Here is a 57,671-nt window from a genome sequence, read left to right on the forward strand (position 1 = left end):
GATTACTTGCGGACCACGGTTTCCCAGCCGGTGACGGTCTCGGGCAGGCGGGGGGCCGGGCCGGTGTAGATGGCGGCGGGGCGCACCAGCTTGCCGAGCTTCTTCTGTTCGAGGATGTGCGCGCACCAGCCGGCGGTGCGGCCACAGGTGAACATGGCGGGCATCATATGGGCGGGGACCTCGGCGAAGTCGAGGATCACGGCGGCCCAGAATTCGACGTTGGTCTCGATGGCGCGGTCGGGGCGGCGCTCGCGGAGTTCGGCGAGGGCGGCCTGTTCCAGCGCCGCGGCCACTTCGTAGCGCGGGGCGTCGAGGCGCTTGGCGGTCTCGCGCAGCACCTTGGCGCGCGGATCCTGGGCGCGGTAGACGCGGTGGCCGAAGCCCATCAGCTTCTCTTTGCGGTCCAGGATGCCCTTGACCAGAGCCCGTGCGTCACCGGTCTTTTCGACGGCTTCGATCATCGGGAGCACGCGGGCGGGCGCGCCGCCGTGCAGCGGGCCGGACATGGCGCCGATCGCACCGGAGAGCGAGGCCGCCACATCCGCGCCGGTGGAGGCGATCACACGCGCGGTGAAGGTGGAGGCGTTCATGCCGTGCTCGGCCGCGGACACCCAGTAGGCGTCGATGGCCTCGGTGTGGCGCGGGTCCGGGTCACCCTTCCAGCGGGTCATGAACCGCTCGGTAATGGTGGCCGACTCGTCGATCTTCTGCTGCGGCACGGCCGGCTGGTAGATGCCGCGCGCGGACTGCGCGACATAGGACAGCGCCATCACCGAGGCGCGCGCGAGGTTCTCGCGGGCGGTGTCGTCGTCGATGTCCAGCAGCGGCTGGTAACCCCAGATGGGGGCGAGCATGGCGAGCCCGGCCTGCACGTCGACGCGGACGTCGCCGGTGTGGATGGGCAGCGGGAAGGGTTCGGCGGGCGGCAGGCCGCGACCAAATTCACCGTCCACGAGCAGGGCCCAGACGTCGCCGAAGGTGACGCGGTTGCCGACCAGATCCTCGATGTCGACGCCGCGGTACCGCAGCGCGCCGCCGTCCTTGTCCGGTTCGGCGATATCGGTGGTGAAGGCGACCACGCCTTCGAGACCGCTGACGAAGTCGACTGGGACGACTGAGCTGGGAACCGCAGCGCTGGCAGTCATGTAGTGACTCTCCTTGCAAATCGGGCCGCCCGATCTCTGGGCAGCCTCGCCGATCTCCTAGACCTTAACGCGCGCATTACTGCGGAGTAACGTCTGGTCCATGGTTGACCAGGAGAAATTCGCCACTTCCGAGCTCGATATCGCCGCCATGCGGGTGGAGTACGGGGTGGACCAGGGTGACAATCATCCGGGCCTGGAAACCGACCTTGACGAGAGCTGGCTGGCCGACGGCTGGGAGCCCTTGCTGCGCAATTGGATCGAACACGCCACCAGCGCCGGGGTCACCGATCCGAACGCCATGGTGCTGGCGACGGTGGAGCTCACCGATTCCGGGCCGCGCCCGGCCACCCGCACCGTGCTGTGCAAGGGTCTCTCCCCCGAGGGTGTGACTTTTTACACGAATTACGAATCGTTCAAGGGGCGGGCGCTGACCGAAACCCCGTACGCGTCGGCCACCTTCGTCTGGCCCGCGCTGGGCCGCCAGGTCACCGCGCGCGGTCCGGTGCGGCGGGTCGCGCCCGAGCTCACCGAGGTCTACTGGCGATCGCGGCCGCGCGGTTCGCAATTGGGCGCATGGGCCTCCCGGCAATCCCGGCCGATCGCCTCCCGCGTCCAGCTGGACCAACAATTGACCGAGGTCACCGCGCGTTTCGAAGGTGTGGACGCGATCCCGGTGCCGCCGTTCTGGGGCGGTTTCCTGCTCCAGCCCGAGACCCTCGAGTTCTGGCAGGGCCGCCGCAGCCGCATGCACAACCGCCTGCGCGTCACCTTGGAGGCGGGCGACACCAACGTCAGCGCCATGAAAGTCGAACGCCTGCAACCCTGATCAGGCGTTCCCGCTGCCGGGGTCAGAGGCGAAGCCCCTGAGAGTTGCCTTTCGAGCTTGATCGCAATAGTTCGAGTCGTGGGATGAATCACCGGTAAATGACTGCCGCCAGGCAATTCGTGGCGTTAATCTCACGCCGGTGAAAGTGCTCGCCGATATAACTCCGCTCCGGAACCCCGACTATCGCCGCCTGTGGACCACCGGCGTCGTCACCGTCATCGGAGCGCAGCTGTCGGTCGTAGCCGTGCCCAAGCAGCTGTACGACATCACCCACAGCTCCGGCTATGTCGGCCTCGCCGGACTCTTCGGCCTCATCCCCCTGATCATCTTCGGTCTCTGGGGCGGCGCCCTCGCCGATGTGATGGACCGCCGCAAACTGCTGCTCATCACCAGCGCCGGCACCGGCCTCACCGCCCTGGCCTTCTGGGCCCAGGCCGCCGCGGGCCTGAACAATGTCTGGCTGGTGCTCGGCCTCTTCGCCGTCCAGCAAGCCTGTTTCGCGGTCAACCAGCCCGCCCGCAGCGCGATCTACCCGCGCCTGCTGCCCGAAGACCAACTGCCCGCGGCCAATTCGCTCGCCATGACGGTCATGCAGTTCGGCGCGATCGCGGGCCCCGTGGTGGCGGGCATGCTGATCCCGGTCGCCGGCCTGTCCACCCTCTATCTCCTCGATGCCGTCGCCCTGCTCGCAACCCTGTGGGCCACTTGGAAACTCCCGCCCATCCCGCCCACCGGCACCGCCCGCCGCGCCGGCCTGCGCGAGGTCGCCGACGGCTTCGTCTACCTGGCCACCCAGCGAATCCTGCTGGCCTCCTTCGCCGTAGACGTGGTCGCCATGGTCTTCGGCATGCCCCGCGCCCTGTTCCCCGAGATCGCGCACGACACCTTCCCCGGCGGCAATGACGGCGGCACCGCCCTGGGCCTGCTCTTCGCCGCCATGTCGGTCGGCGCGGTGCTGGGCGGCGTCTTCTCCGGCTGGCTCTCCCGCATTCGCCGCCAGGGCCTGGCCGTGGTGATCCTCATCGTGCTGTGGGGCATCGGCATGATCGGCTTCGGCCTGGCGGTCGGCGCGGCCGGCCACACCCTCAGCACCACCGTCGCCCTCTGGATCGCCTTCTCCTGCCTGGCATTCGGCGGCGCGGTCGACATGTTCTCCGCCGCGCTGCGCACCACCATGCTGCAATCGGTGGCCACCGACGAGATGCGCGGCCGCCTCCAGGGCGTATTCATCGTCGTCGTGGCGGGTGGACCACGCATCGGTGATGTTGCGCACGGTTTCGCGGCGGCGGCGGTGGGTACCGCGGCGGCCGCCGCCGGGGGTGGCGTACTGGTCGTGATCGGCATGGTGATCTCCGCGCTGATCTTCCCCGCCTTCGTGCGCTACCGGGTCGCGCGTGCGCATTCGGTGGTCGCGGCCTGACCCGTCCTACGGGCAGTTCGACATTCACCGAAGGCCGCTCATCCGGGAGCCTGCCGCGTCGATCATTCCGGGGGCGCGGCGCGTTCATGCCGATAGCACATGACCGCACCGCACCTCACCTCGTAACGGGGTGACTGTGAGGTAGTAAAGGGTGACCCTCATTAGTCGGGCGTAACGCCCAGCGGCTAGCGTTGACTCAAGCGCATCGTGCGCCACCGCGTCCGGTGCCTACGGTTTCAAGCCTGAGAGGGATCCTTCCGTGCCCGCTGAGAACATCATCAACGTCGACGACGACGCCAAGCCGGTACTCACCTACCCCGGCGGCGAGTACCCGATGACCGTCGCCAAGGCCGTCGAGGGCAATGACGGAATCGACCTGGGCAAGCTGCTCGCCAGCACCGGGTACGTGACCTACGACCCCGGCTTCATGAACACCGCGTCGACCAAGTCGGCCATCACCTACATCGACGGTGAAGCGGGCATCCTGCGCTACCGCGGTTACCCGATCGAGCAGCTGGCCGGGAAGTCGACCTTCATCGAGGTCTCCTACCTCCTCATCTACGGCGAGCTGCCGACCCAGGCCCAGCTCGACGACTTCACCAACCGGATCCGCCGGCACACCCTGCTGCACGAGGATCTGAAGCGCTTCTTCGACGGCTTCCCGCGCAACGCGCACCCGATGCCGGTGCTGTCGTCCGCGGTGAACGCGCTCTCGGCCTACTACCAGGATTCGCTGGACCCGCGCGATCCCGAGCAGGTCGAGCTCTCCACCATCCGCCTGCTGGCCAAGCTGCCGACCATCGCGGCCTACGCCTACAAGAAGTCGGTCGGTCAGCCGTTCCTCTACCCGGACAACTCGCTGTCGCTGGTGGAGAACTTCCTGCGGATGACCTTCGGCTTCCCGGCCGAGCCGTACGAGGTCGACCCCGAGGTCGCCGCGGCGCTGGACATGCTGCTGATCCTGCACGCCGATCACGAGCAGAACTGCTCCACCTCGACCGTGCGCCTGGTCGGCTCCTCCGACGCCAACCTGTTCACCTCGGTGTCCGGCGGCATCAACGCGCTGTGGGGCCCGCTGCACGGCGGCGCCAACCAGGCCGTGCTGGAGATGCTGGACGAGATCAAGGCCAATGGCGGTGACGTCAAGGAGTTCGTCCGCAAGGTCAAGAACAAGGAAGACGGCGTGAAGCTGATGGGCTTCGGGCACCGCGTCTACCGCAACTACGACCCGCGCGCGACCCTGGTCAAGAAGGTCGCCGACAGCATCCTGGCCAAGATCGGCGGCGACGACCAGCTGCTCGACATCGCCAAGGCGCTGGAAGAGGCCGCGCTCACCGATGACTACTTCATCGAGCGTCGCCTGTACCCGAACGTCGACTTCTACACCGGCGTCATCTACCGCGCGATGGGCTTCCCGACCCGCATGTTCACCGTGCTGTTCGCCATGGGCCGGCTGCCGGGCTGGATCGCGCACTGGCGTGAGATGCACTCCGAGCCGCTGAAGATCGGCCGTCCGCGCCAGATCTACACCGGTTACGGTGAGCGCGACTACCACGACATCAGCGGCCGCTGATGCGCTGACGCGCAATAGTTTTCGGCTCCGCCCGCACCGATTCCGGTGCGGGCGGAGCCATTTCGGCGGGGCTCGGCCCAACCCACCCGTCCACCCCCGCCGCCACATCGTGGCGGCGGGGTTTTTCGTTTACAAGAAAGCTTTAAGCGTCTTGTTGGCCGCGCCCGGCATTGTTCTTCTTGCGAGGCCGACCACCGGCCCCGCAACGGGGGGAAGTTGGGGGGAAGGCCCCGGAGGCACCTGTCACGGCGGGGAGGACAGGTGCCTCCGGGTGTTCTTTTCGATCGGAAATATTCGGATGCGGCGCGATCGCCGACCTGTCATCGTCGGATGATGGCATCCCCGAATGGCGTCACGATCCGTTCGGCCACCGAGGACGACTGGCCGCAGATCAACGAACTTATCGAAACCTGCTTCGGCTTCCGGAACGTTCCCGAAGAGATCCCCATCAAGAAGGAAATCTTCCCGATCGACCGCGCCCTGGTCGCCGTCGACGACGGCCGCATCGTCGGCCACACCGCCGACCGGCACATGACCCTCACCGTTCCCGGCGAGCGCATCGCCGAGGTCTGCGGCGTCTCCGGCGTGGTGGTCGCGCCGACCCATCGGCGCCGCGGCATCCTGCGCTCGCTCTACACCGAGCTGCATCAGCGCGTCGAGGACGAGGGTCTCCCGCTGACCGTCTTCACCGCCAGCGAGGGCACCATCTACGGCCGCTTCGGTTACGGCCCCAGCATGGTGGTGCAGTCCATCACCATCGATCGCACCAAAGCCGTATTCCGCTCCACCACACCGGATCCCGGCGGCGTGCGAATGGAATCCCCGGCGGCGGCCCGCCCGCACGTGGAGGAGATCTACGACCGCTGGCGGCGGCTGATCCCCGGCGCACAGGTCCGGCCGGCGGCCGACTGGAACCTGATGTTCACCGACTCCGAAGCGCATCGGCACGGTGCGACAAGCCTTTTCGCGCTCACCCACCCCGACGGCTATGCGCTCTACCGCCGGGACTGGCGGGAGAACGATCAGGCCGTCGCGATCGTGACGGAGTTCCGCGCCGTCACCCCCGAGGCGCATATCGCGCTGTGGCGGGTGCTGCTGAGCTTGGACCTGGTCGGCAAGGTGGAGGCGGACATCGCCCCGGACGATCCACTCCCCTACCTGCTGACCGACCCGCGACTGGTGAAGCCCGGCAGCCGCTGGGACGGGCTGTGGACCCGGCTGATGGACGTGCCCGCCGCGCTCGGCGCGCGCGACTACGCGACGGACCTGGATCTGGTTGTGGCAGTGGAGGATCCGTTCCGCGATGCGGGCGGCAACTTCGCGCTGCGGGTCCGGGACGGCGTGCCGGAGTGCGAATCGACCACCAGAACACCGGATATCGAGCTCGGAATCGATGTGCTGGGTAGTCTGTACTTCGGTGCGCATCGAGCGCGAGTCTTCGCTGCCGCCAATAGAATCCAAGCCAAGGATCCAGACGTCCTGCGCGCCTTCGACGCCGCGTTCGTTCCCGAACGCGAACCGCAGATCGGCTGGTTCTTCTGAGTTCCCCCTGCAAGGGAAACCAGGGCCGGGCGGTGTCAGCGATGGCGCCGCCCGGCCTTTCCCGCGGCGGCGAATCAGGGTTTTCCCGGTGGTCAGGCAGGCCGGTGCGCTGGCATGCTGGAGCCATGAAACCCATCCAGCTGATTCTGAACGTCCTGTGGTTCGTCCTGGTCGGATTCTGGATGGCGCTGGGCTACGTGGTGGCGGGCCTGATCTGCTGCATCCTGATCATCACGATCCCGTGGGGCATCGCGTCCTTCAGGATCGCCTCGTTCGTGCTGTGGCCGTTCGGACGCGAGGCGGTGGAGAAGCCCGGGGCGGGCGTGCCGTCCATGCTCGGCAATATCGTCTGGATCGTCGTGGCGGGCTGGTGGCTGGCGCTGGGGCATCTGTTCACCAGCATCGCGCTCGCCATCACCATCATCGGAATCCCGTTCGCCTGGGCCAACCTGAAGCTGATCCCGATCTCGCTGTTCCCCCTCGGCCGCGAGATCGTCCCCAGCGACCGGGCTTTCGGGTCCTAGTCCCGCCCATGGGGTTTCAGGGCTTGCCCGAACGGCCCCGGGATCGTGTCCGCGCCCATCCCATGGGTTTCAGGGGCTTGTCCCTGAGGGTCCCGGGAGTGGGATTACTCCGATTCGTCGACGATCTGCTTCATGATGCCCACGGCCTCTTCCAGGACGGCGATCTGCTCGGCGCGCAGGCCCGAGAGCTGATCGGTCATCCAGGCTTCACGCGCCTGGTTCTCGTCGGCGATGAGGGCGCGGCCGGCGTCGGAGAGCGACACGATGATCTGCCGCCCGTCGGTGGGGTGCGGGTTGCGTTCCACCAGGCTCATCTCCGACAGCGAGGCGATGACCCTGGTCATGGAGGGCGGCTGGACGCGCTCCTTGGCGGCGAGCGCGCCCGGCGTCATCGACCCTTCGCGATTGAGCGTCGCGAGCGCCGACAGCTGGGTCAGCGAAATCTGGGCATCGGCGCGCCTACCGCGCAAATGTCGCGTCAAGCGCACCACCGCCAGCGAGAGGTCACCGGCGAGCGCTCGAATATCGGAAGGCGTTGTCACAGAGGCAAACGATACGTGACGCCTCGCGCACGGGTCGGGTGTTCGCGTTGTCCGGCCCGCACGGTCTCCACCTGCGGCGTCCCCCGCGCCACCAGTGCGCGAACCTACCGGTACGCAAGCCGAATGTTCGCGGCGGAACGGGCACCGGGCCGCGCGCCGGGCATGCCCCGCGCCCGCGCTCTAGGCTGGAGCGCGTGACCCAGCCCGTCCCCCAGATCCCGCCGCGCCTTACCGACCCGCGCCCGGTGCTGGCCGTCGGCTCCCTCGCGTTCCTCGTCGCCACCATCGTGGTGTGGCTGAACGACGCCTGGGCCACCGCCCGCCCGATCTGCCTGATGGGCATGGCGGTGGGCCTGCTCGGCTACACCATCTTCGCCATCCAGCGCCGCAGCGCGCGCCGCGGCGACAAGGGCGCGCAGCTCGGCCTGGATTAGCTTCAGAGCACGTCGAACTCGCCGCTGATGCCGGTGAAGGGGATGAGCGCGCCGTCGGCCGTCAGCTGATCGGCGAAGTGCTGGAACCGGTATCGGCCCGGGGCGGCATCGCCGGGAATGTCCCAGGTGAAGCGGGCCACCGAGACATCGGTCCCGCGCTTGCTCCAGAAGAACTTCACATCCCATTCGCCTTCGTTGGCGACGCGCTGCCAGCCGGATCCGTTCCGGCGCTGCACTTCCAGGAAGGTGCCGTTGCGACGGGTGTTGTGTTTCGGGTGGGCCGAGACGAATTCGGCCTGTGCCTGCTCACCGCGCGCGTACGCGGCCGCGGGCTGGGTGAGCACATCACCGAAGGTGGTGCCGGGCAGGGTCGCATCGGGACCGGGCGCGGCGACGAAATTGGGCTGGAGGTTGGAGACGTCACGCGGCGCGGGGCCGCGCGGCACCGTCTGCCGGGCCGCGAAAGCCGTTGCCAGGCGGTTGAACTCCTGCTGATAGGCGGGCAGTGTATAGCGGCCGTAGAGCGTCGACCCGCCCTCGTACTGTTGCGCGTCGTACTCCTCCGGCGTCGCCACGTACTCGTGATAGGCGTTCGCGTACCCCTGCATGAGCACCTGCTCCAGCGGCACGCCCAGCGCGGCCGCCACCACCCGGCGGATGCGCAGCCCCGACACGATGGTGAATTCCGCACCGCCACAGGCCAGATAGAGCTCCCCGATCCGCACCAGCTGGATCGGCACCACGCTCGGCACCCACGGCACCGGCGGCATGATGCCCAGCGGGGCGACGATCGCCTTGGGCGCCTGCGCGTCCGCCAGCCAATCGGGCACCGGCGCGTTCGCCCCGCCGAGCGCGTCCACGAACGGGTTTCGCACGCCCTCCGGAATCGGCACGCCGGGCAGCCCCGGGCCGTCCTCGGTGCTGCCGGCGATGAGCGAGACGCCCGCGCAGGCCGCGGCGGTGTGCCGGTTCTGCCCGCTGGGCGTCCACTTCCCGTCCACCTCGATATCGGCGATGTCGATGTAGCAGAGCAGGCTGTCCACCGGTCCGCTGATGGCGCGCGCGGCGGCCAGTGCGGATTTGCCCGCGCGATATTGCCGTTCGCCGATGATGCGGGTGTTGTCGAACTCGTTCTGCGTCGGTCCGTCGGTCGGGTGAAGGTTCAAGTTCGGTGACATATCACCGGAATTGGTCTGCGGGAACGCGGCAATGAAATCCGCGCCGTCGAGGTATCGCACGCCGTGCTCACCGTGTTCGGCGGCGAACGACGCATAACCCTTGTTGTCGGCGCTGATGAGCCGGTTGCTGTTGCTCATCGAGGTGTTGTGGGTGGCGAACCAGGTGATCCGGCCGACCTCTTTGCCGCCTTTGCGAAGCGACAACACGGTGACCGCCGGATCGATCGCGTCCGGGAAAACCTGTTTGTCGCTATCGGGATTGCGTTCGAAGGCGACCCGGGAGCGATTCACGCTGGCGTCGTGCAATTCCCCGCGCCCGAGTTCCAGGGTGCCGGGCGAGAGATCGGCGTCGGCGGCGGCGATGGCCTCCACGATGCCGTTCACCTCGGCGTCGTAGACCTGCTGCTGGAAGCCGAGAATCGAGAGGTTGTAGGCATAGTCGTGGCTGGAGCCGCCGCAGGTGGCGTGCGAGTGGGTGGAGGTGAGCAGCACGTTCTGCTCGGTGTAGCGGTCGCCGAAACGCCGTGCCAGCTCCTGCATGACGCCGCGGTGCACGGACTGGAAGATCATCCCGTTGTCGGCCACCAGGTAGACGATCCGCCGTTCACCGCTGTCGATGATGTAGGCGCGGGCGCGCGGGCGCAGGTGAATTCCGGCGGTGTCCTGCCCGAATTGCGAGTAGCCCATCATGCCGCATTCGGCTGCGGGGCCGGTGATGTCGGAGATCCCCACCCCGATGCGGTAATCGCCGCCCGCCGCCCGCGCCTCACCTTCGGACATCGTCAGGTGTGCGGAGACGGCGAAGGCGGCCGAGCCCGCCGCCGCGGTGGCCAGCACCGTCCGGCGCGAAACCGTCGTTTTCCCGGTGGTTACGTTGTCCGACATCGCCATTCGAGCCTCTCTACTGTTGATGAGCAGCGAACCACAGAACTGGACGTTCGTCCAGGCCAGACTCGGCAAGCGAACTTTCCGAGCGGGCGAATTGACTGCACGCGCAATGGACGCTTAACTCTGCGGAGTGTCCTCCCGATTGAGCGTCGAAGAACGACGGGCCCACCTTATCGAGGCCGCCATCGGCCTTGCCGAAAAAAAGGGCGTGGCAGGAGTTACCACGCGCGATGTCGCGCAAGCTGCCGGTGTTTCGCTCGGTGTGGTTCATTACTGTTTCGAAAACAAGGACCAACTCATGACAGAGCTGGTCAAGGCCCTCTCGATGGAATTGCGAGATTCCGTCGATGCCAACGAAGCGGTATGGCAAGACGTCGGAACCGGAAAAGAAGCGCTTCAGAAATTGGTGCGCGCTGGACTGGAACTCATGTGGCTCAACATCGAAGCCACTCCCGAACGTCAACTACTCACCTACGAAACAACCACCTACGCACTTCGCGAAGGCGAACAAACTCCGGCAAAACTCGCAATCGCGCGCGAACAGTACAAGTTCAACGACTCCACCGTCGCCGACATCATCGAGCATGCGCGCGAAGCCACCGGCACCCAGTGGAATGTCTCCGTCGCCACGCTGAGCCGGTTCATGCTGGCCGCCATCGACGGGATCGTGCTGCGCTGGCTGGTCGACAACGACAGCGCCGCGGTGCGCGAGCAGCTGGATGTGCTAGCCGGGATGATCGTCTCGCACTCCGCCTGAAACCCTTCCACCCCAATACCATTCGCGCCCGCCGCACAGACCGTGCGGCGGGCGCGGCTCGTTCTGGGCCGATAGGCGCGGGCGCGGCCCGTCCTGGAACCGGAGGCACGGACGCGCGACCGGTTCCCGGAAAGCCCCGGACTAGGGGCGCGGGCCCACCTGGACGTGAGTGGTGTCGCCGTCCTCCCACCAGGTGACCGGCACGGTGGCCTCGTAAGCGCCGGTGAAGCGGACGCGCAGGTCGTCGTGCAGCACCAATTCGCCTGCGGGAGCGGGCAGGTCGAATTGCAGGCGGAGCAGCACGCCCAGCGGGTCCGCGGCCCAGGAGGTGGGGCGGCCGGAGCCGACCACCTCGGCGGTGACCACTTCCGAGGCCAGCGGCAAGCCCAGCAGGTCGGAAAGGGCTGCGGCGGAGGCGATATCGCCGACCACCAGGCGATCGGCGGGCAGCGCGGGACCGTAGGAGGCACGGTCCAGGACCATGGCGTCGGCCGAATCGACGACCGCGCCGGACAGCGCGCGGACATGATCCGGCAGGGACAGGTCCTCCAGATCCAGTCGGCCCGCCTCGAAAGCCTCCGCCAGTAGCTGGTGGGTCTGCGAAATCGCTTCGGGGAGCGGCATTCTCGCCGGGTCGGCGAGCGCGTCCAGCAGCTCCTCCGCGAACGCCGGGGTCATCACCTCGGGGGCGGCCAGCACCCCGCGCAACACGGTGAGGTCGAGCGCCGGGAAGCCCGGGAGCTGCGGCAGCAGGCCCGCGAAGAGCTTGTCGTCCGGATGCCGCATGAGTCCGAGCGGGATGCCGTCGATGCAGGCGTGCTGCCGCAACCACCACGCGGTGTAGCCGTCGCGATCGGCGAGCAGGGCGCGGGTGCTCTGGTCATCGAGCAAGAGCCGCAGGGCTTCCGGCCATTCGGCCTCGTCGACCAGGTCCAGGTCGCGCACGGCGACGAGTTCCCGCGGATCCGCTGCGAGGGTCTCCCACCAGGTCTCCTCGTCGTCGAGGTGATGCTCCGGCCCCGTCGGATCCGATTCGGTGACCAGCGTGAAACCCCAGCCGACACCGATGGCGCGCAAGGCATCCGCGCCGTACCGCTCCACCGTCTCGGGGTCCACCGTGGTGAACGGCGAATCCTCGACCAGCACGCGGGCCAGCGGCGCGTCCGGCAGCAGCAGTTCGTCGGCCGGCGCCGATTCGCCTGTCACATCCGGCAATTCGAGCAGCCCGAGCCAGGTCGGCAGCACCCCCGGGGCGGCATTGGCGTGGCGGGCCAGCCCGAGCACCGCCTCGACGGTATCCGGATCGCTCGGATCATCCTCCAGGATCGCTTGCAGCGCCGGATCACTCAGCAGATCCTCCGGCGTAGCCGTCCGCGCACCCAACCGGCCCAGCAGCTCGTGCGCCGCCTCCGGATGCGCCAGCCGGGCCCAATGCACCGGGATCGCCGTCTCCAGCTGATCATCCAGCACCACGGTGCGCGGCCCGGTCACCACCCGGCCGTCCACCAATGGCACCGAGAGCGCCCCCAGCTCCTCCACCGACAGCGGATCCCCCGCGAACGGATCCAGGGCGTCATAGAGCGAATACCACCACTGCGGTTCACGCTCCAGGCTGCTCGACAGCTCCGCGACCCGCACCAGCCCGACCCGATGCACATCGAGCACCGCCAGCGCGTCCGCGTAGTTCCGTCCGGAGAGCTCCGGAATCACCAGCGGCCCAACCATTTCGGCCAGCAGCGGAGCCAGCTCCGCGGTAACACCGGTAAACACACTCGCCCGCTTCGGCGCGGCCAGCCCCTCGCGCACGACCGATCGCTCGCCGGCCGCACCGAGCGGCACCGCCTTGACCCCCAGCTCATCGAACGGAGGCAACTCGACCCTGCGCTCCGCGCTGTCTGAACCCTGCGCAGCCTGCACATTCGGGCCCGGCGCAGCCTGCGTGTCGTTGTCGTGCGCAGCCCCTGCGGTCGGGCCCGGCGCGGTGCGAGTGTCCGGATCGCGGGTGGTCTGCGCGGCCGCGCTGTGTGCGCCGTCCGGCACCGGGCCGGCTGCGGGGGGCGACGAGAGGTCCAGCTCGTCCTCGAACAACTCGCCCTGCACCGGGAATGCGGGTCGGCCCGCCGGCGACAGCAACTCGAACTGTTCGGGCGCGGTGCGCGCGGATCTTGCAGACGAGGCACGCGACGCTGCGGCGGAGGGATTGCGCGATGCGGCGGAGGCGGCCGAACCCTGGGCAGCGGCGGACGAATCCGCGGCGGAGGCACCGGGCGAAGTCTGGGCAGCCGTGGTGGGTGCAGTCGAATGCGGGGCAGCGTTGTCGGATGGAGCGGGATACTCAGCCGTGGCGGTCGCGAATTCGGTTTCGGCCGAATCGATCTCGGGCAGGACGTCCGGCAGCGCGGATCGCGCGGGCGAGCCCGCGAGTTCGGTGCTGCCGCCGAGCACCGGCAGCCATTCGTGCTCGCGGAGTTCCGCGATCAGGGCTTCGCGGAGCAGGCTGTCGGCTTCGCTGCGGGCGAAGCCGGGCAGCGGGACCAGCACGAGGCGGTCGCGGGGCGGAAGGGCGCGCGCGAAATCGGCGTAACCCGAGGCGAGTGCGGCGATATGCGCTCCGGGCAGCAGGCGGCGGCGATCCGGCTGCATGGCGATATCGGCAATGAGCAGGGCGGGCAGCGAGAGCTCTTCGTCCGACCGGGTCGGTGCGCGCAGCACATCCGGACCGGTGGCGACCGGACGGCCGTCGCGGACCGGCAGCAGCCAACGGGCGCGCGCGGTGTGGTATTGCCACCACACCCGCTCGTCCTCGTCCACGCCGGCGATCCGGATCTGCTGCAATCCGTCCGCGAGATCCTCGGTGGCACAGGAGATCTCGTCGTTCCCGATCCGGATCTCACGCAGGGCGGGCAATTCCAGCAGCAGGTCGACCGCTTCGTCCCGCATCCCCGCGATCAAGGCGTCGGCATCCACGTCCGCACGCAGCCGCAGCACGATCTCACTGTCGAACCCGGCCACCGGTTCCGCCGCGGCCGGCCAGGCCAATCGCAGCGCCGGCGCCAGGAATTCCTCGGGCCCCTCCGGAATCGCGATCCCCTGCGCCGCCAACTCGGCGAGGGTATCGGCCCGCGAGAACCGCACCGACCCACCGCTGGACCGGAACTCCGCCGCATCGGCCACGCTCAGCACGGCGGTGAACCCCACCCCGAACCGTCCCACCGCGGCATCCCCGCCGCTCTTGGCCGAGGCTCGCAACGCGGTCAGCGCGTGCACACCCGAAACATCCAGCGGCACACCGGTATTGGCCACATGCAGCGCTCCGCCGTCGAGCCACACCGCGATCCGCCCCGGCACTCCGGCCTTCGCGGCGGCATCAGCCGCGTTCTGCGCCAGCTCGGTGAGCACCCGATCCCGATACCCGGCCCGCACCAGGTCCGCCTCGGTAGCCGAATCCTCCCGCAACCGCGTCGGCGAATCCCGCCAAGCCGCCAGCACCCCGGCCCGCAACCCCGCCGTCCCGAACGGATCCCCGACCTCGACCGTCACCGGCTCTCACACCCTTCCCGCCGCGCGGCAGCTGCCGCGGCTCCGCCAGAAAACACCTGACCGTACCGGTCTCGATCCACACCCGTGACGCCGCCACAGGCTCCGGCCCCCAGCCTGCTCCGGGACCACGACGAAACCATCCGAGCCACCCCGAACCACCACTCGCGCACTTGCTGCACCGGGAACCACGCGCCCCGGCCCGGGGCCACGAACCCCTACTGCGACGGATTCGGTTGCGCCGCCGCTGAATCGACGAGGGGTGACGCCGGCGGCTTCGACCTGTACCGCGCACGCCGCATTCGTTCGCGCCGGGGCTGAACCTGCGGGCCGGACCCGCTACTGCTCCGAAATGTCGGAATCGCGCTGGGTGAGAGCCGTTTCCGGCTCCACCTTCACGGCGGTGATCGCCCAGGCGTCGTCGTAGCGAGCGTCCGGGTCCGCGGTGTCGAAGAGCGTCACCGCGCCGGTGTCGGTGTCGGCGACCGCCTCGACGACCTCCGCATCGGCAGCGGCGGTCGGCGCGGCGGCGTCGGACGGCGCCGCGGCTTCGACGGAATCCGCCTCTACCACCGCGGTTCCGGTCTCCGGTGCTGCTGCGACCACATCGGCCTGCGCCGCATCCTCGGCGGCCGGTCCGGTCGCGTCGACAGCGGTCAGCACGGTCGACTCGGTGGCGGCGATTTCGGTGACGGCGGCGGCGTAGACCGTCGCGGTTTCGGCGGCGGCCACGGCGGCGGCGAGGGATTCGACGGTGAGGACCGAATCGGCTTCGGGCTCCGCGATATCGGATAGGGGGGCGGGTTCCGGCTTGCGGAGTTCCTCGGCGGGGACGAACTCCACCGCGGCGTCGTCGTACGCCTCGTAGAGGGGGGAACCGCCGCCGGTGGGGATCTCGACATCGGAGTGCGCTCCGCAGCCGTAGTCGACGTGCACCACGTGGCCGTCGGCGCCCATGGCATTGGCGCAGACGCCGAAGGCGGAGCGGAACGAACCCGCCAGCGGGACGAAGAAACCGCAGACGCCGCAGCTGCCGGGGGCCGAGCGGGCCATTTCGGTGTCGGGGCCGTACTCGGAGAACCAGCGGTCGGCGGCTTCCTCGCGGCCCTCGCGGGACAGCACGCGGGGGCGGCCGAGGCCGAGTTCGAGGGCCACCTCGTCGACGACGGGATCGCCGGACAGGACGTAGCCGGGCAGCAGGCGCGGGTCGTCGGCGGGCGTCGCGAGCAGATCGCCGGGCGAGAGGTCGCCGGGGCGGACGCGCTGGTCCCACGGAATGAAGTCGGGGGCGACGAGGGCGTCGGGGCCGGGCAGCAATGCGGACTCGCTGACCGTGGCGTAACCCGCCTCGGGGGGAGCCGCCACCACGACCGCCCACTGCCAGCCGCGATAGCCGGGCAGCGTGGCCTCGAAGTGGTGGGTGGCCGAGGATTCGTCCTCGGCGGTCACGCCCAGATGGGCGCCGACGCCGATGGGCTCCAACTCCATGAGCGCACGGCGAGCCAGGTCGACCGCCTCCGCCAGGATCGGCCGTACAACGGACTCCGAAACTCCAACCGCGCTCACGCCCTACATTTTGCCGTATGGAGCGCAAACGTCGTGCACCGGTAGTCAGCCTCATGATCGTGCTGTCCACAGCTCTGGGGCTGGGCGGGGTGAGTTCGGCCTGTACCCGCGACACGGACGACACGCCCCGCCTGCGTGTCGAGGTGATCGCGACACGCCCGCACGACACCGCGGCTTTCACCGAAGGGCTGGAAATGGACGGCGATGTCCTCTACGAAAGCACCGGGCTGCCCGGGCAGTCGTTCGTCCGCGCGACCGGCCTCAGCGGTGGCGGCGAGCCGGTGCGCGCGGATCTGCCCGCGCCGCTGTTCGGCGAGGGCATCACCCGCGCGGGAAACACGCTCTGGCAGCTCACCTATCGCGAAGGCATCGCCATCGCCCGGGATCCGGTCACCTTGGCCGAGCTGCGCCGCACCACCTACGACGGCGAAGGCTGGGGATTGTGCACACGCGCCGGGCGCGTCGTCATGAGCAACGGCACCGGCACCCTCACCTTTCGCGATCCGGAAACCTTCGCGGTCACCGGCACCGTGACCCTGAACGGCCGTAAGAACTCCAAGCTCAACGAACTCGATTGCGCCCCGGACGGTTCCGTCTACGCCAACGTCTGGCCCTCCGACACCATCCTGCGGATCGATCCGGACAGCGGCGACGTCCGCGCGGTCATCGACGCCTCCGGGCTACTCCCTCGCACCGCCCGCACCCCCGAAACCGATGTGCTGAACGGCATCGCCCACCTGCCCGGTACCGACCGTTTTCTCCTCACCGGCAAGAAATGGCCGACCAGCTACGAGGTCCGCTTCGTAGCGGAGTGAAGGGAAGTTTTCCGGGGGCGAGCACCCCCGGACCCCCGCAAATGGCGCCCCGGCGCGGAATTGTGGCGGTCATAACCAGCCGTCGTGCAGCCGCTGCCGGGCGACACTGCAAGAATTGGGGGCGTGACTGCTCCCCGTGAACCTGGTGCCGATTCCGGTCGGTGGGGCGACGAGGAGTCTCCACTCATCGAACGACACCCCGGTTTCGACCGGTATCCGCCCGCGAATTCCCCAGCGCAGCGACCGGTTCCGCGCCGCCCGGACGAGCCCGAGGTACCGGGTTTCCTGGCGCACCGCACGCCCACGCGCCCGTACGAGAAGCATCCGGAACCGCCGCGCGCACAGGCCCGGCAGCAACCGCCGGGCGAACCGCCGCACGCGCCGGGCCCGGACCCCACCCGCCCGATGGCGCAGGCCCATGATCCCGAGCCGGATCACCCCGACGCGGGATTGCACAAGCCCCCGCGCAAGCTGACCGTGACGCGGGTCGCCGCGCGCCGCAGCATCGAGCTGACCGAACGCGGTTTCGCGACCTTCAAGCGCGCCGCGAAGGCGGACGGCGCGGAGGAATCCGGGCTCACCGCCCTGGTCTACGCCACCATGGCGAACTTCGCCACGGATGCCGCGGTCGCGGTGGCCCTGGCCAACACCCTGTTCTTCGCCAGCGCCACAGCCGAATCCAAGACCAAGGTGGCGCTGTACCTGCTGATCACCATCGCCCCCTTCGCGGTGATCGCACCCTTGATCGGCCCGATGCTGGACCGGCTCCAGCGCGGCCGCCGCATCGCGCTCTCCATCTCGTTCGCGATCCGCGTGTTCGTGGCCCTGATGCTCATCTTCAATATCGACAACTGGGCGCTGTACCCCCTGGCGCTCTGCATGATGATCATGAGCAAGTCGTTCTCGGTGCTCAAGAGCGCCGTCACCCCGAGAGTGCTGCCACCGGGAATCGACCTGGTGCGCACCAACTCCCGGCTCACCGTCTTCGGCCTGGTCGGCGGCACGCTGGGCGCGGGCGGCGTGGCCGGGCTGATCGCCATGGTCATGGGTTCGATGGGCGCGCTGCTCTTCGCCGCCGCCCTGGCCGGCGCGGGCGCCTACCTGAGCTTGCAGATCCCGTCCTGGGTGGAGGTCACCGAGGGCGAGGTCCCGGCCACCATCGGCTATCACGGCTCGGACGCCCGCACCGAACTGCTCGATCCGAACCAGCCCACCCAGGTGCTGCCGAACAAACGCCGCCAGCCGCTGGGCCGTTCGGTGGTGACCGGCCTGTGGGGCAACGGCACGGTCCGTATCCTGACCGGCTTCCTCACCTTCTACGTGGCGTTCGTGGCCAAGGCCACCGAGCATCGCCCGGTGCAGCAGGCCGCCATGCTCGGCGTGGTCGGCGCGGCCGCGGCCATCGGCAACTTCACCGGCAATGCCACCGGCGCGCGCATGAAACTGGGCCGCCCGCAATTGATCGTGCTGCTGTGCACCATCGCCTGCGTGGGCATCGCGGTGGTGGCGGCGTTGCTGGACAACCTGATCGGCGCGGCGGTCGCCACCTTGATCGCGGCGGGTGCGAGCGCGCTGGCCAAGGTGTCGCTGGATGCCTCCATCCAGGACGATCTGCCGCCGGAGTCCATCGCCTCCGGATTCGGCCGCTCCGAGACCGTGCTGCAACTGTCCTGGGTGATCGGCGGCGCGATGGGCGTGCTGCTGCCCACCGACTGGTGGAAGGGCTTCGCGGTCGTCGCCGGAGTGATGGCGCTCGGATTGATCCAGACGGTGGTCAGCTACCGTGGGCATTCGCTGCTGCCCGGTTTGGGCGGTAATCGACCTCAGCACGCGAAGCAGGAAGTCCCCGGCGCACACGGCGCGGGGGAACCGGCCTAGTCAGGGACAAGGAATCAACGGTGAGCCAAGTCAAAGCCCGCACGCTCGTTGCCGCACTAGTGGCGCTGCTCGTGGTGGCGGTGGCGTACTTCGGCGTGATCGCGATGGTCGCCCGCGATGCGGAGCGGCCGGAGCCGGAGATCACCGCGTATTCGCACGGCAAATCGGTGGCAGTGCAGCCGTACCAGTACTGCGATGTGCAGATGCGCGATTGCAAGATCCTGCCCGCCGAGGACATGTCGGGTTTCCCGGTGCCGCTGGAATGCGTCGCGGGACAACCGGATTGCCACACCGGTAAGCCGGTGGATCTGCGCGTGCCGGGCGGCGACCCGTTGCAGTTGTCGCTGCCCAAGGACATCGCGGGCAAGCCGTGGCTGATCACCGCCATCTACCGCACACCCAGTGGCGCGACCGCGCAGAACACGGTCAGTTTCATGGATTACGACAAAGGCACGGTGGCGGTGACGATTCCGTCGCTGAAGGAGCTGAAGCTGGTGGTCGTCGAGGTGCAGCTGCCGATTCTGGTGCGCGACAACACGACCGGCCAAGAGGGCTACCTGCCGCATCAGGCGTGGTCCATCCACACCGAGGTCTAGCCCACACCGAGGTATAGCGACGACGAAACAGGCCCGGAAGCAAGCGCTTCCGGGCCTTTCGCTCGCCGGAACGAAAAGGTCCCGGAAGCCGCTGCCTCCGGGACCTTTTCAGCTTTCAGTGGTCGACCTAGTGGTCGAGCTCCCGCGCCACCCCGCGCACCACTTCGGCGATGCGCTGGGAAGTCTTGCGGTCCGGGTACTTTCCGCGCCGCAGATCCGGCTGCACCTTGGTCTCCAGGATGGTGATCATGTCCTCGATCAACCCGTGCAGTTCGTCGGTGGACTTGCGCACCAGCGGTGCGTCGGAGCTCTTGCCGCGCCGGTCGCCGCCGCGCTCGCGCTCGGTGCGCAGCGACGGCGGGGTCTCCAGCAATTTCAGCGAAAGCGCCTGCGGCCCACGGCGACCCGCGGCCATCCCGAATTCCACCCGCTGCCCGGGCTTGAGTGCCTCTACACCGTCAGGCAACGCCGACGATCGAACGTAGACGTCCTCACCCTCATCCTGGGAAAGGAAGCCGAAGCCCTTTTCGACGTCGTACCACTTCACCTTGCCGGTCGGCACTGCGCTCACCCGTTCGTCATTCGATGCCCGGGAAGTTCCGGGCACAGTCGTGGTCGACGGGCGAGTCACGCCCGCAACCTTTTCGTTTGCGATAAAGAAGCGCGCCCCACACAGCTATGCAGGACGCGATTGTCTTCGAGTCTACCCCGGTGTGAATAGCGCGAGCACATGAGTTTTACGGTCTGAATGTGCCAGATACCTCTTCCGAGCAGTCTCCGCGCAGGTCCGCGAACTGGCTGCTCTATCTCGCTCTCACGCTGCTGTCGGTGGGATTGCTGGCGGTGATCGCCGCCTTCGGCATCGGCCTGCTGACCGATTACGAACCCGGGGTGTGGCTGTATCTCGTCGCCATGGCCGGCACCGCGTCGGGCTTCCTGCTGGCCCTGGTGTTCGCGCTGTGGTCGGGTCGCCGCGCGCGCTGACCGCGTGCGGGCGGGAGCGTGCGCGGGCACTCCGCGACACCCCTGGTTGCCCGGTTCGTTACCCGGCTACACCTGTGATCTTCATCACATAACGGAACGGTCACAGCCGGGTGACAGCCCCCTATCGGCGCGGACACGCCGTGACCACCTGCACAGAAGCCGAACGGAACCGCTTGCCCCGGTTAGCGACCCGCACGGACACGACGGTTACCAAATGGTGATTTTTCCCGGAGTCCGTCGTAATGTCTGTCACCAGCCGGGTCAGCCCGGCGCCACCGGCCCGCCGCACCGAACCTCACCCGCGGGCACGGACCCCAACTGGAACCAGGGTGAGGGCGAGGAACAGCGCGCACCAGCGCGCCGGAGCGGACGACCTCTCAGTTCGCCCCCGGTAGTCGGTCTCGCAGGAGCGTACGAGAGGAAACGACCAGAACATGAGTGGACGCCATCGCAAGCCGAGTAACACCGGCCGTACCGTCGCCAAGGTTGCCCTGACGGGTATCGCCCTGGGCGGGGCCGGAGTCGCACTGGCCGGAAACGCCAGCGCGGCACCCGACTCCGACTGGGATCGCCTCGCTCAGTGCGAAGCCGGCGGCAACTGGGCCATCAACACGGGCAACGGTTTCCAGGGCGGGTTGCAGTTCTCGCCCAGCACCTGGACCGCACACGGCGGCGGCGAGTACGCCGCGACCGCCAACCAAGCCACCCGCGAACAGCAGATCGCGGTCGCCGAGAAGGTGCTCGCCTCGCAGGGCTGGGGCGCCTGGCCCTCCTGCTCCTCGAGCCTCGGCCTCTCCAGCGGCGCCACCCAGCGCTCCGCGCCCTCCGCCGCCGACTCGGCCCCCAAGTGGAACCCGCAGGCCGCGCAGGAACAGGTCGCCGACAGCAGCCAGCAGGTCTTCCAGGCCGTGGACCGCGCCATCGAGGTGGTGCAGCAGCAGGGTGTCAACATCCCGCAGCAGGCCCTCGACTTCCTCAATGCCACCAAGGCCAACAACACCAAGTTGGATCCCTCGGTCGTCAACTTCTTCGAAGCGAACAAGAGCTTCCTCCCCCACTAGGACGCCCGCGTTCGCGCTACGCAAATGCCCCGCATCACTGAAGATGCGGGGCATTTGTGTGTTGCGGGAACGGTTTCGGCCCGATCGTCGTGCGGCGGGCAAACTTCCGGGTGCCGGACAATGCCGTCCGCGGGGGCTCATGCCAGAATGAGCGCGTGGTGAACAAGACGAAGAAACCCTATGTGGACAACGGCTGGCCCGAGACGGCCAACGGCGATCACGCGGTCACCGAGCTCTCCTCGGCCCGTTCCGGCAGCCTCTCGCCCTACGGCGAGGACACCGAGTTCCCGCTCCCGGCCGATCAGCTGCCCTACGTGCACCCGCACACCGTCATCAATCGCTGACGGCCCGTACCGGCACCTGATGCGGTCAACGGCGCGACTCGCTGCGCAGCGGCCGCCGCGCACCCGACAACTGTCGCCCGCGGCGGCCGTTGCACCGCGCCCTGGATTGCCTACGCGCCGTGCCCATGTCACGGCGGGTTGCCGCGCCACCCTCGCGGTCCCGATCGCGGCCGGCCGGTGCCCAACCGCCTTTTCGCCCGTGCGCCGGGCCGAGACCGCTCGCGCGGACCTCGGCCGTCCGAGTCCCGTACCGGCTACCACTACTTCGCGGCCGTCGCGCGGCGGCCGCCCGGATCGGACGCAGTGACCGAGACCGCCACCTCCACCGCCGGATCCGGCGATTCCGCGACCGCCGCGACCCCGGACGGGCCGGTGCTGTCCGAATGGCTGGCCAAGCGCAGTGACGAGGATCTGGTCACGCTGCTGCAATTGCGACCGGATCTGGCCGTCCCGCTGCCCGCTTCGATGGCGGTGCTGGCGGCGCGCACCGAACAGCGGGCCTCGGTGCTGCGGGCCACCGACGAGCTGGACACGCTCGATTTCGCGGTCATCGAAACCCTTGTGGTGGAAGGCGCGGCCGATGGGCGGCGCGGACAGCCGGTGCCGCGCACTCGGCTGCGCAAGCTGCTGGGTGATCGCGTCGCGCCGGCCGCGCTCGGGGCCGCCATCGAGCGATTGCGCAGCCGGGCGTTGATCTGGGGGCCCGACAAGGCATTACGGCTGACGAGCGCGGCGCAGGAGGCGCTGCCGTGGCCGCTGGGCAGCACCACCGAGCTGCCGGACGCGCTCACCGAACCCGAGATCGGCACGGCGCTGGCCGGATTGGCGCCGCCGGAACGCGGTCTGCTGGAGAAGCTGGCCGGGACGGGGCCGCGCGGGCGCACCCGGGATGCCGCGCCGGGCACGCCCGCGGATCGGCCGGTGCAGCGGCTGCTGGCATTGCGGTTGCTCAACTGGATCGACGAGGAGACCGTCGAACTGCCGATCTCGGTCGGTCAGGTGCTGCGCAACGAACCGGTCACCGATCCGCACGCGCTGACGCCGCCGCAGGCCGAGCAGAAGAAGCACGCGCCCGCCGATGTGAACGCGGCGGCCGCCGGAGAGGTCGGCGAACTGCTGCGGCATGCGGGCGATGTGCTGGAGGTGCTGGGGCGTACCCCCGCACCCGTGCTGCGCTCCGGCGGGCTCGGCGTGCGCGAATTGCGCCGCGTCGCAAAGCAAACCGGGATCGACGAGAACCGGATCGGATTGCTCGCCGAGGTGCTCGCGGCGGCCCGGCTGCTGGACAAGGGCACCCCCGAACCCATGCCCGACGGCGACGGCACCGAGGACTATTGGGCCCCTACGACGACCTCCGACGCCTGGTCGGCCGTGGTGCCGCCGCGCCGGTGGGTGGTGCTGGCGCAAGCCTGGCTGGACCTGGACCGCTGCCCGTGGATGATCGGCATGCGCGACGCCAATGACAAACCGCTGGCGGCGCTCTCGGCGGAGCTGCGCAATGTGCACGCCGTGCGCGATCGGCGCGCTATCCTGGGGCTGCTCGCCGAATACCCTTCCGGCACCGAGGTTTCCGCCGCCGACCTGGGCCGGGTGCTGGCCTGGCGGCAACCGCGCTGGCGGCGGCACTACCGCATGGAGGCGGTGACCAACACCCTCGCCGAAGCGCAGACGCTGGGCCTGGTGGCGCGCGGCGCGGTCACCTCCGCCGGCCGGGCGCTGCTGCACGGCAGCCCCGAGGACGCCGAATCGGAGATGGCGGCCGCCCTGCCGGAACCGGTGGATCACGTTCTCGTACAAGCGGATCTGACCGTGATCGCCCCCGGCCCGCTCACCCCCGAACTCCAGGATCGCGTCGCCCTGGTCGCCGATGTCGAATCCGCCGGCGCCGCAACGGTTTACCGGCTCAGCGAGAGTTCGGTCCGGCGCGCGCTGGACGCCGGCGCGACCGCGGCCGAACTGCACAACCTGTTCACCACCCATTCCCGCACCCCGGTCCCGCAATCGCTGACCTACCTGATCGACGATGTGGCCCGCCGCCACGGCCGCCTGCGCGCGGGCATGGCGCAATCGTTCCTGCGCAGCGAGGACCCCACCCTGCTCGCCGAGGTACTGGCCGCCCCCGTGGCAGCCCAGCTGGCCCTGCGCGCCATCGCCCCCACGGTCGCCATCTCCCAGGCCCCGCTCGGCGAACTCCTCGAGCAACTCCGCGCCGCCGGCTTCAGCCCCGCCGGCGAGGACTCCTCCGGCACTGTCGTGGACCTGCGCCCCCGCGGCGCCCGCCTGCCCGGCCGCACCAATCAGCGCCCCGGCTGGCGCCCGAACCCGCCCAGCACCGAACAACTCCAAGCCCTGGTAGCCGAACTCCGCGCCGGCGATCGCGCCGCCACCGCCCGCTCCGGCCAGACCGTCCGCGCCGACGGCTCCCGCACCAGCACCGCCGCCACCCTCAACCTCCTCCAACTGGCCGTCCGCACCCGCCGCCCGGTCCACATCGGCTACGTGGACGCCTCCGGCGTAGCCACCCAGCGCATAGTCGAACCCCTCAAAGTAGGCGGCGGCCAACTGGACGCCCTCGACCCCGTAACCGGCTCCGTCCGCCACTTCACCCTGCACCGCATAGCCTCGGTCGCCCTGGTCGAGTAGACCGCCCGAAAACGAAGCAGCCCCCGAACTCCGACGGGTTCGGGGGCGAGGCTTCGAAATTGGTTTACCCCTTGGGGTTACCCAAGCAGAAGGTCATCTTCGGGTCCGGGACGACGCGGAAGCCGATCGCGCCACCGGCCGAATCGCAGAGGAATTCGTCGGCCTGGCCGTCGATCCGCTTGGTCACCTTGAAGGAGGCTTCCGGGGCGGTGCAGGCGACGAACTTGTACCCGGTGGTGGCGCTCTCGTTGTAGCAGGCGCCTTCCTTGAAGTTGGGCGTCAGGCACAGGAACGCGGTGGTGCCGCCGTTGAGGGTCTCCTCGTAGGAGGTCTGCTCCTCCTTGCAGTCGACCTTCTTGTCGTTGACCTGCGCGACCTGGTAGACCGCCTTCTCCGAGGAGCAGGCGATCGGCTCGGTCTTGGAGTCGACCGCCGAACCCTCGATGACGTTGATGCAGTCGCCGACCTTCGCCTTGGCGGTGTCGGACTTGCTGGCGTCCTTGATCATGGAACACCCGGTCACGGCCAGCGCCGCGACCGCTACCGCCACCAGGGCGAGCACGAGACGCACGACGAGTCTCGTTCCTGCGAACTTCACTAGCGAAAACCTTTCTCACCGAACAGGTTCACGGCTGCCGTGAACGCGGTGAGCGTACCCGTGCGAGACCGGCTACCGCATCAGCATCGTGGGGGTATGTCAGATGGCGGTCATCCGGAGCCCGCCCATGGCCATCATCGAGAGGTTGAGGATGGTGGGCAGCAGGCGGGTGAGCATTTGCACGGCAAGAATGTTGGTCTCCACGAAGTTCCCTCTCAATTTGGGCGCATGTCCAGAAGTGGCGCCGTGCACTCTACCGTCGAGCACACGCGAGTCGTTACACAAGTGCATCAACAGTTTTCGAACCCGGGCGGCTGATCTTCACCGTGACCGGACCCGACCCGGCGGCCGTCACCGTCACCATCCGCGCGCCTGGCGCCGAAGTGACGGTGCCGCCGTCCACCCGGACCAGATAACCAGCCGGATAGTGCAGATCCGAGACATAGATATCGGTGGCACCGGTCCCGGCGGATGGCGTGTACCGATAGCCGAAATCACCATTGGCGGGATCGAAGGCCAGCCGGCCCGGCGTGCCCGCGGTCGCCTGCGGATAGGTCCGCACCAGCTGCCGTCCCAGCTCCCCGGTGAACGGATCCGGCTTCGGACCGCCCGCCCCGAAGCGCGAGGAGTAGTGCCAGTACTGCCACCCGATGAACCGCGCATCGGCCCGGGTCAGGGTATTGCTCACCACCGTGGCGTCGCCGTCGCCGAATTCGGTCACCAGGGTGGGCAGCTGGGTCCGCGCGGTGAAGGCGTCGATATTGCCCCAGGTCTTGTCCTGCTGCGGCGGGCACAGCGCGCGCAGGAACTCGGGCAGGCCCAGGTAGATGGCGAGCTGACTGGGGATGCAGTAGTCGTGCGGCGCGAAGGCGATATTCGGCGCGGTGATCGGCGGATTCTTGCCGAGGTTGGTCGGCATGGTCTCGTTCCAGGTGACGTTCGGTTCCCAGAAGACGTTCACCGCGCTGTCCCCGGCACGCACCGCATCGGTCAATTTCTGCATGGCCGCTTGATATTTCGTATCGAAGCCGGGGCAGCCGTTCGGGAAGCAGGACAGGAAGGCCGACCCGGGCCACGGCTCGTTCATCAGCTCGATCCCCAGCACCCCGGGGTGTCCGCGCAATCGCCCGGAGAGGGCGCCGAGTGCGGCGCCGAGGTAGTCGAGCACGCCGTTGCTGTTGTTCCACACCTCGTCCCAGCCGCGATTCATGCTGGGCATCAGGTAGTACAGCGGGAAGCCGACATTCGGCTCCAGCGCTCCGGGCCGGCTCTGTATCGACCATTCGGGAAAACCGTTGCCGCCCCAGACTTTCGACAGGCCGTCCTGGTGATTGTCGAGCAGCGTGTGGATCCCGTGGGCGGCCAGGGTGTCCACGACGGTGGCGACGCGATCCAGATAGGCGGTGTCCACGATGCCCTTGCCAGGCATCAGACCGTCGAAGGAGACGCCGAGGCGCACGGTGTCGAACCCGTGCCCGGAAAGCAGCGCGGCATCCTCGGCGGTCAGGGTGAAGCCGTCGCCGAGCTCCACGTACGGCGCGTCCTTGTCCACGTTGTTGACGCCGTGCAGCAGCATCACCCGTCCGCTTTCGTCGACGAACCGACCGCCCTCGATGTGTAGCCGCCCGCTCGCCTCGGCCTGCGCCGGTACCGGCCCCATCAGCAGCGCGCCGGCGAGCGCCGTCACTATTCCCACCGTCCATCGCCTGTTTCGTGATGACATGGGCACCCCTGTTCAGTATTAATCAAACGTCCAAATGGACAAGCGTCCAGCTTTGCGGGTGATCGTAGCCACAGAAACTCGGGTCTTGACCACGTTTCGCGAATCTCGATGTTGCACCACAGGCCGGGCTGTCGGTGCCATCGGGAACAATGGACCACGGCCCGTTCGAGGCCGGACTCACCAGGAGGTGCCGTGACCGACGGTCCGCTGATCGTTCAAAGTGACAAGACGCTGCTGCTCGAGGTCGACCACGAGTCGGCCGGCGCCGCGCGTCAAGCCATCGCGCCCTTCGCCGAACTGGAGCGCGCGCCCGAGCATGTGCACACCTATCGCATCACTCCGCTGGCGCTGTGGAACGCGCGCGCCGCGGGCCACGACGCCGAGCAGGTGGTCGATGCGCTGGTGAACTTCAGCCGGTACGCGGTGCCGCAGCCGCTGCTGGTCGACATCGTCGACACCATGGCGCGCTACGGGCGGTTGCAGCTGGTCAAGCATCCGGCACACGGTCTGGTACTGGTCAGCCTGGATCGCGCGGTGCTGGAAGAGATCCTGCGGCACAAGAAGATTCAGCCCATGCTGGGCGCGCGCATCGACGACGACACCGTCATCGTGCACCCCTCGGAGCGCGGGCGGATCAAGCAGATGCTGCTCAAGGTGGGCTGGCCGGCCGAGGACCTCGCGGGCTACGTCGACGGCGAAGCGCATCAGATCGATCTGGACTACGACAGCAGCGACTGGCACCTGCGCGACTATCAGGAACTGGCGGCCGATTCGTTCTGGGCCGGCGGGTCGGGCGTGGTGGTGCTGCCGTGTGGCGCGGGCAAGACCATGGTGGGCGCGGCGGCCATGGCCAAGGCCAAGGCGACCACGCTGATCCTGGTCACGAATACCGTGGCCGGGCGGCAGTGGCGGCGCGAGCTGCTGGCGCGCACCTCGCTGACCGAGGACGAGATCGGCGAGTACTCGGGTGAGCGCAAGGAGATCCGCCCGGTCACCATCGCCACCTATCAGGTGATCACGCGCAAGACCAAGGGCGAGTACCGGCATCTGGAGCTGTTCGACAGCCGCGACTGGGGACTGGTCATCTACGACGAGGTGCACCTGCTGCCCGCGCCGGTCTTCCGGATGACCGCCGATCTGCAATCGCGGCGCCGGCTCGGCCTGACCGCCACGCTGGTGCGTGAGGACGGGCGCGAGGGCGACGTCTTCTCGCTGATCGGCCCCAAGCGCTACGACGCGCCGTGGAAGGACATCGAGGCGCAGGGCTGGATCGCTCCGGCCGACTGTGTCGAGGTGCGGGTGACGCTCACCGATGCCGAGCGCATGGCGTATGCCGTCGCGGAGCCGGAGGAGCGCTACAAGCTCTGTTCGACGGCGCGCACGAAACTGCCGGTGGTGGAGTCGATCCTGGCGCAGCACAAGGGCTCCCCCGCGCTGGTCATCGGCGCGTACCTGGATCAGCTGGACGAGCTGGGCGAGCATCTGAACGCCCCGATCATCCAGGGTTCGACCCGCACCAAGGAGCGCGAGGAGCTCTTCGACGCCTTCCGGCGCGGGGAGATCCCGGTGCTGGTGGTCTCCAAGGTCGCCAACTTCTCCATCGACCTACCGGAAGCCTCTGTGGCCGTCCAGGTTTCGGGCACCTTCGGTTCCCGGCAGGAGGAGGCCCAGCGCCTGGGCCGGCTGCTGCGCCCGAAACACGATGGCGGCCAGGCTCACTTCTATTCGGTGGTGGCACGTGACACGCTGGATGCCGAATACGCCGCGCACCGGCAGCGTTTCCTTGCGGAGCAGGGGTATGCCTATCGCATCACCGATGCGGACGACCTGCTGGGGCCGGCGATAGGATAACTGGAGGATTAGCCTCCGGAAGGCGAGGGGAACGCACGTGCGACGCTTCGAATTCGCGGTTGACCGTGAGCATGCCAGGGCGGTCAACGAAGTAGTCGCCGACCTGCGGCGGCTGCGGGTGCTCGCGATCGGGGTGGCGGTGCTGCTGGGCGTCGGCACGGCGTTCCTGGTCTGGCTGAATCACCCGTGGTCGTATCTGCTGGCGGTGGCCTTCCTGCTGGGTGCGACGACGGCGCTGTTCATCGGCTTGTGGACCCCGTACCGGGGACGGGTGGAAAGGCTGTACGCCTCGGGTGAACTGGTGCCCGCGGTGGTGTCGGAGACCAACGGCAAGGGCGCGACCCTGCTGGCCCTGATCGATGTGGCCAAGCCGAACACCGACGGCCCGCGCTACGCCCTGGTCACCCGGACCGTGCGCTCCCTACCCGGCCACCGCGCCCGCGAAGGGGAACGCGTCCCCGCCGTCACCGTCCGCATCGACCGCGCCCCCGGTTCGGTCGGCGACCTGTGGCAGTCGGTCAGCGCCATGCCGATCGCCTGGGGCACCCGGGACCTCAACATCATCGCCCGCGCCCGCACCGCCATCCGGGAAGTCGAATGGCAGCTGCTGACCGACAATCTGGACCTGGCGGCCAAGGTGCGGCGAGTGGACGCCAAACGCCTGCTCCTGGACCCCCGCCAACTCCCCGAAGAGCTACGCGGATAAGACGCCTTCGCCACGAAGAACCGGCCTTCTCGCGCTCGGCATTTCGACGGAAGTCCGCGAGAACCCGAATCGGGATCGCGGCGGAACCCGCGAATCCCGCGGTTGGGGTTTCAGGGGAACCCCTGAGAGTCCAGAGAGTTTGCAATTCCGGAGAGTTCGTAATCCCAGCGAATTCGCTTGCGCTACTTCGTAGAATGATTCGATGATCCCAGCTTCACACCTGCTGGCGTTCGTCGTCGCAGCAACCGTCATCATCGTGATTCCCGGGCCGGGGGTGCTTTTCGTCATCGGCCGGGCACTGACCGACGGTCGGCGGGCGGCCCTGTTGTCGGTGGCCGGGCATGCGATCGGCGTGCTGGTGGTGTTGTGCCTGGTCGCGGCCGGGCTCGGCACGATCCTGGCGGCCTCGGCCGTCGCGCTCACGGTGGTGAAGCTCGCGGGCGCGCTCTACCTGGTCTACCTGGGTATACAGGCGATTCGCGAGCGCCGCTCGCTGCGCGAGGCACTGATGTCCAAGACCGAGACCCTGCGTGGGCGGCGGCTCTTCCGGCAAGCCATCCTGGTCGGCCTGTCCAACCCGAAGGCCATCATCTTCTTCTCCGCCGTGCTGCCGCAGTTCGTGGATCCCGATTCCGGCCCCATGCCACTGCAATTGCTCATTCTCGGCGTCATCTTCCTGCTGATCGCCATGGTCTCCGACAGCGCCTGGGGCCTGGCCGCCGGCATCGCGCGCGAATGGTTCGCACGCTCGCCCAAGCGCCTGGAGGCGGTCGGCGGCGCGGGCGGCGTCATGATCATCGGGCTGGGCGCCAGCGTGGCCGTGTCAGGTACGAGTAACTGATAAAACCGGCGGCTAGGCTCGCGGGGGCAGCGGATCGCGGGCGAGAAGGGTTGGCCGAGCATATGAGGCACGGGTGGCGGCGGTACACGATGCTGGGCGCCGCGCTGCTGGCGGTGGCGAGTACGGTTCCCGCGCAAGCGGATACGGCCGACCCGTTCACCGGTGCGCCCGGGCTGGACGACCCCTACTACCCGCTCGACGGTAACGGCGGTTACGACGCCAAGCATTACGACGTCACCATCGGCTATGCCCCCGACACCCATGTCCTCACCGGATCGACCCGCGTCGAGGCCACCGCCACCCAGGCCCTGCGCACCCTGAACCTGGATTACAGCGGTCCCGCGGTGTCCAAGGTGTCGGTGAACGATCTCCCCGCCTGGTTCGACCGCACCGGCGAACACGAGCTGGTGATCACCCCGTTGCTGCCGCTGCTGCCCGGCCTGCCCTTCACCGTCCAGGTCGAGTACGCGGGCGAGGTGACCTCCACCGAGGGCGAAGGCTGGGTGCTCTCCCCCAGCGGGAGCGCTTTCGTTGCGGGCGAACCACACTCGGCGACCAGCTGGTACCCGCTCAACGACACCCCCATGGACAAGGCCACTTTCAGCCTGCACGCCACGGTGCCGCAGGAGTGGGAGGTGGTGTCGATCGGGGTCCGCACGGGTGACGCGGTGCGGGGCGGCAGCCGCACGGTGGATTGGGAGATGCGCGCGCCCGTCATCGGGTACCTGACCACCATCGCCATCGACCGGTTCGAATTCCTGGAGCAGCGGGCCGCCGACGGCACCCCGTTGCTCAGCGCTTTCGCCCCCGATGCGATCAAGGCGCGCGAGGTGGAGTCGCGGCTGCCGGAGATCCTGGCTTTCGAGGCCGAGCTGTACGGCCCGTATCCGTTCGAGGCCGGCGGCGGCATCTACGTCGATTCCGACCTGCCGTTCTCGCTGGAAACCCAGTCGCGCCCCATCTACGCGCCGTGGACCGACCTGAACACGGTGGTGCACGAGATCGCCCATCAGTGGTGGGGCGACTCCATGTCCGTGCAGCAGTGGTCCGATATCTGCCTGAACGAATGCTTCGCCAGCTATACCGCCGACTACCTGTGGAAGGAACGCAAGGAGGGCGAGGACGTCGACCAGCAGTACCGCGACACCGTCGCCAAGTACCGCGACGAGCCCAGGTTCTGGCAGTACGCGCTGGCGAATCCCGGTGTGGGCGACGAGTTCACCTCGGTCTACTCGCGCGGCCCGCTGTTCCTGCACGCCCTGCGCCACAGCATCGGTGACGAGGTCTTCTTCCCCGCCGTCCGCGATTTCGTGACCGCGCACAAGTACGGCAACGCGTCCATGCCGGAGTTCCGGAAGTTCCTGCAATCGCGCACCCAGCACGACCTGACCGGTTTCCTGGCCGCCTGGCTGGACCGCACCGAGCCGCCCGCCGACGAATACCTCTACCCCGGCACCCTGCGCCCCTGACCCGCCGGGCGGGCCACGACATTCGCTAGGCGGGCAGCGGCCGCGCCCGATCGCCGGCCACCAGCACCGCCATCGCGCCCAGCACGGTCCCGGTGACGTAGCGCTGCGCCCGCAACCAGAGCGGCCGCCCCGCAAGGAAACTCGCGACCCCGCCCGCCCCGACCACGATCAACGCGTTGACGCCCAGGGCGATGACGATCTGCACCGACCCCAGGCACAGGCTTTGCAACCACACCCGCCCCTGCTCGGGCGCGACGAACTGCGGAATCAACGCCATATACATGATGGCGATCTTCGGATTCAGCAGATTGGTCACCAGCCCCATGGTGAACAACCGCCGCACCGGATCCGCGGGCAGCACATCCGGCGTGAACACCGAAACCCCGCCCGGCCGTACAGCTTTCCAAGCCAGCCAAGCCAGATACCCCGCCCCGGCCAGCTTCAACGCCAGATACAACGCCGGCACCGCCGCGAACACCGCCGTGATCCCCACCGTCGCCGCGGTCAGATAGACCCCGAACCCCACCGCGACCCCCGCCAGCGACACCATCCCGGCCCGCCGCCCCTGCGACACCGTCCGCGACACCAGGTACATCATGTTCGGCCCCGGCGTCAGCACCATCCCCAGCGCCGCCGCCGAAACCCCCAGCACAGCCGTAATCCCGATCACAATCCGCCTCTCCGCGACTTCAGCGGACGGCTGAGAGCCGCCGTCTCGAGCTGTGCACCCGTTCCTGCGGTCGGGCGGATGCCCGAATTCAGGACGTACCCTTCTCGACCGAAATCAGTTGTCGCTGAGGGTGACGAGGGTATCGCCCGTTGATCCTGCCCTGCCCTGCCCGCCCTGTCGCGATCCAGTTCCGCACCACTGGCTCGGTCGACAATGCACCGCTCAGGCCGGGGCGTGGGCGGCTCGCAGGCGGCGGACGCCCTCGGCGAGGGTCTCCTCCTTCTTGCAGAAGGTGAAGCGGATGAGGTGGTTCCAGGACGCCTTGTCGTCGGCGAAGACGCTGACGGGGACGGCTGCGACGCCGAGGCGGGCGGGGAGTTCGCGGCAGAAGGCGTAGGCGTCGGCGGCGCCGAGGGGGGTGATGTCGGCGCAGACGAAATAGGTTCCGTCGCTGCGTTTTACGGCGAAGCCGGCGTCGCGGAGGGCGGCGGAGAGGCGGAGGCGTTTCTCGGAGATGGTGTCGCGGAGAGCGGCCACCCATTGCTGTTCGTTTTGCAGCGCGTGGGCCACGGCCGGCTGGAAGGGGCCGCCGCCTACGAAGGTGAGGAATTGCTTGGCGGTCAGGACGGCGTCGAGCAGCGGGGCGGGGGCGCAGGCCCAGCCGATCTTCCAGCCGGTGACGCTGAAGGTCTTGGCCGCGCTGGAGATGACGACGGTGCGGTCGAACATGCCGGGCAGCGTGGAGATGCTGATGTGCTCGTGACCGTCGAAGTAGAGGTGCTCGTACGCCTCGTCGGACATGACGATCAGATCGTGTTCGATGGCGAGCTGCGCGATGGCGGTCAGGTCGGCGCGGGACAGCACGGCGCCGGTGGGGTTGTGCGGCGTATTCAGCATCAGCAGCCGGGTATTCGGGGTGATGGCGGCGCGCAGGCTGTCCAGGTCGAGCGCGAAACCGTCGCCGTCCGGCACCAGCCGCGCGGTGCGGCGCTGAGCGCCGGCCATGGCGATCGCGGCCGCGTAGGAGTCGTAGTACGGCTCGATCAGCACCACCTCCCGGCCGGGCTCGACCAGACCGAGCACGGTGGCGGCGATGGCCTCGGTGGCGCCGACGGTAACCAGGACTTGGCTGTCCGGGTCGTAGTGGGTGCCGTAGCGCCGCGCCCGATCCGCCGCGACGGCCTGGCGCAGCGCGGGCACGCCCCGCCCGGGCGGGTACTGGTTGAACCCGTCGGCGATGGCCTGCCGAGCCACCTCGAGCATGCCGGCCGGACCGTCCGAGTCCGGGAATCCCTGCCCGAGATTGACCGCGCCGTGCCGGACGGCGAGCTCGGTCATCTCCGCGAAAATGGTGGAGGCGAAGGGGCGCAGGCGGGCGACGGTCGGTATCTGCGGCATGTCCGGAGAATAGTCGACGGATGCCGCCGCCTCCGGCAGCCCGCAGCCGCCACGACACCATAGCGAACGGCTATTTCCACCTTCGCGCCGCGCCGTGCGGAGCACGCCGCACATGATTCGGCGCGGTCGCGAAACTCGCGGCCGCGCCGGTCATTTATCGGATGCCGCCCCCACGCCAGTGGCCACCCCGCCAAGTCAGTGCGGCACCCGAATGCCCTTCAGCTTAGCCGGATTGACCAGATCGTAAGCGCCCCAAATTTTTCCGTCTTTCACCGTGAAACCGAAGACCCGGGTGGGCGTGCCGGTGTACCCGTCGCCGGATGCCCGCTCGTGCACCAGCAGCCCCAATTGCCCGTTCACCAGCACGAATTCGACCGCCGCGGCCAATTGCGCCGGATCGCCGATCCCGTGCAGCCGCTGAATGCCGAGCCACAGCCGGGCCACCTTCTCCGGGCCCGCGACCACATTGATCGCGGTGGAGGTGGTGCCGCCCGCGTCCCCGACGCTGTGCACCTCCGGATGCAGCAGCGCCACAACGGCATCCATATCCGCCCGCTCCAGCGCGCCGAGCAACTGCCGCACCAGCGCTTCGTGCTCCTCGTCGGCGACGGGTTCGGGCGTCCGCGCCGCGGCCTTGCGCGCCCGCACCGCCAGCTGCCGCGCGGCATCGGCCGAAATCCCTAGAATCGCACCGATTTCATCGAACGGCACCGCGAAGCCCTCGTGCAGTACGAAGGCCACCCGCTGCGGCGGCGTCAGCCCGTCCAGCACCACCAGCGCCGCGAATCGGTAGTCCTGTTTCCGTACCAGCGCCGCCAGCGGATCCGGTGAACCGGAGGGTTGCCACGCGGTCACGATCGGCTCCGGGAGCCATTGCCCCACATACTTTTCCCGGCGCGCCGACGCGCTGCGCAACCGGTCCAGGCAGATGCGCGAGACCACCGTGGTCAGCCACGCCCGCAGGTCCTCGATCTCGTGCTGCCGCGCCACCGCGAGCCGTAACCAGCTCTCCTGCACCGCGTCCTCGGCATCGGCGACGCTGCCGGTCAACCGGTAGGCCACCGAGAGCAGATGCGGCCGATTGGTTTCGAACAGATCGGCGAGAAGAGCGGCTACCACCGACCGAATGCTACGGATATGGACGAACACGACCGCCACCGGTCTCGGAAACCCGCTACCCCGGGCCCGATTCCCATGCCAGCATGACTCGATGGACCCGCACGCCCTGACCGACGGAACGGTGTGGCTGTCGCCGCCGACCGTGCTGGATATCGATGCCATCACCGCCTGCTGCCAGGAGCCGTCCATTCCGGAGTGGACGACCATGCCGTCCCCCTACCATCGCGCCGATGCCGAGAAGTTCGTCTACGACTTCGTCCTCTCGGGCTGGGCCGGCGGTTCGCCCACCTGGGCGCTGCGCCGCGGCGAGGCGGAACCGGTGGTCGGCATGATCGGGTTGAGCCATATCGATTCGCGGCGCGAGTCGGGTTCGGCCGAGGTGGGGTACTGGATGTCGGCGGCGGCGCGCGGCTCGGGCCTGATGACGCGCGCGCTGAATCTGGTCTGCGCGGCGGGTTTCGAGCGTTCGTTCCTGGCGCTGGAGCGCATCGAATGGCGCGCCATCGTGGGCAATCACGCCTCCGCGGCGGTGGCGCGCCGGTGCGGTTTCCGCTACGAGGGCCTGCTGCGCGGCGGTTGCGTGCAGCGCGGCGTGCGCCGCGACAGCTGGATCGCCGGTCGTCTGCGCACCGATCCGCCCGGTCCCGCGCCGGACTGGCCGGCGGGAGTGTGAGGGGTGGCCAGGTCATTCCGGGGTGGCCGTTGATACGCGTCCGGCGCACCCCCGCCGGACTGGGGGTGCGCCGGACGACTGGCGCGCGTCGAACCGCTTGCGGGCGAGGGTTTCTCACCCCGCGGACGAGCGCGGGTCTATTTCAGGCGGTCAGCTCGCGGCGCGCGGCCACGGCGTCGGCGAGCCGCTCGAGCTGGGTCGCGGTGACGTCCCAGTCGATGCAGGCATCGGTGATGGACTGCCCGTAGGTCAGCTCCTCCGGGTGGCCCAGGGTCAGGTCCTGGCGGCCCGCGACGAGGAAGCTCTCCATCATCAGGCCGACCACGCTGGTCTCACCGGCCGCGATGCGCTCGGCGATATCGGTGACGACATCGACCTGCTTGTTGTGGTCCTTGTTGGAGTTGCCGTGCGAGGCGTCCACCACGAGACGCTCCGGCAGCGACGACTTCTCCAGGCGCAGCAGCGCTTCCGCGCAGGATTCGGCATCGTAGTTGGTGCCGTTGCTGCCGCCGCGCAGGATGACGTGGCAGTCCGGGTTGCCCGCGGTGCGGATCAGCGCCGAACGCCCGTCCAGGTCGGTGCCCGGGAAGACGTGGCTGGCCGCCGCGGCGCGCACGCCGTCGACCGCGACCTGCACGTCACCGTCGGTGCCGTTCTTGATGCCGACCGGCATGGACAGCGCCGAGGACAGCTGCCGGTGCACCTGGCTGGCGGCGGTCCGCGCGCCGATCGCGCCGTAGGACACCAGGTCCGCGATGTACTGCGGGGTGATCGGGTCCAGGAACTCGCACGCCACCGGCAGCCCGAGCCCGGTGATGTCGACCAGCAGCCGGCGCCCCAGCACCAGACCGGTATTGATGTCGAAGGATCCGTCCAGGTGCGGATCGTTGATCAGGCCCTTCCAGCCCAGCGTGGTGCGCGGCTTCTCGAAGTACACGCGCATCACGATGTGCAGCCGGTCGCCGAGTTCGGCGGCCTTGACCGCGAGGCGGCGGGCGTAGTCGATGGCGGCTTCGGGATCGTGCACCGAACACGGGCCGACGACCACCATCAGGCGGTCGTCGTCGCCGTTGAGTACATCGACGGTGGTCTTACGACCCGCGCGCACGGTATCGGCGAGCACATCGTCGATGGGGTGGGCCGAGCGCACCTCACGCGGCGACAGCAGCGGGCTGACGCTCAGGGTGCGCTGATCGTCGAGATCGGCATGTTTGTCGAGATCGGCGAGAGTCATGATCGTGGGTTCCTGTTCTCAGGCCGGCCCACGGAGATTTCGTGGTGAAAACCCTTGCTGCCGGTCTGTGTTCGTCCGGCTCGGGGTGGAAGAGGTCAGCGCGAGGTCACGCCGCTCGGCCCACCCGGGGCCGGCTGGCTAAACCAGAAATACACGCGCTGCATGGCGGCGACTGTACCAGAGATGACACAGCGTGCGTATGACGTGCGACACCCGGGCGAACAATCACCGGGAAACCCGTCCCATCAGGTGGGATTCAGGAAACGATGTAGTGCAGGATCACGTCGTGTACGTGCCGGGTCTTCTCGTCGCCGCGGAACTGCACCTCGTAGGTGTGATGCCCGGTGCTGATGGCGATCTGCCCCGAGGAGAACCACTGCCCCGCGAACGATTTGTTGGCCACCACGCTGACGCTGCTGATGCGCGAATACGGGATCGAGGTGATGGCCACCTTCTTACCCACGAACGAATTGTCCTGAATGATGACGCGGCGATCGGTCAGCCCGAGGAACCCGGTCCCCACCCCGATCGCGTCGTAGACGGCAATGATCTGTTCCCCCGGCAGCAATCCGTTCTGGATCTTGTCCAGCTGCTCCCGCCGGTCATACGGGATGTTCATGTCCCCCAGCGTATTCCGATCTAGCGGCGGGTGAAGGGGAAGCTGACTTTGGTCAGCTGTTCGGAAAGCTCCCAGAGCCGGCGGGCGGTCACCTCGTCCCGCGCGGCCGCACTGGAGGAGGACCGGCCGGGATGCCCGCGCAGTCCGCGCAGTCCGGTCGGGCCGTAGAACTCGCCGGGCTCCACCTCGGAGGTGGCGGCGAAAAGCGCTGGCAGCGCACCCATTTCGGCGCTCTGCGCGAACAGCCTGTTGCCGATGGACAGGAACACGTCCTGGAAGGATTCGGTGTGCCCCTGGAGATCGGTCGCGGCGTAACCGGGATGCGCGGCCACCGAGAGCTTCGGTGAACCGGCGGCGGTGAGGCGGCGCTGGAGTTCGAAGGTGAACATGAGATTGGCCAGCTTGGACTGCCCGTACGCGGCCCAGCGCTGATAGTTGCGGCGCTCCCAGTTCAGATCCTCGATATCGATGCGGCCGATGGCGTGCATCCCGCTCGACACCGTGACCACGCGTTCGCGGATCTTCTCCAGCAGCAGCCCGGTGAGCGCGAAATGGCCGAGATGGTTTGTGCCGACCTGCATTTCGAAACCGTCGGCGGTGCGCTTGAGCGGTACCGCCATCACCCCGGCATTGTTGATCAGCACATCGGCCGAGTCGATGCCGTCGGCGAATTCGCGCACCGAGGCCAGGTCGGCCAGATCCAGGCGGCGCACCTGCACGCCCGCGCCGATCCGGTCGGCCACGCCGCGCGCCTTCACCTCGTTGCGGCAGGCCATGATCACCTGCGCGCCGGCCCCGGCGAGCGCCCGCGCGGTGGCCGCGCCCAGCCCGCTGTTGGCCCCGGTCACGATGATGGTGCGCCCGGTCTGATCCGGGATGTCGGCGATGTCCCAACCACTCACCCGATCGAGTCTAGGGGTGGGCGGCGCTCACCGCCGGGTCTCCGTTTTCCGGTTTCGATGCCACGAAGTAGCCGAGCGCTTCGCAGGTTTCGCCGCAACGGCGTGTCCACCCTCGGATAAACCATTGCTACCAGCTGAAACAGGTACCGTCCGCGCTATGGACACGCTCATAGTCGCGGGGTTGCTGACCGTGGTCTACCTGATCTGGAATCAGGGATCGCGGCGTTCGATGCTGACCGCCTGGTGGATCGTCGCCCTGGTGACGGGCGCGCTGCTGAAGTACCACATCACCAGCAGCCTCGGATTGGGGCTGACCTGGTGAGCGAGGCCGATATCGAGATCGAGGCCGGCCATGCGCGCGGTGGTGCGCTGGGGCAGTTGCAGTATTGGCTGGCAGTCATTTTCGTGGTCGGCTGGACCGGCGTGGTCTGCGGCGGGCTGGCCGTGCAGTTCGGCAATTGGGAATATCCCTGTCCGCTCTGCATGATTCAGCGCTACTTCATGTTCCTGGCCGCGCTCGGCGGGGCCTACATCGTGCGCAAGGGCATGACCGGGCTGATCGCGCCGCGCGATTACGCGGTCGGCTGGGGCCTGGCCATCGTGGCCTGCTTCGGCGGCGGGTTCACCTCGTGGCGGCAGACCATGCTGCACATCCTCCCCGGCGACCGGGGGTACGGCGGGGCGGTACTGGGGCTGCATCTGTATGTGTGGGCGTGGATCCTCTTCGTCGCGGCGATCACGACAATCGGTGTGGTGCTGTCGTTTTCGTGGTCGACGGCCGGCACGGTGATTCCGGCGTCGCCGCATCGGGTGATCGGGAAGCTCGCTATCGGTTTCTGCGCGTTGATCCTGGTGGTGAATCTGGTGGCGGTACTGCTCCTGGAGGGCTTCCACTGGGTGCTCCCGGACGATCCCGCCTGCTACAAGTTCTTCTACGACCTCCATATCCTGAAAGACGGTTGCGTGCTGCCCGCTGCGGGCTGACGGGTCAGGAGAGCGCGAGCACCTCGTCGTCGGACATGGCGGCGACCTCCAGGTAGAGGGCGGCGATCCGGGCCAGGCGGCCGGTCGCACCGGCGCGGCGCTCGCGCTCCAGCAGGCGTTCGGCGAGCCCGGCGACGGTGCGGGCCGCGAAGAAGTCCGAGACCACCGTGTCCGGCGATTCCAGCCAATCGCGCACCCGGGCCACGACGGCGGTGGCGAGCACCGAATCGCCGCCGAGGGCGAAGAAGTCGTCGGTCACGCCGACCCGGTCGCGCTCCAGCACTCCGGCCACGATATCGGCCAGCGCGCGTTCGGGATCGGTTCGGGGAGCGACGAATTCCCGCTCGGACTCGTCCTCGCCCAGCAAGGCCAGGATCGCCTTACGATCCGGCTTGCCGTTCGAGGTGAACGGGAGCTCGGGCAGCAGTTCGAGGCGGGTGGGAATCATGTAGGCGGGCAGCAGGTCCGCGGCCGCGTCGAGCAAAGCCGTTGTCTCCAGGACGATTCCATCGTTGGCTACCACCACGGCGGCGAGTTTCGGTGCGGCCGAGCCGATTACGGCGGCAATGGCGTGGCGGACGCCGGGCAGGGCGCGCAGGGCGCTCTCCACCTCGCCGAGCTCCACCCGGTAGCCGCGGATCTTCACCTGATGGTCGGCGCGCCCCAGGAACTCCAGGGTGCCGTCGGACAGGTACCGCGCGAGATCGCCGGTGCGGTACCAGTTCACGCCCTCATGGGTGACGAAGCGGTCGGCGGTGCGCTCGGGGTCGCCGCGATAGCCCGCCGCCACACCATCCCCACCTATCCACAGCTCACCGGTCACCCAGTCCGGGCAGTCGTGATCGGAGGGGCCGACCACCCGGCAGCGCACATTGCGCAGCGGCGTGCCGTAGGGCACCGCCGACCATTCCGCCGGAACCTGTGCGTTCACCACCTCGCAAATGGTGGAGTGGATGGCGGTCTCGGTCGCACCGCCCAGACCCGCGAACCGGCAGGCCGGAGCGACGGCGGCCAGGCGCGACGGCAGCGCCACATCCACCCAGTCGCCGCCGAGGAGCACCGTGCGCAGGCTGTCGAGGGGCTTGCCCGCGGCGGCTTCCAGGGTCATATCGAGCAGGCTCGGCACACAGTTGAGCACCGAAACCCGGTGCCGCCGCAGGATCTCCACCCAGCGGGCGGAATCGCCGCGCTGCTGTTCATCCACCGCGACCACCGCGCCGCCGGCGCTCAGCAGACCGAAGATGTCGTACACCGAAAGATCGAATTCCAAGGCGGACAATGCCAAGGCGCGATCCGCCGCCCCGACCTCGAACCGCTCGTTGAGGTCGTCGATGGTGTTCATGGCCGCCCGATGCGGCACCTCCACGCCCTTCGGTTTGCCCGTGGAGCCCGAGGTGAACAGCACGTACGCGATCTGCTCGGGATCGGGAAGCACCGGCTCCGCCAAGGGTTCCGGGAACACCCGCGCCTGTGACAGCGGTATCGCCCGCACCTCCGGCACCTCGCCGCCGGCGGTCACGATCGCGACCACGTCGCCGGTCTTCAGGATTTCGGCCCGCCGTGCCGCCGGCTGATCGAATCCGACCGGCACGTACACCGCGCCGGCCGCCAGCACACCCACGGTAGCCAGAATCTGCTCCGGTCCCTTGGGCAACTGCACAGCCACCGAATCGCCCGGTTGCACCCCAGCGGCGCGCAGCGCACCGGCCACGGCCAGCGCCTCCGCCGCCAGCCCGCCGTAGGTCAGCGTCCGGATCACACTGTCCGACAGCGCATTACGACCGCCATTGCCGGGCTCCGCACCGTGATCGGCACCCTCCCCGCCGTCCACCGAAGAGTCGGAACCGGCCGGTTCAATGTTTGCCGACGCGAGCGCATCGACCCGGGATTCCCAGATCACGGCGGGCGCATCGGGGTTCGCAGCGGCGTGCGCGAACAGCCCGGCATGCAGGGCACGCCCGCTCACCGGCCCATCGGTAGCGTTCACCTGGGCGCGAATGACCGCCTGTTCCACCGGGATCCGGACCGCGGCATCCGCCTCCCAGCCCGCGTCACCCGCGGTCGGGGCGGCGTCGTCGGAGCCCGCGAGGCGCAGGACGGCTTCGATGTAGCGGGCGAACATGGTCTCGACCATGGTCGCGGGGAAGGCGTTCTCGCGGACGTCCCAGTTCAGCAGGAGGCCGCCGCGGACCTCGGTGACCTGGGCATCGAGGAGGACCTGCGGGCCCTGGGAGATGATCCAGACCGGGTCGCCGAAGGTGGCGGTGACCTGGTCGCCGAAGAGCTCGCCGAGGTTGATGGCGCTGGTGTAGACGATGGGCGCGAGGATCGGCTCGCCGCGATGGCGGCCGAGGTCGCGCAGGACCTCCAGGCCGGAGTAGGCGGAATGCGCTCCGGCGGAGTGCAATTCGCGCTGCAAGGCTTGGGCGCGCTCGGTGACGGTGGCGGGCTCGGTGACGTCCACCTCCAGCAGCACCGAGGAGGTGAAGTCGCCGATCACGCCGTCGACCTGCGGGTGCACCGGTTCGCGGTGGAACAGCGGGAGATTCAGCAGGAAGCGGCGCTGTGCGGACCAGCCGCCGATGGTTTCGGCGAACACCGATGCCAGCGCCATGGCGGGGGTGAGCCCGCGCGCATGGGCATTGGCGAACATGCGCGCCTTCGCCTCGGGCGACAGCCAGCGATGGAATCGCACGGTGCGGGCGACGGCGTCCGGAGTCTCCAGTGCACGCGGAAGTTCGGGCGCGCCGGGCATTTCCGGCAGTCGTGCCTGCCACCATTCGCGATCGGCCGCATGCTCGGCGGCGGGCGCGGAGTGCTCCGCGAGGTACTGCCGGAAGGTGTAGTCCTGCGGCGGCAACTGCTCACCGTGGTAGAGCCGTGCCAGGTCGGCGATCAGGATGCGGTAGCTCATGGCGTCGGCGGCCAGCATGTCCACATCGAGGTGCAGGCGGGTGCGCCCCGCGGGCAGCAGGGTCAGGGCGATGTCGACGACCTGCCCTTCCTCCACTGCCATCAGCTGATGAGTCCGCTTGTCCCGCAACTCCTCCAGCACCCGCTCGACTTCGGCAGCGTCGGCGGCGCGCAAATCGGTGACGCTCCACACCGAACGGCCCGGTCGCTCCAGAGTTTGCTGGGTACCGTCCGGCAGGAACCGGGTGCGCAACATCGGATGCCGCCGCACGAGCGCCTCGACAGCCGCACCGAGCCGCTCCGGGTCCACACCCGCACCGTCGAATTCCACATACAGATGCGCCGCGACCGCCCCGAGCTGCTGCCCGTCCGAGCGCCCGATCCAATACGCGTGCTGCATCGGCGCGAGCCCGAACGGCGTCCCGTCATCCGGAATCACCGCCGCAACATCGAATTCCGCTCCCGTTGAGCCGGAGACCGAATCCGTGCCCGCCGCGTCCTGCGAATCCGCGGCAGCCACCGCGAGATTCGAGTCCGGAGCCGCGGCGCTGGAGCCCCGCCGCGCGGCACCGGAGGCCGAATCCACGGCCGCCGCACCGGGCGTCGAACCGAGCGCGGAACCGGCCGCGCCTACGACGGTTCCGTGCTCGGCCGGGGCCGGTGCGGCGGCCGTGCCCGCGTCGCCGCCATCGACTGCGGCGTTGTCCCCGCCGAGCATGCGATGCCAGGCGGCGACGGTGGGTTCGGCGGCGAGCTGGGCGAAGTTGACGGCGAGGCCGCGCTTGCGCCAGGAGCCCGCGAGTTTCATGGTGCGGATGGAGTCCAGGCCGAGCTGGATCAGGTCTTCGTGGTCGGCGATGGCGTGCGGTTCGAGACCGAGGTGGCCGGCGACGGCCGTCCGGATCTCATCCTTGGCGATGCCGTCGCCGCTGCCGCGACCTGCCGGTAGGCCCTGTGCCGACTCCATTTCCGCTGGTGCTCCTTGTCTGTGGCGGCGGGCGCGGTGTCCGGTGCGAGAGCGCGCGCCGCTGGCGATCCGGCCTGAACCGGACTTGTCGAGCAGCAGCCTAACCCATTGATATAGGGTTGCCTAACCTTTGTAAACGCACCCTTATTCGCTAGAGGCCAGAGCTGTGACATCGATTTCCACCGCCACCGCGCACCATCGCGACGGCTTCGTCCCTTTCCCGACCGAGCTCGCCGAGCAATACCGGGCAGCCGGGTACTGGGCGGGGCAGCCGCTCGGTGAACTGCTGCGCGCGGCGGCCCGGCGGTGGCCGGAGCGTCCGGCACTGCTCGCCGCGGACGGCGGGACACCGGTCACCTACGCCGAACTCGACGCGACCGCCGACCGGATGGCGCACGGGTTCGCGAAACTCGGCCTGGCGCCGGGCGATCGGGTGGTCGTCCAGTTGCCCAATGTCCCCGAGTTCCTGCCGACGCTCTTCGGCCTGCTGCGCGCCGGCATCATTCCGGTGCTCACGCTCCCGGCACACCGCCGCGCCGAAATCGAGCATCTGACAAGGCTTTCCGAGGCGGTCGCGTACATCGCGGCGGATCGCTCCGGCGACTTCGACTACCGCAAGCTGGCCGCGGAGGTGCAGGCCGCGGTCCCGACCCTGAAGCACGTACTGGTGCACGGCGACCCGGGCGCGCACATCGCCCTGAATTCCATTCCGGCCGAGGGTGATTCCCTCCCCGAGGTTGACCCGAACGATATCGCACTGATGCTGGTCTCCGGCGGCACCACCGGCCTGCCCAAGCTGATCGCCCGCACCCACGACGACTACACCTACAACGCGAAGGCCAGCGCCGAGGTGTGCGAGCTCGGCCCCGAGGACGTCTACCTCGCGACCCTCCCGGTCGCCCACAACTTCCCGCTCGCCTGCCCCGGCGTGCTCGGCACCGTGGCCACCGGCGGCGCCATGGCCTTCGTCACCGATCCCAGCCCGGAGAACGCCTTCGCCGCCATCGAGCGGCACGGCGTCACCGTGACCGCCGTGGTCCCGCCGCTGGCCCAGCTCTGGTCCGCCGCGGTCGATTGGGAGGACGCGGACCTGTCCACCCTGCGCCTGCTCCAGGTCGGCGGCGCGAAGCTGGCCGAGGTGAACGCCCGCGAGGTCACCCCGGCCCTGGGCTGCCGCCTCCAGCAGGTGTTCGGCATGGCCGAGGGCCTGCTCAACTACACCCGCGCCGAGGATTCCGACGATATCGTCGCGATCTCCCAGGGCCGCCCGCTCTCCCCCGCCGACGAGGTCCGGGTGGTGGACGAGGACGGCAACGACGTCCCCGACGGTGAGGAGGGCGAGCTGCTCACCCGCGGCCCGTACACCCTGCGCGGCTACTACCGTGCCCCCGAACACAATTCGCGCGCGTTCACTCCCGACGGCTTCTACCGCAGCGGCGATCTGGTGCGGCGGCTGCCCAGCGGCCACCTGATCGTGTCGGGCCGGATCAAGGACGTGATCAACCGGGGCGGCGAGAACATCTCCTGCGATGAGCTGGAAGAGCATCTGCTCGCCTACCCGGGCGTCCGGCACGCCGCCGCCGTCGGCCTGCCCGATGCCTCGCTCGGCGAAAAAGCCTGCGCCGTACTGGTAGTGGAGGGCGAGATGCCGACGCTGGCCGCCATCAAGACCTTCCTGACCGAACGCGGCCTGGCCACCTACAAACTCCCCGACGTGCTGCGCCGGGCCGATGTACTGCCCGTCACCGCGGTCGGCAAGATCGACAAGAAGGCGCTGCGCGACGCCTGACGCAACTCTGGCACCGCTCACCGGAGTCATTGCGGCCGTGTGCATTCGATCACGGCCGTTCGGCACGACAGCGCCCGGCTCACGTCATAGAGTTTGTCTATGGGTGGGTGGAGCACGACGGATATCCAGGATCTGACCGGTAAGACCTACATCGTCACCGGAGCCACCAGCGGCCTGGGCGCGGCGACCGCGCACGCCCTGGCGGCGGCGGGCGGACAGGTGATCATGGCCTGCCGCAACGAGGTCAAGGGTCACGCGGTGGCGAAGACCATGAACGGGCTGGGCCAGGTGCGCACGCTCGACCTGGCCGACCTGCACTCGGTGCGCGCCTTCGCCGACTCCGTCGAACACGCCGACGTGCTGATCAACAATGCCGGTGTGATGGCGGTGCCGTACAGCCGGACCGCCGACGGTTTCGAGATGCAGATCGGCACCAACTTCCTGGGTCACTTCGCGCTGACCGGGCTACTGCTGGACCGGATTTCGGAGCGGGTGGTGACGGTCTCCAGCCTCACCCACCTGATCGGGCGGATCGATCTGGAGGATCTGAACTGGGAGCAGCGGGCGTATCAGCGATTCGGGGCCTACGGGCAATCCAAGCTGGCGTTGCTCATGTTCACCTACGAGCTGCAACGCAGGCTGACCGCGGCCGGCAGCGACAAGCTCGCGGTGGCCGCGCATCCGGGGTACGCCGCGACCGAGATCAATACCAAGTCCCAGAACTTCCTCGAGACCTTCATCGGACTGGGCAATCGCCTCATCGCCCAGAGCGCGGAAATGGGGGCGCTGCCAACGCTGTACGCCGCGGTGGCGGACGCGAAACCCGGAGCCTTCTACGGTCCCGAATGGTTCGCCTGGCGCGGTCACCCCACCCGCAACGCCTCCAGCAACGCCTCCCACGACGAGAAAACCGCCCGCCAGCTCTGGGAGCTGGCCGAGCGGTTGACCGGCGTCGAATTCCTCGACTGAGGCAGGGGACGGGGCTATTACGCCCGCACTACATACGGCGCGACGCTGCCCAGCTTCTCGCAGGTCTCCTCGAATTCCCGCTCGGGCTTGGATTGCCCGACCACGCCCGCGCCGGCGCGCAGCCACGCCCCCGCACCGGTCTGGTAGACCGCGCGCAGCACCAGCGTCGCCTCCAGCGCGCCATCGGGCGAAACCGTCACCACGGCACCGGAGTACAGCCCGCGATCGTCGTGGTCGAGGCGGAACACCGCATCCACTCCGGCCGCCTTGGGAATACCCGAGGCGGTCACCGACGGGAACAGCATCTCCAGGGCGTCCCACGGACTGCGATCGGCGGCCAGCACACCCTTGACGGTGGAGGCCAGGTGCTGCACGCTGCCGCGCTCGCGCACCGCCATGAAATCGGAGACCGCGGTGGTCTCCGGTTCGGCCACCGCCTCGATCTCGGCGAAGGAAAGCTGTACCGACAGCGCGTGTTCGACGATCTCCTTGGGATCGCGAACCAGGTCGGCGCGGGCCGCCATATCCACCTCGTCGCCGCGCCCGAAGGCCCGGGTGCCGGCGAGGGGTTCGGTGGTCACCACGCGGTCGCCGTCCACGGCCGCCACCAGTTCCGGGCTGAACCCGGCCGCTTCGAGGCCGCCGAGCCGCAGCAGGAACGAGCGCGCGGGCGTGTTGTTGACCCGCCCCAGCCGGTAGGTCTCCGGAACGTTCACGGCGAAGGGCAGATCCACCTTCCGCGACAGGATGACCTTCTGATACTTCCCGGAGTTGATCTCGGCGACGCCGGCCGCGACCCGATCCCGGTAACCGGTCGGATCGACGGTGACGTCCACCGGATGCGGCTGCGGCAGCGGGGTGCCCTGCGCCGCCGCGATCAGCTCGTGGATATCGGCGGTCTCGGTGGGCGTCGCCCCCGACACCCGCACCCCGGCCGCATCGATACGCACCTCGATGCGCGGAATCATCAAGTGCGCGAGGGTGGCTCGCGGATGCACGTGTCCGGTCGCGCCGAGCGACCAGGCGCAGAACTCGAAGCCGATCCAGCCGTAGGCGTTCCGGCGCTCCGGCATCCCCGCCAGCGCGCGATCCACGGCCTGCGCGGGGCTGCCGTCCCACGCTCCGGCGACGGTCTGCCCGTCCCAGCTGACCCGCAGCTCATCGGCATCGAGTTCGATGCCGCCGAGCGGATCGGCCGCGAACACCCACGCACCGGGCTGTTCGTAGACCACGTACTCGCCGAAGCGATCCGCTGCCGCCAATGCGGTCACCGCGGCCACCGGATCGGTGACGTGTTCACCCCACCGTTGTTCGCCCCCGGCTCGTACCCGCTCGTCCGCGACCGTCACCAGTCCTCCAAGGTTAGCTTTACCTTACTCACTGCGTGTGAGGTTAGCATTACCTTTCATATGCATGCGAGGGCGGACGAGCGAGCTCGATCACTCCGCTCGACGACACTCCGAAACCAGCACGCCGATGGGTGAATTGACCGACCCGCCGCGCCGCGACCGCCCGATCGGCTTGAATGGGATACGGCGGTCACCTGCGGAGGGAACGAAGATGCTCGATCACGACAATCGGCTCCCCCGGGCCGCCAGCACACCGGGTTCGGTGGTCGCCCTCGTCGACGCCGCCGGCAAGGTGGAGCGCGAACTCATCGGCAACTGGCTCGCCGAAGGTGGTATCGCGCAGGAATTCGACACCGGCGCCCCCGTCACCCAACTCGACCTCGACCCCGATGCGGTGGCCGCGCGCCTGGTCGGGCGCAGTGACGATCCGCTGGTGGTGCCGGTACGGGTGCTGTGGCTGCCGCCGGAACGAGACGGCGTGCGGCGCACCACCTTCAACGATCTGCTCACCCTCACCAACCCGCGCAAGCCCAATCGATTCGTGCAGCGGCGGCTGCTGGCCAAGGCACCCGACCGGCACCTGGTGCTGACCGGCGCGCCCGCCCGGCTGAGCGAGCTGCGGGCCAATAATCCGGGCGCCGCCGGAGCGCCGGAAGCCTTCGCGCGGGCCATCGTCCGCGCGGGCATCGTGGCCCTGGAACGCGCCGAACGCGCGGTCATCGGCGACCGGTACAAGGTGCCGCGGCTGGTGGCCGAGGAGATCCTGGACTCCCCCGAATTCCTGCGGCGGCTCGATGTCATTGCCGAGGCCACCGGCACCTCCTCGCGCGAGGTGTACCGGCGCGCCGAGAAGGCGTTGAAGGAGCTCGTCGCCGCGCAGAGCCGCCTGGTCTCGGACCTGTTCACCCAGGCCATGCGGCCGGTGCACGCCTCCACCTGGAAGGTCGACAGCGACGAGACCGGGCTGGACCGGCTGAAGCATCTGAACCGGCGGTATCCGCTGGTCTTCCTGCCTTCGCACCGGTCCTACGTGGATGCCTTCGTGCTCGGAGACATTCTGGCGCGCAACGACTTTCCGCCCAATCACGTGGTGGGCGGGGCCAATCTGAAATTCTGGCCGCTCGGGCCGATCGCACGGCGCACCGGCACCGTGTTCATCCGCCGCAGCTTCGGCGACGACGAGGTGTACAAGGCGGTCGTCGAGGAGTATTTCGCGTATCTGCTGGCCAAGCGATTCAACCTGGAGTGGTACTTCGAAGGCGGGCGCACCCGCACCGGCAAGCTGCGGCCGCCCCGCTACGGCTTGCTGAATTATCTTGCGGCGGCGCTGCGTTCGAAACGCATCGACGATGTGATGCTGGTGCCGGTGTCGATCACCTACGAACGGCTCAACGAGATCGGGGCCATCGCCGACGAACAGACCGGCGGCAGCAAACAACCCGAGGGGCTGGCCTGGCTGGCCCGGTACGTGCGCAATCAACAGCATTCGGCCGGGCACGTGTACATCCGGTTCGGCACCCCGCTGTCGGCGCGGGAAAGGCTGACCGCACACGGGGATCCGCTCACCGCGCACCCGCCCGTCAATGCCCCTGACGAACTGGTGGAGCTGGAACACAAAGCGGTGCAACGACTCGCGTTCGAGGTCGCCGTCGGCATCAACGACGTCACGCCCGTCACCGTCAACGCCCTCACCACGCTGGTGCTGCTGGGTGTGCACGAACGTGCGCTCACCAGAACCGAACTGCGGGCCGCCATCGCCCCCGTGCTCGGATATCTGGAGGGCCGGAACCTGCCGCGCGGCGAACTCGACACCCTGCGCGACGATCACGGGCTGGCGGTGGTGCTCGAACAGCTCGCCGTCGCCAAAGTGGTGACCGTGTATCGCGGTGGGCTGGAACCGGTCTACTCGATCGGCGCGGGCGCGCACCTGGAGGCCGCGTTCTACCGCAACAGCGCCGTGCACTGGTTCGTCAACCGCGCCATCCTCGAACTCTCGGTGCTCACCGCCGTCGAAGCCCCCGAAGGCGATCAGCTGAGGGTCGGCTGGGAGACCGCTTACCGGCTGCGCGATCTGCTCAAATTCGAGTTCTTCTTCCCCGAACGCGCCGAATTCACCAGCCAGCTCACCGCCGAGATGCTGCTCGTCGACCCGGAATGGCATCGGCGCACCGCGGCCGGGACCGTCGGCACCGACGTACTGGCCAACCTGGCCGACTCCGGGTTCATCATGGCGCACCGGGTACTGCGCTCGTTCTTCGACGCGCAACTGGTGGTGGCCGAACGGCTCGCCGCGAGCGATCCGGCCGTACCGGTGGACAAGAAGGCGCTCATCGACGAAGCGCTCAGCGTGGGCAAACAGATGCTGCTGCAACAGCGGCTGCACAGCCCCGAATCGGTGTCGTCGGAATTGTTCGGCAGCGCACTCAAACTCGCCGACAATCACGGGCTGCTCACCCTCGGCGACGATCCGGCGGAGCTGGCCCAGCGCCGCGCCCTGTTCGCCGCCGAACTGCGGGCCATCGGGGCGCGCATCTCGCGGGCCGCCACCCTGGACCCGTCCAACCGGCTGGACACGCTATGACGCATCGGGCCGGAGACTCGACGCTGTCCGGAGGCGATGCGCTGCAACCGACTCCGCTGGAACCCGGGGTGGGCATCACCCAGCAGCCGGTCGGGACCGTCAGCCTCGACGACACCCTGGCCGCGATCCGCTCCGGACCGCACGGGCCGCGCATCGCCGCCGTCTTCGACTTCGGCGGCACCGTCGTGCACGGGTTCAACCCGCCAGCCCTGCCCGGCCGGGTGCTGCGCCGCCGCAGCAGCGAACGCACCCTGGCGGCCGAACTATTGGGCGGGATTCGCGGGGCGCGCAGCGAAGGCGAGTACGAGCGATTCCTGCAACAGATCATGTACTCGTGGGCCGGCGTGCCGGAGGACGAGCTGAAAAGCCTGGGCGAGCAGGTGTTCCAGCGCACCGTGTACGGGCACCTGTACCCGGAGGCGTGGCGGCTGGTGCGCGAGCACGAGGCGGCCGGGCACACCATCGTGCTGGTCAGCTCGCTCACCCGGTATCAGGTGCAGCCGGTCGCCGACGAGCTCGGGATACCGCATGTGCTGTGCACCGCCATGGCGGTACAGGACGGGGTGCTCACCGGGCACGTGGAGGGAAAACCGCTGTGGCGCAACGGTAAAGCCGATGCGGTGCGGCGATTCGCCAGCGCGCACGATATCGACCTGGAGCACAGCTGGGTGTACGCCGACAGTGCGGCCGACCTGCCGCTGCTGCAACTGGGCGGGCAGCACATCGCCGTCAATCCGGATCCGCGCGTGGTGCTGGAGGCCGCCGAAAAAGATTGGCCCGTACTGCATTTCCGGCCGCGCCGGTCACCGAACGCCGCCGACTACGCGCGCACCCTGGCCGGATTCACCGGACTGCTCGGCGGGGCGTTGTTCGGGGTGGCGGCCAAGGCGCACACGAAAGAACGCCGGCGCATGGCGGATTCGATGATGACCTACGCGGCCGACTCCACCCTGCGCGGCACCGGGGTGCGGGTACGGGTCGCCGGGGCCGAGTACACGCGCGCACCGCGGCCGGCGGTCTTCATCTTCAATCACCAGAGCCAGTTCGACATCGTGGTGCTGGCGGAGGTGCTGGGTACCGGATTCACCGGCATCGCCAAGAAGGAGATCACCAAGAACCCGGTCTTCGGGCCGCTCATGCGATTCGTCGAGGTGACCTTCATCGATCGGGCGAATTCGATTGCGGCCAAAGCGGCCCTGGAACCGGTCGTCGAAACCCTGCGCGGCGGGCTGTCGGTGGTGATCGCGCCGGAGGGCACCCGTTCGCTGACCCCGAGTGTCGGGCCCTTCAAGAAGGGCGCCTTCCACATCGCGATTCAGGCGGGTGTGCCGGTCATTCCGGTGGTGATCCGGAACGCGGGGGAAATCGCCTGGCGCAATTCGGCAATCGTGCGCAAAGGCGTCGTGGACGTGGCGGTGCTGGCGCCGATCGACGTCAGCGGCTGGAACCCGGCCGAGATGGACGCCGACGTGGAGCGAGTCCGGCAGCTCTTCGTCGAGACCCTGCTGCACTGGCCGGAACTCACCTAGTTCGAGACGTCAGTCTGCGTCCGCGGCCCACCGGGGCCGCGAACGCGAGGTGCCGGAGGGGATCAAACCTGCTTGCCGAAGAGCAGCTTCCACGGCATCAAGGCCGATTCCAGCTGCACCTTGAAGCTCATCTTGGATGCGCCCAGGGTGCGCTCCTCGAAGCGGATCGGCACCTCGGCGATCTTGATGCCCTGCTTGACGGTGCGGTAGTTCATCTCGACCTGGAACGAGTAACCGTTCGACTTGATCGAGGCCACGTCGATGGCGCGCAGCGTATCGGCCTTCCACGCCTTGAAGCCCGCGGTCGCGTCCTTCACGTTCAGGCGCAGCAGCAGGTTCACGTAGAAGTTGGCCCAGGCCGACAGCGCCTTGCGGTACCACTTCCACTCCTCGGCGGTGGAACCACCGGGCACGTAACGGGATCCGAGCACCACGCCGGCGTCGGTGGTCTCCAGCTTCTCCAGCATGGCCGGAATGACCTCGGCGGGATGCGACAGGTCGGCGTCCATCTGGATCACCACGTCCGCGCCCTCGTCGAGCGCCTTCGTGATGCCGGCGATATAGGCCCTCCCCAGGCCGTCCTTCTCCGTCCGGTGCAGCACGCTCACCGCGTTGGGCAGATCGGCGGCCAGCTTGTCGGCCACCTCGCCGGTGCCGTCCGGCGAATTGTCGTCCACAACCAAGACGTGCAGATCCGCCACCGGTAGCGCGGTCAACCGCTCCACCGCCACCGGCAGATTCTCACGCTCGTTGTAAGTCGGCACCACCACGGTGACCTTCAAGGCAAAACCCTCCCGCTCGTTCTCGCCCATTTCCAGCTCAAAACGGTACTTGATGCACCTGAGCTCCACATGACCGCATCATCAGGGGGGTGCCATCCCGTCACCGTGACATCAGTCCTCGTCCGCGTCGGCCGCCTTGTTCCGCGCCTTCGCGATCTCCAAAGCCCGCTCCGCAGTTGCCTTGTCGGGATAGGGCCCCATCCGATCCCCCACCCACCCCTGCTTCCCCTGCACGGCCTTGTGCGAAGAAAGGTCGTAGTACCAAGCGTCATCCGAGTCAGCCATGCCTCCAGCATGTCACCAAGATCAGCCCCGCATCCCCGGAACACGCGGAGTGGCCGGGCCCCGCACTAACGTGCGGGGCCGGAGGCTCGGGTTCGGATGGGGCAAGCCCCGCCGGCGGTCGGACGCAAACCACGACACCAGCTGGTGCGTTCACCGATCGGGATATGGAGGCAAGGCCCAACACCGTATGGGGGTGTGGGGGCTTGCCCCCACGTCGAATAAAAGAAGACCGCACCCGGAGGGTGCGGTCTTCTGGAAGGTGGTGGCCAGAGCCGGGATTGAACCGGCGACCTTCCGCTTTTCAGGCGGACGCTCGTACCAACTGAGCTACCTGGCCGGAGGCACCCGTACTGAATGCCACGCTAGTCTTGCGACCCTGACGGGACTCGAACCCGCGACCTCCGCCGTGACAGGGCGGCGCGCTAACCAACTGCGCCACAGGGCCTTGCTTGCTCCGACAACGGTGTTTCCACCGTTGTACCCCCTACGGGATTCGAACCCGCGCTACCGCCTTGAAAGGGCGGCGTCCTAGGCCGCTAGACGAAGGGGGCCCGGCCAGATTGCTCTGGACCGTTGCTCAACGGCATCCGTTGGGAGCGGAGATAGCTTATGACAGCATCTGCCGTAATCCCAAATCTGCTGGTCAGAGTCCCAAATTGAGATCTTCCAGCCGAGCGGACACCTTCCAGCCGACGCGGCGGAACTCCTCGATCCACTCCGGCGTCGCGGTGGCGTCGATGACCACCTCGAGCGCTTCGGCGAAACGAGAACGCAGATCCACCGGACCGCCCAGCACATCGGTGATGTAGCGCTGGCCCGCGAGGGCCGCCGCCAAGGTGCGGGTGAACCGGTCCGGATCGGTCTCCGGGCGCAGCTGTTTGTGCTCGGTCGCGCGGACCGCGAGCAGCCGGATGGACCGCCCGAGGATTCGGCCGCCGCCGGCCTGGATGTCACGGTAGAACTCCGGTTCGATGATGAGCCGGAACTCCGCCTGGATGATGATGTCGTTCTCCAAGCGCAGCGCGATCTCGTCGATCATGCCGTGCAAGGTATCCAGCGGCCCGAGATCGCCTCGGGCGAGCCATCTTTCAGTCGAGGCGCGATAACGATCGACGGCGGCTTCCAAGACCGCCCGCGCCAAATCCTCCTTCGAGTCGAAGTGGAAGTACATGGCGCCCTTGGTCGCCCGGGAACCTTCCAATATGCGGTTGAGCGAAGCAGCGGCATAGCCGCTCTTCCCGAACTCAACGGCGGCGGACCTGATGATCGCCGCGCGTGTCCGGCGGGCCCGCTCTTGCTGCCGTGCCATGCTCGAAACGCCTCCGAAGCTAGCTACCGCCGCAACCCTTTTCGAAGTTACGACGCAAAGTTACGTGTCTTTCAAATACTTTTGAACGGGCTTTTGCCCGAATTACCAAACTTTTGGTACGAAAAAGCGCGAAAAACTTGAAACACACCAACTGGTATAGTTTTTCCCGCCAGGGTGCACCTCAGGGGGTGCGCACCCTGGCGATCACGTCGTGTCGGTCGTCCTCCCGCAGCTTCATCTGTTGTGGAGCCGCGATCGGCACGACCGGTCGCGACACGTTCGGGCACATCAACGATAAGCCGAATCCCGTGCCGCCGGGGCAATCCCAGTTCTTCGGGAATTCACCAGTCGGTCAAGTTACCCGGAAAGCGCACCCTGCGTGAGGTGTACCGGAAAGTCAGTTAGCCAGCCTGCCCCCTATCGAGTACCGCAATTTCGCAGCTACCGAATGGGCGATTGGTCCGAATAGCTGAATTCGCCCATATCCCAGTGATGTTCGGCCGTCGGCCGATCGCACCCGATTCCGGCCGTACCGCACCGGCATCACGCCCGGACCCGCGCCGCCATCGCGGCGGCGGACCCGCAGGATCCCCTCCCCCAACACCAAAATGCTTGCCACACATCACCATTGGATGATATTCACACGTGGCCGCCACGAAACAAACTGAGTGGCAACACGATTGCCGGGCCCGGTGCTCCGGCCGGCATGCGGGCGCTCGAACCGGCCCCGCGACACGCCGTCGCGAGACCGGGCCGGGACGCGAGGGAGCGGCCCGTCATTGCAACCGGACCCCCCAGTCCGCTTGATGTGTCCCCCCACCGACCGGTCCGAACCTTCACAACCTCTCATCGTGCCTCGCTCCCCCGGCGGCACCGGCAAAAGCCGACCGGTTCGGCACGTGCCGTCACCGGATCGGCACACCCGGTCATCAAGTGCCGCACCCGCCCGGGGCCCGCACGGCTCCCCCGCGACCCGCGCCCGGCCGCCCCGACGCCGGGCCGCCGTTCCCGCCACGCCGCCCCGCCGCGCCGCGTCAACCACCATGACCTGCGCAAACATCAATGGCCCGAGCACAATCGGATACTCGTTTAACACTTGTGCACACGGCGCACTACACTCACATCCCGCGCCCCTATAGCTCAGTTGGTAGAGCTACGGACTTTTAATCCGCAGGTCCCAGGTTCGAGCCCTGGTGGGGGCACCGTCTCGCGAGGGGCCCGGAACGCTACATCCGGGCCCCTCGCCACAACCGCGAATCTGTAGCAATCTGTCCGGTTTTCGCCTACCGTGACCCTGTTAGGGCATTTCCGGGACCCCTTCAGCACAGGCGGAGTTCATGACTTCCTTCGATGACCTGCTCTCTCAAGTACCCGTCGCACAGATCGCCGAGAAGCTCGGTGTCGATCAGGCGACCGCCAACACCGCGATCGGCGCGGCCATACCGGTACTCCTGGGCGGCTTCCAGGCACAGGCCGGCAACCCCGATGCGGCGGCTCACCTCGAGGGCGAAATCGCAAAGCAGCCAGACGATCTGCTCGAAGGCGGTGTCAATATCGAGCAGGTCGACACCGCCGCCGGCAACCAGGTGGTCGAGCAGACCTTCGGCGCCGAGAAGAACACCGTCATGAGCGCCTTGGGCAATGTCGGCGACAGCGCCATCACCCAGGATCTGATGTCGAAGCTGCTGCCGATGCTGGCGCCGATCGTGCTCGCCTACGTCGGCAAGAAGATGCTCGGCGGCGCGGCGGCCGGCGGGGGCGCCGCGACCGGCGCCCAGGCGGGCGGCGGCGGCATCGGGGACATTTTGGGTAGCCTGCTGGGGGGCGCCACCGGCGGCGGCCAGGGCGGCAGTGGCGGTCTGGGCGACATTCTGGGTAAAGCGGTCGGCCAGAACGCGGGCAGCGTTCTCGGGAATGTGCTGGGCGGTTTGCTCGGCGGCAAGAAGTGACATTGCATCGACACCCGGTGCGCGGCTAACGAACTGCGGCCCATGGCGATAGACGTCGCTGTGGGCCGTTCTCGTATGACAACGGTCACGACCTGCGCAATGGCAATCGTATGAGTTTCACATCACCCTACGGTCACGTAAGGTATGGGCGCGGCGTTGCGGCCGGCGAGGGAACCAACTGCAAGTACGCACAACATGAAGGGCATGTCTATGGCAAAGGATCTGACTCAACTCGAGCTGCTGACGGAGTTGGAGCCGGTTGCCGCGGAGAACGTCAACCGCCACCTCTCCCTGGCCAAGGAATGGCACCCGCACGACTACGTGCCGTGGGAAGAAGGACGCAACTTCGCCGCCATGGGCGGCATCGACTGGGATCCCGAACAGTCGAAGCTGAGCGAACTCGCCAAGGCGGCGATGATCACCAACCTGCTCACCGAGGACAACCTCCCCTCCTACCACCGGGAGATCGCCGAGAACTTCTCCCAGGACGGCGCCTGGGGCACCTGGGTCGGCCGCTGGACCGCCGAGGAGAACCGGCACGGCATCGTCATGCGCGACTACCTGGTCGTCACCCGCGGCGTCGACCCGGTCGCCCTCGAGCAGGCCCGCATGATCCATATGACCAACGGGTTCGCCTCGCCCACAGAGGAACTGGAGAAGCTCCCCGGCAGCGCGGGCTTCCTGTTCTCGGTGGCGTACGTGACCTTCCAGGAACTCGCCACCCGCGTCTCGCACCGCAATACCGGCAAGGTCTGCGACGATCCGATCGCCGACCGCATGCTCCAGCGCATCGCCGCGGACGAGAACCTGCACATGATCTTCTACCGGAACATGTGCGCCGCGGCTCTGGACCTGAGCCCCGACCAGACCCTCGAAGCCATCACCCTGATTCTGGAGAACTTCCAGATGCCGGGCGCCGGTATGCCCAACTTCCGCCGCAACGGCGTGCTGATGGCCAAGCACGGCATCTACGACCTGCGCCAGCACCTCGAAGAAGTGGTGAACCCGGTGCTGAAGAAGTGGCGCATCTTCGAGCGCGACGACTTCAGCGCACGCGGCGAAGAGACCCGCGACCGCCTCGGCAACTTCCTCGAGAAGCTCGGCAAGGACGTCGTGAAGTTCGAGGAGCAGCGCGACCGCATGCTCGCCCGCGAAGCCGCCAAGCGTGAGAAGGAACTCGCCGCCAGCAACAGCTGATCCGGCCCCGATCCCCAACGGCCCCGCTCGACCGATCCGGTCGAGCGGGGCCGTTTCGCTGGTGCCGCACCGGGTCCGGAGTCAGGCGCGGGCGGGTTGCGCCGTCACGACCGGGCGGACCCTGGTCAGCAGCAGCTCCAGGAAGCGGTCCGGGTGCCGGAAGGCGGCGAAATGGCTCGCCTCGCCGATCAGCGCGAAATCCGTCACCGGCGCGGTCACGTCCGCGTGGAAGCGGCGCACCGACTCCGGCGGGGTGAGCACGTCGGCATCACCCTGGAAGAAGAACACCGGGATCTCGAACGCGGTGCCCTCCGCCCACTCGTCGATCGAAACCGCCTGGGCCAGCAGTGGTTCGGAGAACTTCATGGCGTCCATGTACCCGCGCAGGCCGCGCAGCGTGTGCAGCGGCGAGAACCACCGTGAACCGAGCACCACCGTCTTCATGGTGTTCGCGGAGAGCCGGTCCGACATCAGCGTCCGCTTGCTGTGCTCCGCGAGCTCGGCCCCGCTCCAGCCCCTGCGATCCACGCCTTCCCGGCCGCCCGCGTAGATGTTCTGATCGGTGCCGACGTAGGCGGAGAACAACTCCGGATGGTTCCGGGCCAGGCGCAGACCGACATTGGTGCTGAAGGAGTTCGCCAGCAGCAGCACCTTGCCGACGCCGAGCCGGCCGCGCAGGTGGGCGACGAGCTCCAGAGCGTCCCGGTAGATGCGATCCAAGCTCAGCTCGCCCTGCCCGTCCGGGCCGCCGAGCGCGAAGGTCTCGCCGCTGCCGCGCATATCCCAGCGCACCATCGTGAAGTGCCGCTCCCAGTCGCGGGTGCGCGGGAGGAAGACCAGGTTGGTGGTGCCGGGACCGCCGTGCAGTTCCAGCACGACCGGATTGTTCAGGTCCTCCCCGCGGATCGACACCCACTGGTCGATGCCGCCGATGCGCACGAAACCGGCCTCGTCGATGCCGTTCGGGGCGGTGATGCGCAGCGCGGCGGCGTGCCGGGAACGCCGGACCCGG

Annotated in this window: 47 protein-coding genes and 4 tRNA genes; 28 read left to right on the forward strand and 23 right to left on the reverse strand. The window is 68.3% G+C overall.

Translation table 11 applies throughout. The annotated features are described in order from the left end of the window. Positions 1-2 precede the first annotated feature (2 nt). Complete coding sequence (locus NI1_RS14120; protein WP_067819778.1) at positions 3-1,145, reverse strand: citrate synthase 2; 1,143 nt, start codon at positions 1,143-1,145, stop codon at positions 3-5. Positions 1,146-1,245: 100 nt separating this feature from the next. Between NI1_RS14120 and pdxH the strand changes: the two genes are divergently transcribed. From pdxH to NI1_RS14145, 5 genes are all read left to right on the forward strand, one after another. Further along, a complete protein-coding gene (gene pdxH / locus NI1_RS14125; RefSeq protein ID WP_067819779.1) occupies positions 1,246-1,971 on the forward strand; it encodes a pyridoxamine 5'-phosphate oxidase in 726 nt (241 codons plus the stop codon). A 139-nt stretch (positions 1,972-2,110) separates the two neighbouring features. After that, entirely contained in the window at positions 2,111-3,391 is a 1,281-nt protein-coding gene (locus NI1_RS14130; protein ID WP_067819782.1) for an MFS transporter, read from the forward strand. 259 nt (positions 3,392-3,650) lie between these two features. Further along, positions 3,651-4,964 (forward strand): citrate synthase, encoded by a 1,314-nt coding sequence (locus NI1_RS14135; RefSeq protein ID WP_084523192.1) that lies wholly within the window; start codon positions 3,651-3,653, stop codon positions 4,962-4,964. A 330-nt stretch (positions 4,965-5,294) separates the two neighbouring features. Next, the gene (locus NI1_RS14140) at positions 5,295-6,506 is read left to right on the forward strand and encodes a GNAT family N-acetyltransferase (RefSeq protein ID WP_067819786.1); all 1,212 of its coding nucleotides are present in this window, start codon (positions 5,295-5,297) and stop codon (positions 6,504-6,506) included. A gap of 125 nt (positions 6,507-6,631) precedes the next feature. Further along, a complete protein-coding gene (locus tag NI1_RS14145) occupies positions 6,632-7,030 on the forward strand; it encodes a YccF domain-containing protein (protein ID WP_067819789.1) in 399 nt (132 codons plus the stop codon). A 104-nt stretch (positions 7,031-7,134) separates the two neighbouring features. Here NI1_RS14145 and NI1_RS14150 read toward each other — a convergent pair whose 3' ends face one another. Then, positions 7,135-7,572, reverse strand: coding sequence for a MarR family winged helix-turn-helix transcriptional regulator (locus NI1_RS14150; RefSeq protein ID WP_067819792.1), 438 nt, complete (start codon positions 7,570-7,572; stop codon positions 7,135-7,137). Positions 7,573-7,766: 194 nt separating this feature from the next. On the opposite strand from NI1_RS14150, the gene NI1_RS14155 reads away from it, so the two are divergent. Beyond that, positions 7,767-8,006, forward strand: coding sequence for a DUF2530 domain-containing protein (locus NI1_RS14155; RefSeq protein ID WP_067819795.1), 240 nt, complete (start codon positions 7,767-7,769; stop codon positions 8,004-8,006). A 2-nt stretch (positions 8,007-8,008) separates the two neighbouring features. On the opposite strand, the gene NI1_RS14160 is transcribed toward NI1_RS14155, so the two are convergent. After that, positions 8,009-10,075: a neutral/alkaline ceramidase gene (locus NI1_RS14160; RefSeq protein WP_245663216.1), complete on the reverse strand. Its 2,067-nt coding sequence runs from the start codon at positions 10,073-10,075 to the stop codon at positions 8,009-8,011. Between the two features lie 139 nt (positions 10,076-10,214). On the opposite strand from NI1_RS14160, the gene NI1_RS14165 reads away from it, so the two are divergent. After that, entirely contained in the window at positions 10,215-10,829 is a 615-nt protein-coding gene (locus NI1_RS14165) for a TetR/AcrR family transcriptional regulator (RefSeq protein ID WP_245663217.1), read from the forward strand. A gap of 141 nt (positions 10,830-10,970) precedes the next feature. Here the strand turns inward: NI1_RS14165 and NI1_RS39290 are convergent, their stop codons facing one another. Both NI1_RS39290 and NI1_RS40250 read right to left on the reverse strand, forming a co-directional pair. Continuing rightward, the gene (locus NI1_RS39290; protein ID WP_245663218.1) at positions 10,971-14,369 is read right to left on the reverse strand and encodes a sacsin N-terminal ATP-binding-like domain-containing protein; all 3,399 of its coding nucleotides are present in this window, start codon (positions 14,367-14,369) and stop codon (positions 10,971-10,973) included. Between the two features lie 336 nt (positions 14,370-14,705). Continuing rightward, positions 14,706-15,932, reverse strand: coding sequence for a DUF3027 domain-containing protein (locus NI1_RS40250; protein ID WP_439957257.1), 1,227 nt, complete (start codon positions 15,930-15,932; stop codon positions 14,706-14,708). A gap of 17 nt (positions 15,933-15,949) precedes the next feature. Here NI1_RS40250 and NI1_RS14180 point away from each other — a divergent pair, with 17 nt between their 5' ends. From NI1_RS14180 to NI1_RS14190, 3 genes are all read left to right on the forward strand, one after another. Beyond that, entirely contained in the window at positions 15,950-16,747 is a 798-nt protein-coding gene (locus NI1_RS14180; RefSeq protein WP_067819800.1) for a glutaminyl-peptide cyclotransferase, read from the forward strand. Positions 16,748-16,870: 123 nt separating this feature from the next. Then, positions 16,871-18,625 carry an MFS transporter gene (locus tag NI1_RS14185; RefSeq protein WP_067819802.1) on the forward strand — a complete coding sequence of 585 codons (1,755 nt, stop codon included), beginning with the start codon at positions 16,871-16,873 and terminating at the stop codon, positions 18,623-18,625. A gap of 20 nt (positions 18,626-18,645) precedes the next feature. Further along, positions 18,646-19,221, forward strand: coding sequence for a DUF2771 domain-containing protein (locus tag NI1_RS14190; protein WP_067819810.1), 576 nt, complete (start codon positions 18,646-18,648; stop codon positions 19,219-19,221). A 127-nt stretch (positions 19,222-19,348) separates the two neighbouring features. Here NI1_RS14190 and NI1_RS14195 read toward each other — a convergent pair whose 3' ends face one another. Next, positions 19,349-19,783: a cold-shock protein gene (locus tag NI1_RS14195; protein WP_067819818.1), complete on the reverse strand. Its 435-nt coding sequence runs from the start codon at positions 19,781-19,783 to the stop codon at positions 19,349-19,351. A gap of 188 nt (positions 19,784-19,971) precedes the next feature. Here NI1_RS14195 and NI1_RS14200 point away from each other — a divergent pair, with 188 nt between their 5' ends. From NI1_RS14200 to NI1_RS14215, 4 genes are all read left to right on the forward strand, one after another. After that, positions 19,972-20,205: a hypothetical protein gene (locus tag NI1_RS14200; protein ID WP_067819821.1), complete on the forward strand. Its 234-nt coding sequence runs from the start codon at positions 19,972-19,974 to the stop codon at positions 20,203-20,205. Between the two features lie 434 nt (positions 20,206-20,639). After that, the gene (locus NI1_RS14205; protein WP_067819824.1) at positions 20,640-21,266 is read left to right on the forward strand and encodes a transglycosylase family protein; all 627 of its coding nucleotides are present in this window, start codon (positions 20,640-20,642) and stop codon (positions 21,264-21,266) included. A gap of 155 nt (positions 21,267-21,421) precedes the next feature. Beyond that, positions 21,422-21,610, forward strand: coding sequence for a hypothetical protein (locus tag NI1_RS14210; RefSeq protein WP_067820496.1), 189 nt, complete (start codon positions 21,422-21,424; stop codon positions 21,608-21,610). A gap of 303 nt (positions 21,611-21,913) precedes the next feature. Next, positions 21,914-24,253 (forward strand): helicase-associated domain-containing protein, encoded by a 2,340-nt coding sequence (locus NI1_RS14215; protein WP_067819827.1) that lies wholly within the window; start codon positions 21,914-21,916, stop codon positions 24,251-24,253. A gap of 64 nt (positions 24,254-24,317) precedes the next feature. On the opposite strand, the gene NI1_RS14220 is transcribed toward NI1_RS14215, so the two are convergent. Continuing rightward, positions 24,318-24,824 (reverse strand): LppU/SCO3897 family protein, encoded by a 507-nt coding sequence (locus tag NI1_RS14220; protein WP_245663219.1) that lies wholly within the window; start codon positions 24,822-24,824, stop codon positions 24,318-24,320. A gap of 304 nt (positions 24,825-25,128) precedes the next feature. Then, positions 25,129-26,574 carry an endoglycoceramidase I gene (locus NI1_RS14225; RefSeq protein WP_067819834.1) on the reverse strand — a complete coding sequence of 482 codons (1,446 nt, stop codon included), beginning with the start codon at positions 26,572-26,574 and terminating at the stop codon, positions 25,129-25,131. Between the two features lie 192 nt (positions 26,575-26,766). Here NI1_RS14225 and NI1_RS14230 point away from each other — a divergent pair, with 192 nt between their 5' ends. The 4 genes from NI1_RS14230 (at position 26,767) to NI1_RS14245 (ending at position 31,441) form a co-directional block, all read left to right on the forward strand. Then, positions 26,767-28,425 (forward strand): DNA repair helicase XPB, encoded by a 1,659-nt coding sequence (locus tag NI1_RS14230; protein WP_067819837.1) that lies wholly within the window; start codon positions 26,767-26,769, stop codon positions 28,423-28,425. Positions 28,426-28,462: 37 nt separating this feature from the next. Continuing rightward, on the forward strand, positions 28,463-29,131 hold the full coding sequence (locus NI1_RS14235) for a DUF3239 domain-containing protein (RefSeq protein WP_067819840.1): 669 nt from the start codon (positions 28,463-28,465) through the stop codon (positions 29,129-29,131). A gap of 202 nt (positions 29,132-29,333) precedes the next feature. Continuing rightward, positions 29,334-29,972 carry a LysE family translocator gene (locus NI1_RS14240; RefSeq protein WP_067819841.1) on the forward strand — a complete coding sequence of 213 codons (639 nt, stop codon included), beginning with the start codon at positions 29,334-29,336 and terminating at the stop codon, positions 29,970-29,972. Positions 29,973-30,034: 62 nt separating this feature from the next. After that, positions 30,035-31,441, forward strand: coding sequence for a M1 family metallopeptidase (locus NI1_RS14245; RefSeq protein WP_067819844.1), 1,407 nt, complete (start codon positions 30,035-30,037; stop codon positions 31,439-31,441). 25 nt (positions 31,442-31,466) lie between these two features. Here NI1_RS14245 and NI1_RS14250 read toward each other — a convergent pair whose 3' ends face one another. The 3 genes from NI1_RS14250 to sigJ all read right to left on the reverse strand — a co-directional run bounded on the left by NI1_RS14250 (position 31,467) and on the right by sigJ (position 34,628). After that, the gene (locus NI1_RS14250) at positions 31,467-32,111 is read right to left on the reverse strand and encodes a LysE family translocator (RefSeq protein WP_067819847.1); all 645 of its coding nucleotides are present in this window, start codon (positions 32,109-32,111) and stop codon (positions 31,467-31,469) included. Between the two features lie 222 nt (positions 32,112-32,333). Further along, on the reverse strand, positions 32,334-33,509 hold the full coding sequence (locus tag NI1_RS14255) for a pyridoxal phosphate-dependent aminotransferase (RefSeq protein ID WP_067819849.1): 1,176 nt from the start codon (positions 33,507-33,509) through the stop codon (positions 32,334-32,336). Between the two features lie 195 nt (positions 33,510-33,704). Then, a complete protein-coding gene (sigJ, locus tag NI1_RS14260) occupies positions 33,705-34,628 on the reverse strand; it encodes an RNA polymerase sigma factor SigJ (protein ID WP_067820501.1) in 924 nt (307 codons plus the stop codon). Between the two features lie 91 nt (positions 34,629-34,719). Here sigJ and NI1_RS14265 point away from each other — a divergent pair, with 91 nt between their 5' ends. Beyond that, positions 34,720-35,301, forward strand: a complete 582-nt coding sequence (locus NI1_RS14265) for a GNAT family N-acetyltransferase (RefSeq protein ID WP_067819852.1) — start codon at positions 34,720-34,722, stop codon at positions 35,299-35,301. A 142-nt stretch (positions 35,302-35,443) separates the two neighbouring features. Here the strand turns inward: NI1_RS14265 and NI1_RS14270 are convergent, their stop codons facing one another. The 3 genes from NI1_RS14270 to NI1_RS14280 form a co-directional block, all read right to left on the reverse strand. After that, positions 35,444-36,535, reverse strand: coding sequence for a 3-deoxy-7-phosphoheptulonate synthase (locus tag NI1_RS14270; RefSeq protein ID WP_067819855.1), 1,092 nt, complete (start codon positions 36,533-36,535; stop codon positions 35,444-35,446). A gap of 256 nt (positions 36,536-36,791) precedes the next feature. Continuing rightward, entirely contained in the window at positions 36,792-37,154 is a 363-nt protein-coding gene (locus NI1_RS14275; protein WP_067819858.1) for a PH domain-containing protein, read from the reverse strand. Positions 37,155-37,174: 20 nt separating this feature from the next. Further along, positions 37,175-38,056, reverse strand: a complete 882-nt coding sequence (locus NI1_RS14280) for an oxidoreductase (RefSeq protein WP_067819861.1) — start codon at positions 38,054-38,056, stop codon at positions 37,175-37,177. A gap of 157 nt (positions 38,057-38,213) precedes the next feature. On the opposite strand from NI1_RS14280, the gene NI1_RS37925 reads away from it, so the two are divergent. Continuing rightward, positions 38,214-38,378, forward strand: a complete 165-nt coding sequence (locus tag NI1_RS37925) for a DUF5993 family protein (RefSeq protein WP_157535123.1) — start codon at positions 38,214-38,216, stop codon at positions 38,376-38,378. Next, positions 38,375-39,040, forward strand: a complete 666-nt coding sequence (locus NI1_RS14285) for a disulfide bond formation protein B (RefSeq protein WP_067819864.1) — start codon at positions 38,375-38,377, stop codon at positions 39,038-39,040. The genes NI1_RS37925 and NI1_RS14285 overlap by 4 nt, the downstream gene beginning before the upstream one ends. Positions 39,041-39,044: 4 nt before the next feature. Here the strand turns inward: NI1_RS14285 and NI1_RS14290 are convergent, their stop codons facing one another. Continuing rightward, on the reverse strand, positions 39,045-42,920 hold the full coding sequence (locus NI1_RS14290; protein ID WP_067819867.1) for a non-ribosomal peptide synthetase: 3,876 nt from the start codon (positions 42,918-42,920) through the stop codon (positions 39,045-39,047). Between the two features lie 166 nt (positions 42,921-43,086). On the opposite strand from NI1_RS14290, the gene NI1_RS14295 reads away from it, so the two are divergent. Then, positions 43,087-44,709 carry a (2,3-dihydroxybenzoyl)adenylate synthase gene (locus NI1_RS14295; RefSeq protein ID WP_067819870.1) on the forward strand — a complete coding sequence of 541 codons (1,623 nt, stop codon included), beginning with the start codon at positions 43,087-43,089 and terminating at the stop codon, positions 44,707-44,709. Positions 44,710-44,808: 99 nt separating this feature from the next. Continuing rightward, positions 44,809-45,678 (forward strand): oxidoreductase, encoded by an 870-nt coding sequence (locus tag NI1_RS14300; protein ID WP_067819873.1) that lies wholly within the window; start codon positions 44,809-44,811, stop codon positions 45,676-45,678. A gap of 17 nt (positions 45,679-45,695) precedes the next feature. Here NI1_RS14300 and NI1_RS14305 read toward each other — a convergent pair whose 3' ends face one another. Next, entirely contained in the window at positions 45,696-47,027 is a 1,332-nt protein-coding gene (locus NI1_RS14305; RefSeq protein WP_067819876.1) for a salicylate synthase, read from the reverse strand. A gap of 211 nt (positions 47,028-47,238) precedes the next feature. On the opposite strand from NI1_RS14305, the gene NI1_RS14310 reads away from it, so the two are divergent. Together NI1_RS14310 and NI1_RS14315 are read left to right on the forward strand one after the other, a co-directional pair. Next, complete coding sequence (locus NI1_RS14310) at positions 47,239-49,608, forward strand: glycerol-3-phosphate 1-O-acyltransferase (RefSeq protein WP_067820504.1); 2,370 nt, start codon at positions 47,239-47,241, stop codon at positions 49,606-49,608. Beyond that, positions 49,605-51,137 (forward strand): HAD-IB family hydrolase, encoded by a 1,533-nt coding sequence (locus NI1_RS14315; protein WP_084523198.1) that lies wholly within the window; start codon positions 49,605-49,607, stop codon positions 51,135-51,137. Before NI1_RS14310 ends, NI1_RS14315 begins: the two co-directional genes overlap by 4 nt. 62 nt (positions 51,138-51,199) lie before the next feature. On the opposite strand, the gene NI1_RS14320 is transcribed toward NI1_RS14315, so the two are convergent. The 6 genes from NI1_RS14320 to NI1_RS14340 form a co-directional block, all read right to left on the reverse strand. Next, positions 51,200-51,949, reverse strand: a complete 750-nt coding sequence (locus tag NI1_RS14320) for a polyprenol monophosphomannose synthase (RefSeq protein WP_067819878.1) — start codon at positions 51,947-51,949, stop codon at positions 51,200-51,202. Positions 51,950-52,030: 81 nt separating this feature from the next. Then, positions 52,031-52,204, reverse strand: coding sequence for a hypothetical protein (locus tag NI1_RS38490; RefSeq protein WP_169815581.1), 174 nt, complete (start codon positions 52,202-52,204; stop codon positions 52,031-52,033). A gap of 260 nt (positions 52,205-52,464) precedes the next feature. After that, positions 52,465-52,541, reverse strand: a tRNA-Phe gene (locus tag NI1_RS14325). A 34-nt stretch (positions 52,542-52,575) separates the two neighbouring features. Beyond that, positions 52,576-52,649, reverse strand: a tRNA-Asp gene (locus NI1_RS14330). A 33-nt stretch (positions 52,650-52,682) separates the two neighbouring features. Continuing rightward, a tRNA-Glu gene (locus NI1_RS14335) sits at positions 52,683-52,755 on the reverse strand. A gap of 92 nt (positions 52,756-52,847) precedes the next feature. Further along, the gene (locus NI1_RS14340; protein WP_067819880.1) at positions 52,848-53,513 is read right to left on the reverse strand and encodes a TetR family transcriptional regulator; all 666 of its coding nucleotides are present in this window, start codon (positions 53,511-53,513) and stop codon (positions 52,848-52,850) included. A 1,129-nt stretch (positions 53,514-54,642) separates the two neighbouring features. Between NI1_RS14340 and NI1_RS14345 the strand changes: the two genes are divergently transcribed. The 3 genes from NI1_RS14345 to NI1_RS14355 all read left to right on the forward strand — a co-directional run bounded on the left by NI1_RS14345 (position 54,643) and on the right by NI1_RS14355 (position 56,659). Then, positions 54,643-54,715: transfer RNA gene (locus NI1_RS14345), tRNA-Lys, on the forward strand. A 135-nt stretch (positions 54,716-54,850) separates the two neighbouring features. Next, positions 54,851-55,462, forward strand: a complete 612-nt coding sequence (locus tag NI1_RS14350; RefSeq protein WP_067819883.1) for a DUF937 domain-containing protein — start codon at positions 54,851-54,853, stop codon at positions 55,460-55,462. Between the two features lie 210 nt (positions 55,463-55,672). Beyond that, complete coding sequence (locus NI1_RS14355; protein ID WP_067819885.1) at positions 55,673-56,659, forward strand: acyl-ACP desaturase; 987 nt, start codon at positions 55,673-55,675, stop codon at positions 56,657-56,659. Positions 56,660-56,740: 81 nt separating this feature from the next. Here the strand turns inward: NI1_RS14355 and NI1_RS14360 are convergent, their stop codons facing one another. Next, on the reverse strand, positions 56,741-57,598 hold the full coding sequence (locus NI1_RS14360) for an alpha/beta fold hydrolase (RefSeq protein WP_218026746.1): 858 nt from the start codon (positions 57,596-57,598) through the stop codon (positions 56,741-56,743). Between the last annotated feature and the right edge of the window lie 73 nt (positions 57,599-57,671).

The organism is Nocardia inohanensis NBRC 100128, assembly GCF_001612945.1.
Taxonomy (GTDB): domain Bacteria; phylum Actinomycetota; class Actinomycetes; order Mycobacteriales; family Mycobacteriaceae; genus Nocardia; species Nocardia inohanensis.

Excerpts from the sequence above, each read along its gene's own strand:
- NI1_RS14120 (WP_067819778.1), bottom strand. The coding sequence starts at position 1,145 with ATGACTGCCAGCGCTGCGGTTCCCAGCTCAGTCGTCCCAGTCGACTTC.
- pdxH (WP_067819779.1), top strand. The coding sequence starts at position 1,246 with ATGGTTGACCAGGAGAAATTCGCCACTTCCGAGCTCGATATCGCCGCC.
- NI1_RS14140 (WP_067819786.1), top strand. The coding sequence starts at position 5,295 with ATGATGGCATCCCCGAATGGCGTCACGATCCGTTCGGCCACCGAGGAC.
- NI1_RS14145 (WP_067819789.1), top strand. The coding sequence starts at position 6,632 with ATGAAACCCATCCAGCTGATTCTGAACGTCCTGTGGTTCGTCCTGGTC.
- NI1_RS14160 (WP_245663216.1), bottom strand. The coding sequence starts at position 10,075 with ATGGCGATGTCGGACAACGTAACCACCGGGAAAACGACGGTTTCGCGC.
- NI1_RS14180 (WP_067819800.1), top strand. The coding sequence starts at position 15,950 with ATGGAGCGCAAACGTCGTGCACCGGTAGTCAGCCTCATGATCGTGCTG.
- NI1_RS14205 (WP_067819824.1), top strand. The coding sequence starts at position 20,640 with ATGAGTGGACGCCATCGCAAGCCGAGTAACACCGGCCGTACCGTCGCC.
- NI1_RS14225 (WP_067819834.1), bottom strand. The coding sequence starts at position 26,574 with ATGTCATCACGAAACAGGCGATGGACGGTGGGAATAGTGACGGCGCTC.
- NI1_RS14240 (WP_067819841.1), top strand. The coding sequence starts at position 29,334 with ATGATCCCAGCTTCACACCTGCTGGCGTTCGTCGTCGCAGCAACCGTC.
- NI1_RS14245 (WP_067819844.1), top strand. The coding sequence starts at position 30,035 with ATGAGGCACGGGTGGCGGCGGTACACGATGCTGGGCGCCGCGCTGCTG.
- NI1_RS14255 (WP_067819849.1), bottom strand. The coding sequence starts at position 33,509 with ATGCCGCAGATACCGACCGTCGCCCGCCTGCGCCCCTTCGCCTCCACC.
- NI1_RS14265 (WP_067819852.1), top strand. The coding sequence starts at position 34,720 with ATGGACCCGCACGCCCTGACCGACGGAACGGTGTGGCTGTCGCCGCCG.
- NI1_RS14270 (WP_067819855.1), bottom strand. The coding sequence starts at position 36,535 with ATGACTCTCGCCGATCTCGACAAACATGCCGATCTCGACGATCAGCGC.
- NI1_RS14275 (WP_067819858.1), bottom strand. The coding sequence starts at position 37,154 with ATGAACATCCCGTATGACCGGCGGGAGCAGCTGGACAAGATCCAGAAC.
- NI1_RS37925 (WP_157535123.1), top strand. The coding sequence starts at position 38,214 with ATGGACACGCTCATAGTCGCGGGGTTGCTGACCGTGGTCTACCTGATC.
- NI1_RS14290 (WP_067819867.1), bottom strand. The coding sequence starts at position 42,920 with ATGGAGTCGGCACAGGGCCTACCGGCAGGTCGCGGCAGCGGCGACGGC.
- NI1_RS14300 (WP_067819873.1), top strand. The coding sequence starts at position 44,809 with ATGGGTGGGTGGAGCACGACGGATATCCAGGATCTGACCGGTAAGACC.
- NI1_RS14310 (WP_067820504.1), top strand. The coding sequence starts at position 47,239 with ATGCTCGATCACGACAATCGGCTCCCCCGGGCCGCCAGCACACCGGGT.
- NI1_RS14315 (WP_084523198.1), top strand. The coding sequence starts at position 49,605 with ATGACGCATCGGGCCGGAGACTCGACGCTGTCCGGAGGCGATGCGCTG.
- NI1_RS14320 (WP_067819878.1), bottom strand. The coding sequence starts at position 51,949 with ATGGGCGAGAACGAGCGGGAGGGTTTTGCCTTGAAGGTCACCGTGGTG.
- NI1_RS38490 (WP_169815581.1), bottom strand. The coding sequence starts at position 52,204 with ATGGCTGACTCGGATGACGCTTGGTACTACGACCTTTCTTCGCACAAG.
- NI1_RS14340 (WP_067819880.1), bottom strand. The coding sequence starts at position 53,513 with ATGGCACGGCAGCAAGAGCGGGCCCGCCGGACACGCGCGGCGATCATC.
- NI1_RS14350 (WP_067819883.1), top strand. The coding sequence starts at position 54,851 with ATGACTTCCTTCGATGACCTGCTCTCTCAAGTACCCGTCGCACAGATC.
- NI1_RS14355 (WP_067819885.1), top strand. The coding sequence starts at position 55,673 with ATGGCAAAGGATCTGACTCAACTCGAGCTGCTGACGGAGTTGGAGCCG.